The organism is Bacillus sp. URHA0034 (assembly GCF_056280405.1).
This window is the reverse complement of sequence record NZ_JBWCDK010000001.1, coordinates 173,015-230,685: the sequence shown is the minus strand read 5'-3', so window position 1 is coordinate 230,685 and position 57,671 is coordinate 173,015. Positions and strand designations below refer to the sequence as shown.

The following is a 57,671-nucleotide window of genomic DNA, read 5'->3' as shown; positions in this document are numbered from 1 at the left end:
TCGTGAGATGACCTGCAAAGGTAAACGAGATCGTACCTCATAATCCGGAAAGAATGATTGAGAGTCTTTAAAGCCAAAAAATGTTATTTCGGACATTTTTGCAAGTGTAGAATCGACCCCGGCTGTGAGAGTAATTGTACTCACACTCTTAATTTTAAAATTTTTCGCGGCTTCCACCAATTCTTCGGTTTCGCCATTAAGGGAAATAAAGATTGCTAATTCCTTTATTTTTAATTTTCGGGATATAACCCGGATGATATTTGGATCATCATGCATCTCGCAATTTTTCCCAAGAAGCTGTAACTTTACAGTCATTTCATTTGCAATCATCTCTGAAAAACCTCTTGCAAAAATATAAATTTTTTCTGCGTCGTGGATTTTCTGAATAGCGTCTTCAACTGTTTCTCTATTTAACATTTGAAGTGTATTCATAACTTCCAATTCATTTTTTTTTATCGCATGTTTGATCTCTATATCAATTTCATCTATTGTTTCCGCGTGACCAGGAGAGTCTAATTGTGCTCTAATACTAAATTTAAATGAAGTGAACCCAGCATGTCCTATTTTTTTCATGAGTCATACAATAGTAGCAGTAGAAACATTGGCTTCTTCACTTAATTTTACAATAGACATATCGGATATAAGTTCTATATTTTTATAAATATATTCTAATAAGTAGCGTTCAGATTGACTTAAAGTTTGATATTGATCATTAGTAATATTTAAAATAATATTACTCATATGACTTCCCCCTTTTTGTTTTTATCTACTCTTGATACCATCATAACACGATGTTTCCCCTAATTTAGATGCAAAAAAGTAGATGTTCAAGTGAATTAAATTAGTATGTAGTATTTATGAATTTTGCTTTTCTCAATTGTAACAAATGTAATCATCCAGTTAATAATTATTTAGATTAAATTATTTTATTGTTCGCTTGATTGTAACTTGAGATTAACAACTTCCTCAATAAATTATCTTTTTTGGCGTTTCCATGAAATAGTCGATAAAATGATACAAAGAATGATAATAAAAGCAGAAAGTACCCATGGATAATGAATTAATACTTCTGACTCCCATGGCCAAAGATACTTTTTCATACGTTTTCATCTCCTTATATTGTTTATCTATTTGGGCTATTTTGCTCTTGTGTTTTAGCCCATTTTTTTCGTAACACTGAAACTAGAAGTAAGATAGCGGGTAAAACTAATAAAATTGGCATCCATAAATATAAAGGTATAATATTTACCCCAACATAATTATGCTCATTTATATTTTTAGACATCGTCATTCCAAAAATATAAGTGATAAAAACAACACTTGGGATAAGCAAGATATTGTTTGAATGTACTTTCAGTAAGATTTGAACCGATCGAACTACCGCAAATAAATAAACAGTAATTTTTATATAAGCAGTGATTATCATATTTAAAACTACCATTGCATCTAAATTTTCAAAAAAATCACTAATGGATATTTGTCTTACTAAGATATAAAGAGGGTACATCGATTTTTCAACTATATTTTCACCTAAAACACAAACCTCAATTAGGCTAAATATAGCAAGGGTAAATCCCGAAAATATTGTAGCCAGTATACTTATTTTCATAATTTTTTCAGGATTTTTAACTGTTGGCCAAATCATTGCCAATGTTAATGTCTCTCCAAAAGTTTGAGTAATACCTGTTGGCCATACAGTCGACCAAATCCTTCCCCATCCATGTCCTACAAAGGGTTGCACATGTTTAAAATTAACAACACCTGAACTAAATAGGAAAATTATCTCCAATATGAACAAAACAAACATAACAGGTAATAAATATTCTGATAAACGAGCCAACACTTCAATTCCTGAAAATAGACAATACATTATAACCAGCAATATTGCTAATACAATAAACCAAGATGGAGTTTCAGGTAGGATAGTTGCTGGGACTAATGATTTTAAATCTGAAATTATTCGACCTGAATTATAAATAAAAGTTAGAGGATACAACCATGCAATGGGTATACCTAACCATTTACCCAATTGGGTTGGAAACCATTGAACGAGCATTAGCCCAGAGTTCACTTTCATAAGAATGCTATATAAAAATATAATAGGAATACCTATGCAAGTACAAAGTAAAGATGCTAGCCATGCATCCCTACCTGCAGCTGAGGAAAAGCCAAATATTACTGTGGTTCCGAGCTGAAAAAACACAGTAATAGTAAAAAGTTGATATAAAGAAATTCGTTCCATATAAACCTCCTTGAGCTTTCAACACAAACATAACGGATATCGTCCTGAAATAAGGATATTTTTGAGGCTCAATTTTAAGTTTCAATGGACTAAGTAGTAAATCCAGTACCTTTAATTGTAATATGAGGTGATATTTCTACTTCTAAATCTGGGAAGATGCTATTCCAATTATTTTTATAATAATTCTCCCAGTTCTTAGGATCTTTTCGATATACAGCTTGTCCAAAGCCAAATATGTCAGATTTCAATTCATGTTGTACCTTATTAAGTGTTAATTGAATTCTTTTCTTAACATCTTTCTCAAACATCGGTTCTAAAGAATCAAGTGCTCTTGGATTACTTAAATCCCATTTTGAACTATTACCATAAATTTCAATAGAACCATTTATTACTATTTTAATCTTAAGTTTGCCGTCAAGGATAATTGGTTTAATTTTTGTGGATACATCCCAAATTTGAGCACTTATCCTTCCGCCACCTTTTTCTTTCGGTAAAGCTATTGCCAAGACCCCCGTTTTTAATTCATTACGAATCCACAAAATTCCTCGGGTCTCTTTTTCATTCATCCAGCCTACCAATCGATCACCTTGAAATACTGCAGTTCCATTAATACTAGGGGTTATTTTTGAGCCGGATTCCTTTGTTTTATTATGTGTACCTTCAACTAAAGGTAGGTTTGAAACTCGGCCTGCAATAGTTTCTTCACCTTCTGTCATCATTCTTTCCCAAAACTCTCTTACTCGGACATTTACACCAATATCTGTTTTTTCTTTTTCCCTGATCTCTTCTGCCGTAACCGACTCAAATTGAGGAGATTTCTGTAAGACGTCAATTGCCTCTCCTTCAGTAAATAAAATGTAATTACGTAAATGTGACTGCCGATGCCTTGTAAAAAAGTCAAGAAAAGTAGAAGTCCCCTTTTTTGCTAGTTCCTCACCAACAATTATCACACGATCATGAGCAAAAAATATACGACGAGAGATTTTTTCTTGAATATTTCGATAGGCTTCCATAACAGATTCTCCTTCAGCGGAAACCATCATGGTTGATTCTGAACCAGAAGAACCTTGACTTGACCCATTAGCACCTCCAGATGCTTTTGGTACTGCAATTTGCAATGCTAACCGGATTTTATTGTGTTCAGCTTTATCTAATGCCACACCAAGGACAATTCCTAAATCATTAACCTCTGTCTGACTCCAACAACCAGATAATAACGGTAGGAGAATAAACAATACTAGTATTCTTTTCATTGAAGAACACACTTTCCCATCATTTTTAAAATATCTTTAGTATCTTTTTTTAGGTCCAGGGTGCAATGTTTCTTTCATAAGCTTTTGGTTTTCTTTAAGCCCTGGACGCTTTACCCTCCCCCACCACGGAGAACGAATAATGAGGTCTTTTATACTTTCAGCATCTAAAGGTGCAACAGGTGAGAAATAAGGAACCCCGAAAGAGCGAAGACGGCAGATATGTATTTGAAGGGTAATCGCTCCTAATAAAATTCCGTACAATCCTGCTACCCCTGCAAGTAACATCATAAAAAAACGAAGTATACGGATAGAATTTCCTAAATTATAACTTGGATTTATAAACGATGCGATTCCAGTCAGTGCTACGATAATAACCATCGGATTTGAGACAATTCCTGCTTGTACTGCAGCTTGCCCAATTACGAGCGCACCTACAATACTAACAGCTTGTCCGACTGGTCGTGGCATACGAACACCTGCTTCTCTTAAGCCCTCAAAAGAAACTTCCATAATCAATGCTTCTACAAATGCCGGAAATGGAACGGTCTCACGGGCGGATGCAAAACTAAGCAGTAAGCTTGTTGGTAGCATCTCTTGATGAAAAGTTGTTATTGCTATATAGAGAGAAGGCAATAGTAATGCAATGATTAAAAACAAATAACGAATCAATCTAACAAATGACGCTATAGGATAACGCAAATAATAATCTTCGGTATCTTGTAGAAACTGAAAAAATGTTTGAGGAGCAATAAGGCAAAAAGGTGTGGTATCCACCAAAATACCAACTGAACCTTCCAAAATGTTCCCTACAACTTTATCAGGTCGTTCCGTATATGCTATTTGAGGAAAAATAGAAAAAGGATGATCGGAGATTAGCTCCTCTATATATCCACTCTCTAAAATGGCGTCTATATCAATTTGATTGATCCTTCTGCGAACTTCCGTCACTAAAGAGTCATCCGCAATATCCTCGAGATACGTGATTACAATTTTTGTTTTTGATAACCTTCCTACAGTTGTTGATTCCATCTTAAGTTTAGGAGTTTTAATTCTTCTTCGTATTAACACCGTGTTTGTTCCTATGTTTTCGGTAAATCCTTCTCTTGGCCCACGCACCACTGGTTCTGTTTGTGGTTCCTCTATACTTCGTTTATCCCATTGTTTTAAACCTATGAATATTGCTTGCTGGACTCCATCGATGAGTATTATCGAATCCCCTGTTAAAATATGGTCAATAACATCGTGGACTTTTTCCCCCACACTTATTTGAGCGACTGAAATAGGTTGTCCTTGAAGCCACTGGTTGAGATTATGGATTCTAGAAGGATCACCTATATCTTTTCCTAAATTTAGCAGCGGCTTTAATACATCTGTATCAATTAATTCTATATTCACTAACCCATCTAAAAAAATCAGTATCCCTTTTTGAGACCCCACTTGCAATTCACGAAACACTATGTCAGAACATAGTTCGAAAATCTTTTTTAATTCACTAATATTATTATCCAAGTTTTCAGAAAGATTTAATTGGTCTTGGTGATTTTGTTGACTAGACCTCTTAGCATCATAGTTATTTGAAAGAATATCCAATATTTTTTTTGTTATTTTCATAATAGTTATCACTTCCTACCGATAAAGCTTTGATATAATTTATTCTTAGATTATATGGATGGAATTATGTACAAAATCCATTTAGCAAAGAGCCATATGTAAAAGCTGAAATCTTTTAAAGAAATGTTGTTGTTTCCAGAAAAAATCAAAGTAACCACAGAAAATTCAAAAAAAAAAGAATCGGTTTCGTTTTTTGATTTTGTATTTCTTATGTTTTGGATTTCCATTAAGCCATTCCAATAAATAAAATATTTTGGTTTTCTTAAAATTGGTTTAATAAGATTGGTTTTCCAATTACATTAAATACTAATTAATTATTTATTAGTATTATTTTTATGAATTCAAATTTATCATGTTGTACTGTCATTTTGTGAGGTGTAGTCTGTTCTATTTATCTGTTTGCTAAGGTAACTTCTCAACCTTGGCCATTTCTTTTTTTCATAATTTTTATGAAATAAAAGTGATTAAGGCTCTTAAATGAAAACTAAACATTTATAAGAATTCGCTGTAAACCTTTACACAGAAAAATTAACGGAAAGTTGTACATAAAAGAAAAGTTAATTTCGTTTAAATGCTAATCTCCCACATCCAAAAAAAGTAAATTATAAATTCTTTAATATACTACTTGCATTGTTCTTATAACGTAAGCCAGCCTGAACATATCGATCAACCATTTCCCTCGTTTTATTGTCAGTTTGTTTCATATGGCTATTTCCGTCATCCCTATCATGGCTGCGCCTGTCGACAGCCTACTTCTTAAGCTATGAGCCACAAAGTCGTTTGCATCCATACCCAGTTCTCCGATATATTTTTTTATAATAAGTGCTATGGAATTATCACTCAACCCTCCCTAATATTTCCATGCCGATCAATGAAACAGAACAAAGCTCCGGAGGTGATGTTACCTTTCTTAATCCATTCTTGAGTTGCTTTAACTGGACAAGATTCATTGTATGTATAAACAACGTCTTTAATTAAATCATCATTCATTGTCTTGGTCTCAAGACCTCTTACATCATACCAAAGTCGTTAATCAGCAAATCTTCTATATTAATAGAAACTAATCCTGAACGTCGGCTTGCCAGAGGAAACCCTAACCAAAGGATGGACTTATCCCGAACGCCAATAAGAGACAAAGTATCAATCTTGGAGATAAGGTATGGAAGGACCTGCAGCATCAATGCCTTTTTCGGTTCTTGCCGAGTGCCAATTTCTCGATTAATTCCCTCCAACAAGGCTTGAACTTCAACTTGTTTGGAAGGTGGAAGATGATGTTTGAATTTATGCGCCAATATTATATAGAAGAAACTCGTCTTCGTATGGTCGAATATTTATGTGTTGTTGCCAATTCCGATAAATATGGGCAAAGTGTGCCTGCAGATGCCGGAAATGGATCCCGCCCATTCAACTTAACGGTATCTCAAACTTTCCTGCTGCTGAACATAAAAACTATCGTTAAATACATTTTTTTCCGTTAAACTAGCATTCCTCATAGTACTTGGAGTATATTAACTAAATATAATAGGTTGTTTTTGGTGTTTATGATTAAAAGGAGTGTATAATTCGGATGTTAAAAATTGAAGTGCCAAGAATTGAAAAGGTTATGATTAGCAAGGATGCCAAGTATGGAAAGTTTATCGTTGAGCCACTCATGCGAGGATTTGGAACGACACTTGGCAACTCATTACGTCGCATCCTTTTATCTTCACTCCCCGGTGCCGCTGTCACTTCCATCCAAATAGATGGGGTGCAGAATGAATTTTCAACTATTGATGGGATAGAAGAAGATGTAACAACTATCATTTTGAACATAAAAAAATTATCTATGAATATTCTCTCTGACGATGAGAAAGAATTGATGATCGATGTACATAGAACCGGTACAATAACAGCTGCTGATATTTCTTATGATAGTGATGTAGAGATCTTAAACCCGGATTTGCATCTTGTTACTCTTAAAGAAAATGTACATTTAAGAATGCGCCTAACTGCAAAACGTGGACGTGGTTATGTTCCTGCAGAGCAAAACAAACTTAATGGCCTTCAAGTAGGAGTCATACCAATAGATTCAATCTATACACCGATTTCACGCGCCAGTTATTTAGTTGAGAATACTCGTGTAGGTCAATTGGATAGTTTTGAAAGGTTATATTTTGAACTTTGGACAGATGGGAGTTTAGGGCCCAGCGAAGCCATTTCTGAAAGTGCAAAAGTGTTTAAGGAACATCTTTCTATTTTAGTAGGACTTAATCCTGAATTACAAGATAGCCAAATTATGTTAGAAAGAGAAGAAGTTTCAAAAGAAAAAGAAATTCTTAACCTGACTATTGAGGATTTAGACCTTTCTGTTCGTTCTTTTAACTGTCTAAAACGCAATGGGATTAATACTATTCATGACTTAGCTAATAAGTCAGAAGAAGATATAAGAAAATTACGCAACTTAGGACAAAAATCTTTAAAAGAGATCATAAATAAAATAGAAAGTTTGGGTATAATCGTACGCAAAGATGATTAAAATTCACCATTATTTTTCTTTTGAATTCCCACTAAAGCAAAAGTTCTCAGATTCCTTGAAGAAGGTACCAATTGGCGGTAGTTATAAATGATGATTATTCTCCTATATTTAAATGCAGTATGTAAGTGATATTAAGTATGAATATCACTTACATACTGCAAGGATGGCGCAATTATGGTTTTCAAAAAACTTCCTGTTTGAAAAAAATGAATGAAAGACCCCAAAATAATTTGGTCTTTCATTCATTTTCATACGACTAATTATTATTATTTAATACTAGTAGTGAACAGCACGCAACATGTGTAGAGTGTGACTTTATATAACCTAAGCAAATAACAGTCTTTAAACTACTTATTAAAGTTAATAAATGAAAATGTGTGACTACTATTAAGATAATAACTGGGTAGACATTTTAGTTCTAATTACATGTACTATTCTAAGGTAAATTTGTTTCATCCATTAAATATCTATCACACTCCCTAGCAGCACCTCTTCCTTCATTTATAGCCCAGACAATAAGACTTTGACCACGACGCATATCACCTGCAGCAAAAACCCCTTCGATATTTGTTTTATATTTTCCATACTCAGCCTTTACATTTGAACGATTATCAGTCTCGACGTTCATTTTTTGAAGTAAATCCTGCCCTGGACCACTAAATCCAATCGCGAGTAATACTAACTGAGCAGGCCAGATTTTTTCTGTACCGGGAATTTCTTTTCGAATTCGCTGCCCATTTTCATCGGTTGTAGTTTCAACGTTAATGGTATGAATTTCTTTGACATTGCCAAACTCATCGCCTACAAACTTTTTCGTCATCACGGCATAGGCTCGAGGATCTTCACCAAATTTGGCTGCGGCTTCTTTTTGGCCATACTCCACTCGATGGATAACGGGCCATTGCGGCCATGGATTGTCATCTACCCGAACTTCACCTTTTTTCTCATAAATATCAAACTGTGTTAAGCTTTTACATTTATGACGTACAGAAGTAGCCAAACAATCTACCCCTGTATCCCCGCCGCCAATGACCACCACATCTTTATCTTTAGCTGAAATAAAATTACAGTTCTCAAGGTTAGAATCTAATAAACTTTTGGTATTGGCATGGAGAAAATCCATGGCAAAATGGATCCCCTTTAGCTCTCTTCCTTCTACATTTACTTCACGAGGTTTTGTTGCACCTCCACATAGAACGATCGCATCAAATTCTGATTGTAATTCTGAAATTGGATAATTTTTGCCTACGTCTGTATTTGTCACAAACGTAATCCCCTCTGCCTTAAGAAGTTTGACTCTTCTCTCGACAACTAAGTAAGGAAGCTTCATTTCAGGTATCCCATACGTTAACAGCCCCCCAACACGATCATGACGTTCGAAAACTGTGACATGGTGTCCTGCTTTATTTAGTTGGGCAGCGCAAGCCAACCCAGCCGGACCTGAACCGACAACAGCCACCTTTTTATCCGTTCGGGTCTCTGGAGGCTCCGGTTTCACCCACCCTTCCTTAAAGCCTCGATTAATGATTTCTAACTCGATTGTCCGGATGGCAACCGGCGGCTCATTAATCCCAAGTACACATGATCCTTCACATGGAGCCGGACAAGCAAGTCCAGTAAATTCAGGAAAATTATTCATTTTATGTTCTCTCTTCAGGGCTTCCTCCCATTGGCCTTGGTAAACTAAATCATTCCACTCCGGTATGAGGTGATGGACGGGACAACCTGAAGTCATCCCGTTTATCATGATTCCAGTATGACAAGTTGGAATCCCGCAATCCATACAACGAGCACCTTGTTCTTTTAATTCTTGTTCTTCAAGAGGTGACGTATAAATGTCCCAATCAGCCGTGCGTGTTTTAGGGTCACGTTCCGGCCTTGATTGACGTTCATAGTCCATAAAACCAGTTGGTTTTCCCATCGTTCACCCTCCCTCTTTTATCGCTTTCACTGCTTTTTGGCTTTCTTCAAATGCCCGAAGTGCTGCTTGATTTTCACTCAACCCAGCTGATTGCAGGCGTTTGATTCGCTTTTGCATCTCCAAATAGTCTTTCGGAATGACACGTACGAATTTCTTGCTCATGTCTGCCCAGCTATTTAACACTCTCTCCCCAAGGGGGCTATGCGTATATTGAACATGCTTTTCAATCATTTGGTGGACAAGTTGGAGTTCTGACTCATCTTGGATGGGATCGATATAAACTTGAGCCTGATTACATTTGACTCGAAAATCGTTTGTCATATCCAAGACATACGCAACACCACCTGACATACCAGCTGCGAAGTTTTTCCCTGTTCCCCCCAATACAATCACTGTTCCACCTGTCATGTATTCACAACCGTGGTCGCCCATACCTTCTACTACCACATTTGCTCCGCTATTCCTAACACAAAAGCGCTCTCCGGCAATTCCGCTGATATAAGCTTCTCCTGCCGTTGCCCCGTAAAAGGCAACGTTTCCGATAATGATATTATTTTCCCAGGTAAAGGTAGCCCTCCGAGAAGGGCGAACAATAATTTTCCCCCCTGATAACCCTTTACCGATAAAATCATTGGCATCTCCTACTAGTCTCATCGTTAATCCGGGTGGAATAAAGGCAGCAAAGCTTTGTCCGGCAGAGCCTGTAAAAGTTAGGTGAATCGTATCCTCAGGCAGCCCCTTGGCACCATACCGTTTTGTTATTTCACTCCCTAACATGGTCCCAGCGACTCGGTTAATGTTCCGTATCGACAAAGTCGCCTTTATAGGTTCCTGGTTTTCAAGCGCTTCTTTACATAAAGGGATTAACTCTTGTTTGTCCATTGTTTTATCAAGTCCATGAACCTGTTCAACCGTGGCATAACGGCTGGTACTTTTCGGAACTTCAGGCTGATAGAGAAGAGCAGAAAGATTTACCCCTTTTGCTTTCCAATGGTTAATCGCTTGATGTGTATCTAAAACATCAGTCCTTCCAATCATTTCATTGACAGTGCGGAATCCGAGTTCGGCCATAAGCTCTCTTACTTCCATGGCGATGAACCTCATAAAGTTGATTACATGCTCCGGTTCACCCGTAAATTTTTTCCGTAACTCGGGGTTTTGTGTGGCAACGCCTACCGGACAAGTATCGAGGTGGCATACCCGCATGATGATACATCCTAATACAACTAACGGTGCCGTTGAAAATCCATATTCCTCTGCCCCAAGTAAGGCAGCAATTACAACATCCCGGCCCGTCATCAATTTCCCATCAGTTTCCACGACGATTCGATCACGAAGACGATTTAACAGCAATGTTTGATGTGTTTCGGCTAAGCCCAGTTCCCACGGTAATCCTGCATGCTTTAAGCTTGTCCTTGGCGCAGCCCCCGTTCCGCCGTCATATCCACTAATCAGAACAACATCAGCTCTTCCTTTGGCAACACCTGCTGCAATCGTACCGACACCTGCTTCTGATACAAGCTTGACACTAATTCTGGCGGATGGATTGGCATTTTTTAAGTTATGAATTAATTCGGCCAAGTCTTCAATGGAATAAATATCATGGTGGGGCGGCGGCGAAATCAATTCTACGCCAGGTGTTGAGCCCCTTACCTCGGCAATCCATGGATATACTTTTTTTCCGGGAAGATGTCCCCCTTCTCCCGGCTTGGCACCTTGGGCAACCTTAATTTGGATTTCATCAGCATTTACAAGATAATAACTAGTCACTCCGAATCGGCCAGAAGCAACTTGTTTAATCGCACTGCGCCTTGATTGTCCATTTGGATCAGGTGTAAATCTGTCAGGGTCCTCTCCACCTTCTCCAGAGTTGCTTTTTGCACCAATTTTGTTCATGGCAATGGCAAGTGATTCGTGGGCTTCACGACTAATGGAACCGTATGACATCGCTCCCGTTTTAAACCTCTTACAAATTTCTTCAATAGATTCCACTTCGTCAATCGGTATCGATTCTCGTTTTTTAAACGATAACAAGCCGCGAATGGATTGAAGATTGTCGCAAGGATCTGTCAATAATGCTGAATACTCTTTAAAAAGTTTATAATTATTCGTTCGGCAAGCTTGCTGTAATAGATGAATGGTCCGCGGGTTGTATTGATGATCTTCTCCGTCATGGCGCCACTGAAAATCATCACCTGAATCCAATGTCCTCTCCCCGCCTCTTGTCGGATCAAATGCTCGTTTATGCCTCATCATCACTTCTTCGGCAATGATACCCAACCCAATACCTTCAATTCGTGAAGCTGTTTCAGTAAAATATTTCTCTATCACGCCTTGATCAATCCCGATTGCCTCAAATATTTGTGCCCCAATATAACTTTGAATGGTTGATATCCCCATTTTCGATAACACCTTAACGATTCCATCGGTTGCTGTCAAAATGTATGTGTTAATAGCCTTGTCGACTTCTGTTTCGCGTATATCACCGATTTCAATCAAGCCCCTTAGAGACTCAAAGGCTAAATAAGGATTGATCGCTTCCGCCCCGAACCCAAGTAATGCTGCGAAATGATGGACCTCTCTTGGTTCCGCCGATTCAACAATGATGCTTACCTTTGATCGTGTTCCTTTTCGAATTAGGTGATGATGCAATCCCGAGACTGCGAGCAGAGCGGGCAACGCGGCATATTCGGCATCGACTCCGCGATCAGATAAAACCAGTAAAGAAATACCATTGTCGATGGCGGTGTCAGCTTTTAAAAATAAGCTATTTAAATTTTTTTCAAAATCGGGTGTAGCTGTTTCAACAGGAAACAGGATGGATAGTGTTTCCTTTTTAAAGCTGGAATAGTGAAGTTTTTCTAACTGACTATTCGTCAAAATCGGTGTCTGAAGCTGAATTTGTTGACAACTTTCAGGCTCAGTTTTAATTATGTTTTTCTGTGGTCCAATTGTTGTTAAAACGGAAGTAATAATCTTCTCCCGAATGGCATCAATCGGCGGATTGGTTACCTGGGCAAAAAGCTGTTTGAAATAGTTATATAGCAACTGTGGTCTTTTTGATAAAACAGCAAGGGGAGAATCATACCCCATCGAACCAATGGGATCATGCTTATCTGTAACCATCGGCTTCAAAATTTTATTGAGGTCTTCGTTTGTATACCCAAATGCAAGTTGCTGTTTGAGTCGTTCATCTGTATTATTAACTTGTTGATGACTGTCCGTTTCAGGCAGATCATCAATATGAACTAAATGTTCTGCTAACCAATCTTTATACGGATACTCTGAGGCGATTTGCATTTTAATATCTTCATCCGGAATAATTTTGCCTTTTTCCAAATCAACAAGGAGCATTCTCCCTGGGAGAAGTCTACCTTTATATTCAATATCCTCAACAAAAATATCCAATGCGCCTACCTCAGAACCCAAAACAATCATACCGTCTTTTGTTACATAATAACGGGCAGGACGCAGCCCGTTCCGGTCAAGACATGCCCCGATTTGTTTTCCATTCGTAAATACAACAGCAGCAGGACCATCCCATGGCTCCATTAAACAGCTATGAAATTGATAGAATGCCTTCTTAGCTTCGTCCATTGTTTCATCATGTGCCCATGGCTCGGGAATCATCATCATCGCTGTATGCGCAAGAGAACGTCCTGAAAGATGAAGAAATTCAAAACAATTATCAAACATAGAAGAATCACTGCCATCCGTATCGATGACCGGAAATAACTTTTGATAATCCTTGTCTCCAAATAACTTAGATTCACAAAGAGCCTCTCTAGCCTGCATCCATTTAACATTTCCTTTAATCGTATTAAATTCTCCATTATGGATCGTAAACCGGTTTGGATGAGCTCTTTCCCAGCTAGGAAATGTGTTTGTACTAAATCGCGAATGAACAAGGGCTAGTGCAGACTTAAAATCACGATGATTTAAGTCAACATAAAAGGAATCCAGCTGTTCAGGAATTAACATGCCTTTATAGACAATGGTTCTTGAGGATAAACTGCAAACATACATCCCTTCTTGATGTTCCTTATCTGAAGGGCACACTTCTTTTTCTAACCGTTTACGAATCACATATAATTTTCTTTCGAAATCATTTTGATCATGTGGATTAAGAGAAGAAGCAATAAACATTTGACGGATAAACGGTTTTGATTTTTTGGCCATGTCACCAACAAAAGAATCATTAACCGGAACAGTCCTCCAACCTAGAAAGACCTGCCCTTCCTCTTTAATGACGTTTTCAACTTGTTTTTGAGTTTTTTTTCTAACTTCTGGATCCTTTGGTAAAAAGATCATACCAATCCCGTATTTACCCGCTTCAGGGAGTTCAATATTTTCTTTTTCACATTGTTTCTCAAAAAATGAATGGGGAATTTGAGTAAGAATCCCTGCTCCATCCCCGGTACTCGTGTCTGCTGATTGTCCGCCCCTGTGTTCCAAATTACATAAAATCGTTATAGCATATTCAACAATATCGTGCGACTTTTTTCCATTTATATTAGCGACCATTCCAATTCCACAAGCTTCATGTTCATATTCAGGGTGATATAAACCTTGCGGACCAGGATACCCAGGATTTTTCATGACAACATCCCTTCTTAAAGAACTTGTATTTCTATGTTCAAGCAGCCTTGTTATGTACAACTTTTACTAGGTATATATTTTTTCATACAAAAATAGTGTATACATTCCATTTCTATTTATCCTATTGCAATAAAAAATCCAAAGCTGTCAAAACCGATATATTCAAGCTACTTTAAACAAAAAATAACTCGTTTATAAATGTGAAGAACCTTGTTGAACCTACAGCATACTGTTACGCCCAATAATAATAAAAAGAGCCTTTCTAGAAGAAAAGACTCTTTACTCATTGTTACATCCTTTTATTTTTCAATTTTTACAAGCAGTAAACAGCATTCCACATGTGTTGAATGTGGAGACAAATGGTTTATTTTAAAAATTCTTGAGTTTTTACTTTACTACACAACAAAAGAACACATTGAAGTCGCCTTTGTTTTATCTTTTTAATAGAAATCTTCTTGCTACCAGCTTGGATGTTCCTCCCATAGCTCCGATCATCCCTCTTCCAGAACCCGATGAATACCACATATTTCTAAGTACGGACGGACTCTTAATGAGGAGAATACAACATCCCATAAGTAAAAGGAAATTGAGAAATGTTATATTTTCATTGATTAAAATACTTAGGGCTACAACAAATAAAAAGATTTTTGCAATAATAGTGACAATCTGACTTAATAATTCGCGCCACCAGACACCCAAGTATTCATTATCATCAGCTATGACCGATACACAAGCTAAGGGAGATAGTAAGTATAGGAACATTATATCTGCATGAAATACAGCAACTGAAAATAAGAAGGCAATAAATGCTACTGCAAATACCGCTAATAGAATAAGAAGGGCAGCACCTTCAAAATGAAGGGCTGCAAAGTTTCTAGGAACTAACATCTCCTCAATTTTTTCTTTGCTTACCTTGCTTCCTTCTCCAATCATCCAGTTCCCTATATTATAAGCAACCTTTTCTAACAAGATTTTCTGGATGAAGGGCATTGCAGGGATCAACAAGGCACTTTTTAACGTATTAACAATAACGGGTCCATATGAAATGGCATCTCCTGCAGCATTCCTAGACATAACTTCGATAATTTTATATAGAATGATTGTTACAGCTATTGTAGAGGTTAGCGCAAGCAAGAAATTATTGACTGATGTAAAAAATTCTATTTCAGTATTTTTTTTTAATAACAAATCATTACAAATAAGAAGAGACCATTGAATAAAATCCTCCAATATCCCTTGGATGGCCTCAACTATTTTTTCTTTAAAATTAAACAAGATGAAATCACCCCTATTCAGGATCTTCGATTTTTACAATTTTCCATTTATTCTCTTGTTTTTCTAGAGTGATTAGCTTATGGTCAAAATCACTACGTTCTATATCAAAGGTAAATGACTTAGCAGAATCATTAAAAGAAACATTTTTATTCTTAGTATCTTGAGAAAAAAGTAGATTTGCTTTTGTTCCGCCCTTAGCTAAATCTTCTGCTTTATTCGTAGTTAAAAGGTAAAGTAACCTACTTTCATCCTTTTCGTTTAAATCATCTGATAAAGAATCAATATTCTTTTCTTTAATTTTCTTCCAGGCAATTTTGTTCGCTTCGTCACTTGTTTTTGCTTCAGCCAACTTTTCTTCATCTTTAAAGGAAGTTAAAACACTATTCATTACCTTTGTAGCTTTTTCTTGTTCAACCTTTAGATTAAATTGATTTCCACTGCCATTACAGGCAGCAAGAAAGATACTTACCATTAATACAAACATAACCAACGCCTTTTTTTTCAATTTAAGGTGCTCCCCTCTTTTGGTGGATTTTCACTAGGAGTTGAATTCATTTGAGAAAAAAAGCTCATCGCGAGTTTTTCCTGCATTTCAGCCTCTTTTTCAGCGTTTTTTACCTGGTTTTCATGCAATTCAACTTCAGCCCATTGTAACGAAACTTTCCGTTCATTCGAATATATATACTTTTTGTATTCTTCCTTTTTTTCTTCAAACCCTTCTAAAACCTCTTGTGAAGGGTTATTTTGATAGTTTAATTGACTGACATAAAATGAGTTCGTCACATTGGGGAACAAGAGATATTGATATGCTTTTTTTGCTTTAATTGGATGCTTTCCAGTTATGATAATAACGCAATCATCTTTAGCCATGGTTAGAATCTCATCTTCATTCATAAGGTTCCGCGCTGTATATGAGTAACTTGATGAAGAAGAGGTACTCGATGATTTGCCTTTTGATTCTGATGTCGAACCTGTCTCTACTTTAGCAGTTGTTTTCCCCATTAACTGCGAAAAGTATTTTGCGGTTGTTTCGTTCACATTCCCTAAGCAAATTTTTGTTCCACAGTTACCTAAAATGGATTCTGCTTGTTCCCGTCCATACTTTTCTTGTAATTGTGTAATGTTTTGAACAATCGTTAGTACCCCAATTCCGTACCCCCGGCAGGTTGCTAAGAATCTTTCATAGTCAGGAAACTTCCCTAAGTTCGGGAATTCATCTAAGATAAAAACGACAGGATGAGGGAGTTTTGCCCTGTTTTTAACACCTACTTTATACAACTCCTGAAACATTTGATTAAAAAATAAATTAATTAGGCCTTCCCATGTAGAATCCATTACAGGAATAATGACATATAAAGCAATTTTCCTTTTTCCCACATCCCCTAAAAAGAAATCCGAGAAACTCGTAAACCGAGAAACCGAACTGGAAGTAAAGTCACCTATTGTAGTCAGTAAAGAAATGATAATGTTTGCTCGTGTTTTTTCTTGGGACTTTTTAAATCCTAACTCATATGCTCTTCTTGCTGGATGCGATTTGTCTAGTCTTAAGAATTGTACATCTAATTCACTGGCACCATCATTGCTCTCCTCTGGATCAAATTCTTGTAAAAAATCCAAAACACCTTTCATGTTCCGTTGATCAGGCCGCAACTCGTGAACGGCATACAAAATTAATGCTTTTAACAAGCTAAATTGAGCATTGTACCAAAAATCTTTTCGTTTAGAATCATTTTTAGAAGCAACTATTGCATTCGCTACAGTAGATGCTTGAATTTCCTCCCTGACATAATCAAAAGGATTATAGCGATCTGAATACTCCATTTCTGAAAAATTCACCACATGTACTTCATAGCCTTGCCTTCGTTTCACTTCAGAAGTCATTTCATAGACCTCACCTTTCGGATCTGTCACCACTAAAGAACATTCCTTTTCGTGTAACACATTGGTTACCACATACCCTTGTGTTTTGGAAGATCCAGGTCCACCAGCTACAAAGTGGTTTCTGTTTGGAAGGTTTGAATCAGTTGGCTGCACAATAACTGCCTGATTCAAAATACCGGCTATGATTCCGTTATTTTTCATGTAATCTACAGCCATATCACTTCTCCTCCTTAGAGACTAGCAAACTAGCTTCAAAATCTTTCATGAATTGATTTACCGGAACCCCAACTGTCTCGCCCTGTTTAAATATTTCATGCTTATGAGCGAATCGGCTTGAACCATGAACACCGTATTTGTCTGCTAACTGATATTTGCCTTTGGCGCCTTTCATAAAAAAAGTAGCATAGAAGGAGAATAGGACAACTGCCCCACTACCTAAGAAGAAAAGAGGATTTTTCTCTTCAATCATGAGGGTTGAATTCTCAATCGGATGCAGTAGGTTATCTGTTATAAATTCGAAATATGGAGCATCGGATAAATGCTCCTGGTGTGCTGCAATAAACGGAAGAATTCCGGCTATATTAATTACGATCAGTTCAAGAAGTATTAGTAAAAAGACCGTTAACAATAGGCGCAGTCCTAACATTTTCATGGATTTCGCTCCTTTTTGATTACCTTTTATTACTGCATACCTAGTTCTCTTCAAAGGGTTCGAAAGATCCCATTAACTCTAACTTATCAACTAACCATTTATCTCCTCTTTGGACAAGCGTTACTTCATATATTTGATTTTTTCTTGGGAATTGGCTTCCGCCCACTGAATATTGTGTTTCCATGTTTACAAGGGCTTTTGCTTGGTGCTTTTTGACCACATTTAAATAGACATTTAAAGCGTGCACTTCATTTTTGAATACAAATTGTGTACTTCCCATTTCTCCTGAAGCTTTTAGTTTTGAAATGACGGACGTTGCTAGTTTGTCGCGAACCTGATCAAAACGGGCAGCATAATTTTTGTTATCATAATTAAATAATTCTCTAAAAGTTTCATCTAAAAAACTTTTAATCTCTTCACTATGTTCAATTTCATAAAAGGCTTCATTTTGTTGAAAGGTAATAAGGGCTTTTTCCTTTTTATTGGATTCATTTTTTAATTGAACCAACTGTTTTTTGGTTTGTTTGTTTTTATCCTCTGCTTGGGTGACCATTGTTCTTTGACCAACGTACATTAATCCCAAAATCACATTTGCTAAAATAGATATTCCAAGCAGAACAACCAATACTTTATTCAAGGTGTTTTCCTCCTAATGGATCACTCGACCAAAACCAACCAGATGGGATTGCCAGTAAGGAGAATTAATGTCATGGTTACCTATACCTGAACCATTTGAATCAAACATTATTCCGTTTCCCATGTATATACCTATATGTGTGATGTATTTGTCGGTCTCATATGTTCCAGTATAAAAGACAAAGTCGCCTGGCTTGGCTTCAGCTGGTGATATTTTTGATGATATATCGTACTGTTCCTGAGCTGTTCGCGGTAGCTTTATGCCAGCCTGAGCAAATGTCCATTGTGTAAAGCCTGAGCAATCAAATCCTGTACTAGGTTGTGCACCTCCCCATACATAAGGCCAGCCAATATATTTTTTTGCTTCTGCAATAATCACATTAAATGCTTGTTCCCCCAATGGAGAAACATCTCCACCTCCAACAGCCATACCGGTAGGCATTAGATTTATCATTACTTTTTGTACATATGTATAGTCTCCGTAACAGTAAGGCGCTCTCCAATCCGAACATCTCCATCCTAATTTTCCAGATTGACTCAAGGAGAATGCTTGAGCTAATTCGACTGAATGTTTCCCACCATTTAAGGAAACAAAATTAAGGTAACCAGCACCAAAGTTATATGATTGAATGATAGTAGCAAAATCAACTCCAGCCTTTTGTCCTTGTTCTAATACCGATTTAAAATGTTGAACTCCAAGATTTACGGACATAACCGGATCTTGAATGGCATTGGGTGGTAGCCCAGCAGATTCTGAACTTTGCATTATATCTAACGTCTTGGAACTACCTAATTCTTGATACATGATCGCTAATAGAAAATCTGTATATTCTGGTATACCGTACTTGGTCGTATATTCTTGTACTAGCCCTTTCCATTGTGCGATGTTAGGAGGAACATTAGCAGTGCCTAATGGCGAGTTACTATTCACTAATGGATCTTGTTGGGAAGACTGAATCCCAACTAGCAAACCGGCCATTAAAATTAAAGAAAAGACGATTCCTATCGTAATTTGCTTCCAGTTCCTAACAACAAAAATGGTTCCCTTAACAGCAACAGTTGCTGCCACTTATTTTCACCACACTTCTTTATCGATTTTCTCTATCTCCGCCCTCGCGATTTCAAGTTCCTTATTTTTAATATCAAGCTCTTTTTGTTTGTCTACTGTTTTTACGTTTTCTTTAATATCTTCTATTTGTTTTTCTAACGCAGCAACATGATCTTCCAATTCTTTTTTTCTTATAACGTCCTCTAACTCTTTACTTTTCAGCCTTTCATTTAAACTTTTAGCATCTTCAAGATCTCCATGCTCTGTAAAGGCTTTACCCATACGAAGCATTTGGTCTTTATCTTTTGCAAATGCTTTCATCGATAACAAAGTGCTATAATCATATGTTAGTATTTTCTTTTCGATTTCCAAATAATCACTTTCAGCTTTTAATCCTAGTATTTCATCCTTTTTATTCGCTTTATATAAGTCCGCCACAGTGGGTTTAATTAAACGTTTATCGGAATCAATTGCCTTTTGATACTCACCCATTTCTAGATAGACCTTCGCAATTTCTTTATTACTTCCCTTAGTTTTTTTCAAAAAGGAAATAGCTTCATCGAATTTTTCTTCACTGAGCATTTTATAAAACATTGATTCTTGTTTTGCCTTTTTAACTTCTGATTCATGGACAGACTGAATTCTATTTAATGCTGTTTGATTAAAAAATACAGCTACTGCAACGGCAAAAGTAGAAATCCCAATCGATATACCCGCCAAGAGTCTCCTTTGCTTTTTCATTTTTTGTTGTTCCATTTCCAATCCGATGAAATGTGTGGTTTCTTCCTTCTGTAGTCTCTTGGAAATCATTTCTTTCAAATCCGCAACAGATTCAGCATTGTCAATTTTAAATAAAAATTCATCGTTATCCTTTTTCAACAAATTACCTTTTTCTCGTTTATATTTTTCATAGGTAAAACGCGAAAACATAGAGATAATTAATATTTTGTACTGTTCCAGCTTTTCTATATGGTCATCATAGGGTAACCATTGATTGCTTCTATATAGAAACTTTAGAGTTCTCATATCTTTAAAGAAAATGCTTCTGGGATGGATCAGTACTATTTCTTTTACTGTATTTAACGGATCCATCTTCAACAACTCGTATACTAAGGCAAGACGTAGTACAAGTGAATATTCTTTTGCTCTTATGAGTGGTTGGTATTCTTCCTCCATCAAATAGTCGAGAATAAATCGATCGTTTTCTTTTTTTATATTACTTAGAGTAAAGAAATAAGGTGAATCTACTTTAAGATCTTTTAACTCTTCCATTCGTTCAGCCAACACCTTGTTTTCAGGTATTTCCAAACGAAAGTGGTTATTTTGATGAATAAATAACGTTCCGAATTCGAATAATTGGATTTTCACCATTATGTCCTTCCTTTACAGAACAAAATTTCGTACTTCCTCTTTTTCAATCGGAGTCATTTCGTTCCTAGCTTCATAGTCTGGGATTTCGTCAGGATCCAACCCATACTTTTCATGATATCTTTTTTTATTCCAAAGACGAAGTTCTTCTTGTGTAAGCTCCACCCTGATAAAGGCACGTTGAGATCCATATGTAATTAACGCTTCTCCTTGTTTTTTTGCACGTAATAAGGAAATCTCTTCATCAGAAAAAGATAGATTAATTTTTTTCACTACATCGTCTACCCCTTTATTGTCTAGACCAAAAAATACTTTTGTATGACTGTTTTCAATCATAGCTGCCCCCAGGTTATCAGCGGTATCGAGAACATCGATAATTTGTTGTGTACCTGCAATCGCTCCAGCATTATATTTCCTAAATCGTTTATACGCTTGATAGAAAAATCTCATAGAATCAGGATTTTTTGATAAGAAGTGAAATTCATCGATAAACAGATAAATCAACTCATCTTTTGTTTTTGTTACTTCGTCCCATAGGAAACCGAAAATATTAAAGTAACAAGCCGCCTGTACATCTACTTCATTTTGAAGTGATTTTAAATTAAAGGAGAATAAGGAATTATTGATATTCACGTTCGTGTGACCATTAAATAATGAGTTTGAACCATGAACATAACTTTCTAATATAAAATAAAAATCTTGGATCTTTTCATACCGTTCGATATCATTTTCCTTTAACTTTCCTAAGTCCTGGTAAAAATCTTGAAGAATGGGATAGTCAGTAGCTTTCAGATTTTTAAAATCAATCTCTTCATTAATTGAAAAGCGATTATATAGATGGGTTAGTGTCTTATCTAAAATACTAGATTCAACCTGTGTTAAATCGGCTTTTAACACCTTAAAAAACGCTTTAAGACGTTGAACCTTCTGTTTCACTATGTCTCTGACAAATTCTGTATCTGTATTAAAATCCTCGGTGTCTGTGATTTCAGATGAAAATATCTCCAAAGGATTGATCTTTGTCCCACTATTACTGCTTAGGTGTACTACTTCTCCACCGAGACTTTTCACGATATGGGAATACTCGTTTTCCGGATCAATAATATACACTTTGATGCCCATTGCGAAGCACCGAAGAATCTTCTGAACCATAAACGTTGATTTACCAACACCGGACGTTCCAATAACGACCATATTTTGGTTTAATGTACGCTGCGTATCTAAATAATCAATGGCTACTAAGGAATTGGTTGTCTTATTAATGCCTTCCACCTGAGCCATTGGGGAAAGGTAACAAATTTCCGAATCATCAAATGGAAAAAAAGAAGAGGCAGTTTCACTGTTACACATCTGATAGGTATAATCTTTTAATAGATTATCTCCTAAGGGTAACGCTGACCAAAAAGCCATTGGCGCAGCATAATGAGGGTTTAAAGCTTTCATTCTTAATTTTGTGCAAATCCTCTGGACATTGTCCTCTAAGGTCTTCAAATCTTCTAAGGTCATCGCTTGAATAAAAATGTACGTGTATAGATACATAAAGTTGGAACGGTTGGTTAACACCTGATTGAGTTGGTATCTGGCACTATCAAGTTCTGATTGTAACCTAATACGTGTTGCTGGATCTCTTGTTTTTAACAGTTCAGCATCCTTATTTTTAATAGAATCATTGTAATAACTAATCATCCCTTCAGAGTTAGCAGGCTCTAAATATTGGATAAAAGAAATGTTTCCTTTCAAGCGTTTCAAGTCAGATAGCCAGTTTCCTTTTTGCTCTTTGGGATAAGAAACAACGGCCAGCACTTTAATGAAGTTCCCTCCACTTTCTATGTAACTCTTATTTTCCTTCCAAACAAAAGGATAGATAGCATTAAGTTCCTCTGTCTCTAAAACCCCTTGCAGAAGGTCTGGAGAATATTGAAGTTGTTCTACTTGTTTATTTTCACTGTTTCGTGATGGAAAAAATGTTCCTAAAGAAAATGGCATGATTTTCTCCTTCCAGGGATGCTAAACATAAAGTTTCGACATTTCAAAATCAAAGTAACGGTAGAGCAGAGTTAACGTTTCTTTCTCTGATAATTTTCTAATTGCTACATCGTAGGTCTCAAAAGTAGATTGTAAAGAGTTTGATATTTCCTCCACCTTTTTTGTTAAGATACTCTCCGCACGTTCTAAATCCTGAAAAGTACGTTTATTCATTTTCTCCCTTATGACAATAAAGTGTTGTTTCGTCGACATTTCGTCTTTTACCCTGATCCCTTGGAAGTGATCTATATATGAGGCGATTAATTTACGCTTGTATTCATTAACTGCACTCTCTTTATTTTCAAGTTCTTGAAGATACCGTTTTTTCCAACCTAAGTTGTACGTTCTTAAATCCACAGGTACAGTCATTGAAACGATTTGCATTTGATCATGGACTTGGCTCATTAAAAAGGATCCATAGTCTTCAAATAAGCGATTCTGTTCATACTCAGCTAATAAATCCATATTGATTCCACTCACTTGCAGAATGGAAGTCAAATATCCATTTTTCAAAAGTATATAATCCTTATATATACCTTCTATCACACTTAGATCTTGAATCGTTCTTTGCCCCTTATTTACAAGGGTTTCCACTTCAAAATCAAACTTTGTTCTTTCTATTTTCTTTTTATTGTTAATCATGGAATTCATCCCTTTTATTCGGTTTCATAAAGAACAACTTCTGTCTACTGTAGTAATTCAAAATGAGTTTCAAATAGTTACTGTAAGTTATATTTGGACGAGATGTAACGGGGCGTAAAACTGCAAAAATAAAGGAGCCTAATAGCAACAGTGCGACAAAGAACATTTTGACCATCATAAAGCCCAATGAGTATGGTGGGATAAGAAGGATAACTGCCGCAGCTACAACGGCTGGCAAAATAAATTTTAAAAAATTTGATATTGATAAACCCTTCACAATGTTATATGCACGATCAACATTATCAGGGAAAACAAATGTTTTCCCCTTTCGATAATCTTCGTTTCCAAATAATTCTTTTAGTGCTGCTTTTACATCTTCTTTTGTAGTCATAAAAATCCTCTCTATTTAAGCGAATAACCCATACACCCAGGGAACAATCCATACAAGCGCGGATGCTAGCCCTACTCCTGCAAGTGCCATTCCTACCCCTCGGAACATTTCATTTTTCGTATGAGGATCATCTACCCCTGGCAACTTTTTAATGATGATCCAGACACCTACACAGATTCCTACTATGACCACAATTCCGGTTAAGAATGCTTGGATTTGTTTTAGTCCTTCCTTCACTTTTGCCTCAATCTCGCCAGCTGCAAATGCATGCTCTGGAATCGCATAAAGACATAACACGATGGTAGCAAACAACAGGATGGGTTGTAATTTTTTGAGCATTTTCACTTTTACTCTTCCCCTTTCAGTTTTTCTCACTACAATTCAATTTCGTTAATATACTCAACTTCATTATTCTCGTATCTTTCTTTCTGTTTTTCTAATTGAATATGTAGATTTAAAATTTTTAATTGTTCTTCTGCCTCCTCTTCAGGGAAGTAGGGTGATAATTTCTTTACCACTCCATTTCCATTTAACTTCCCAATGTAGGACCCCTCTGTATTTGACAGTATTTCAAAGTCATGCTGTCTAGTTTGAAGCTCTTTATTTATCTCAATATCATAAAAGGCATGATAAACTTCTCTAATAGAACAACTATCCATAATAAGTTCATCAAATGTCGTTTTCATTCTGGGATTGCCCCTTAATCTTTCCATACATTTTTCAGAAAGATCTGGTAAAATGATTTCTCTTTCTTTTTCAGTCTCTTTAAAGTAAATCTTTACTCCTCCTTTATCTTTACAAATACTATTTATCGTAACTGTCTTCCCTATAAGTTCCGAAGGGATATCATATTCCTTTAATGTTTTACGAAGAGCCTGTTTCCTAATTTTCACATCGTTCATCAGTTCGTCCTTAACAACAAAGGATCTACCTTGTTCAATAGTTTCATAGAATTCTAGGGGTTTAAAAGGTTTTTCTAAATTGAGTCGAAATTGCTTATTATCATGTAGAGAGAATGTTTTCCCCTCTGTTGAAAGAAAGAATGTATGACCTCGGAACTTTTCGAATTTGGAGGTTCCGAACGTATTCATAAGCAATTCCTCTTTAGAATCAAAAACTTTGGTTACCTTGTGTGCTTCTTTGAGCTTTTGTTCATAAACCCCATAAAATTGACCATTATTATAAAAGACCTGAAAAGAACTTTTATCCTTATTGACAGGGAAGGTTTCTACTGGGTTACCTTTTACTACAAATAGATCCGGTTGATGTTCTTTAATTAATGCGTAGTATAGATCATATTCCACTTCTTCCCTCTCCTCATTCGATAAAGAAAGAATATCCTCATGCAAATTAGCACTACCAAAGTACCCTTTCCTATTTATCTCATTTTGCTTTTTAGTATGTTCAATCATTTGCAAGATGTAATCAGCGATAGTTAGCATTGAATCATTTACCGATCTTTCGATAGAATCGTTTCTCACAAGATAATCTCCTCTCAGCAAATTCAAATCAACTAACTACAGTATTTTGTTTCCTTATAATTCTGATCAAATTATCAAGTTGCTGATTATCCGTTGAGATAAAATACTTTTGATACACAGACTTTCGCCCTTTTTTTATTTTTGTTTCCGGCTACTCTGTATAAAGACCCTGCTGATCCACCTTTCAAGCCTTTCATAAGATTGGGTATGTAATGAATGGTTTTGCATTTGATAACTAGTTTAACGCTGCACCCCTGAATCTTCATTTCCACGATTTTAAATTCATGTCTAGTAGAGACGTTTCTCAAATAGGACTTTATAAAGTCTATTTCATCATTCTCTAGCACCCATTTAATTATTTGTAAAAAATGTAATATGATATTGCAAATAACTTACGTGGTATTTGTTTGATTGAATCTCATACATAGTGTTTCTTTCCTCTTCACTCCCTTATATGATGTGTTATATATTACGAGCATCTGTTCTACTGATATTCTACCCAAAATATTCTATTTTCGGTAGATTCTGATAGTACCTAATTAAAAATGAGTCTTTCGAATTGAAAATGGTAAAAAAGCCCAACTATGGTAGTTGGGCTTTAACAGACTTTAGTCATATGGTATCAATACTTTTTAACAATCGTTTTTTTCTCCCTGCATATTTCTATTTCTTTATGACATCAAACTCCATTATTGCCTTTTGTCACCTTAAGGTGACTTTTCCAAACCTTCAGATTGTAATTCATTAATTAGCGATTTGGGAATCAAAAAAAACCCTCCCTAAATTAAAAACTCTAACGGGATTTCATTAGTGTTTTAATTTATCTCCCCTACTATGACGCATAATCATCTGTAATAGAAGTGTATTTGTTATCAAAACCATGACGAATTACCAAAATCATATTACAGAGAAAAAAGATAAGAATTATCTGTTGATATAGTCAATGAAATTAAACGATATTTCATTATTAACATCTATGTTGATATATATATTAAATACATTATCTACATATGTTAATATTTCAAATTCAACACATAAACTCCTTTTTTTCTTTTAGCATTTCCAGTGTGATATGTTACTTCTTTGGTTCTCTCTAACTCATCACATTTGAGACCAATTCGATTCCTGCTCCAACATTCCTAGATTCTACTTTAGCCTGTCTTCGATATAGGTTGAGATTTGTATAGTTTTTTTTACTGTCTTTCATAAACAAAACAGACTGGCTCAAATAATTATTTATTAAGGTAATAAAAAATGATCGTCTTTAAATGCTCTAATTTTATATTTGTCACTATATTGGTTAATATCTCAATTCAACAAAATTTTCCATCAAAATATAGCCCTATTTATTGAGAATACCCATTTCATCCAATCTAGTTAAAAATCAGTTTGTCCCCTCAGTCGGAATTCAAATCCTACATTTATTGGTTTTTTCGTCTAATGTCCTTAGTCAATGGATTAAAACCGAGTTATAATTATATTTTGAAAATGGACCGTCGTTGATATAACCAGAACTATACTAAAAATATAGTTATTAATCTATTTAACCATTTGGTTTAAAAATACAAAATTTCTCTATTTTCCGTTTAACTAACTTGTTGCTGCCGAAGTAGATTTTTAGCACATTCACGAGAAAAGAAACCAAAAATAGTCCTTTATCCAGATTACCTGTGTAATAAATGACATTATAAGACTGTCATCAAAAAAATATATGTTGTCATATATTTCAATTTCAACATTAAATTATTTTTATCTATATATTATGTTTTGCTTTTTTAAATAAGTAAATCTTTTATAGCTTTCGGTAATCTATTGTATAGAAGAAATGAATTTTACCTTTTAAATTTATTGTTAAAGATAAAATTGATGTATGTTGTAATGTATATCTAGACATATAACTTAAAATATACCTTTTAATATTTGTTGATTTCTCTTTTATCATTAATGTTTACACTAACTTATAATTTAATTTCCGAACTAATATTAATAATATCTTATGATTTAAAATATAATTTAACATATATAAAGACATATATTCTAATTTCTTTCGAATTTTTCAATAGGAATAATGGTACCTCAAGTTCTAAATAAAAAATATGTTGAGGATTAGTCTAAAGAGGTTACTCTTACATCTCTAAATATACTTGGCACTTGTGACTCTGTTAAAATTATTAATGAAAATGTATTCTATAATGTTTTAATGATATATATATAATCATATGTTTTAACTATTTGGTTAACGTTGATATTAAATCTATAAAAAGAATATACAATGATAATATTGTTGTTTACAATTAATTTATCATTGTATTTTTCAACATATACAATGCTATATGTTTTGTATACATTTCCATAATATATGGCTTTTATCAATGATTTTTCTGAACGATTTACTAACATCATTACTGACATAACTAAAGATTGTTTCACGCCATCTTCCTTAAACAGTTCTTGAAAATAGGAATAATACCTTGTTTGTCAGGGGGAATTGTTTAAAGGACAATAAAATAAAAGTTTTAAAAATCCATATTTTAATATATATATTGATATATGTTTTAAATGTATTATCAAATAATGTAATAACATAAAATATATTGTTGAAAATAGAATCTTTGTATATCTGTACAATAATGATAAACTAATATATATGATTTCATATACTACAAAAAAAATATAAATAGAGGTGTAAATGTTGACTGCGAAAATAATAACCTTCGGAATCAGTAAAGGTGGCTGCTCCAAGTCTACTAGCAGCGGGATCACATCTTTTCTATTAAGTAATGATGAAAAGGTATTGGCCATTGATATGGACGGACAAGGAAATTTAACTAGTTTCTTAACCGGAGAATATGACATATGCAACGTGTTTGAAGAAAAAACTATTCTTGAGGCAATATTAGAAGGCGATGCAAGGTCTTATATCATAAAAATCAAAGAAAATCTCGACTTAATCCCAGCGAATGACTTCCTTGCCACTTTACCTAGAAAGATGTTTGAAAAACAGCTTAAATTAGATGCTTTGCAAAAAGCATTGGAACCAGTAATGGAAGACTATGATTGGATCATTATCGATACACCGCCGGCACTATCAGAACAAACTGTAATGCCTCTTAGTACATACTCAGAAGCTGGTAGTTACGCAGTTGTAATGTTTGATGGATCTATGTTTGCTTATTATGCTATTCCAAAATTTTTGGAAATAATTGAAGGGGCAAAAGATCGCTATAACCCACAGCTTGAAACAGCTGGGATCCTTTTCTCTTTAATTGATGCTAGAGCAAAAGAAAATGAAGTAATGGTAGAAGCTGTTGATGAAGATTACCCTATCTTAAGATTCGATACTATCATAAAAAGAAAAGCGTCCACTAGACGATTAGCTATTGAAGGGTTTGAAGGAAATTCAGAATTAAAAAATGCCCTAGAATATTACATTCCCTTTGTAAAGGAGTTGAAAGAGCGTGTCAGCAAAAAACAACCTCAAAGATCGAATTAAAAAGCCGAATGCCACCCAAGCGTTCTTTAATTCATATGATAATAAAGAAGATGAAGGAAACAATACTGATGTCATTAATAATGATGATAATCTTAATAATGTTGTAAATAAAGAAGTTGAAAATAAAAATGTTGTTGAAGATATAAATAATAACGAAGAAAAAACATATGATAAAACCGACAACAAAATTAACAATAAAATTATTGTTGATGATGAAGATGATGACTATTTTCGTGAATTAGCTACAGGTAAAAAACCTACAAAGAAAAAAAATAAGAAAGTTTTTACCTCTTTTTATATGGATCCTGACTTAGCTGTAGAAGTAGACAAAATTGCATCAAGGGGAGAAAAAGGGGATAAGTCAAAACTAATTAACATGGGTATAAGAAAATTGTTAGAAGACTACGGAGTTATTGAAAAAAAATAACTTTTTAAACCATTAGTTTGTATTTAACCAAACACAGGTTTAAAAAGGTGATTCGTTCCTCGGAGACTTTTACTCTCGATGCTAATATTTCACATAATAATAATAAAAAGCTAGACCTAAATTAATAGGCCTAGCTTTTTTAATTTGAAATCACTACCATATTCTCCTATAAATTTTAAAAACTGTACCAAAAAAGTCTCCAGTAGTTTCAATTAGAGGTATATTTTACTCTTACTAAAATTTAATTTTCTAAAAATGAAGCCCCAAACATTATGATGAGATAGAAGTAGCGTGCTTGTGTATTTATATAAAATGGCGAAAGCACATACTTCTATATAAATGCAAAGTTTAGTCATATGTAATATCGACAATTTAAAATAACCTAGGGTGATAATAATAATATATATATGATAACTTAGACAATATCATTATTGATGTTATTATCACTGATACTAGAAACAATGCTAATTTCATTTTTATCGTAAATATCGTTAATATCGTTAATATCACTAATATCAGAAACAACAAAAAACAATTATATTTTGAATTTGTTGATTTTTGTTATCAATAACGAAGAGGTAATTTAAACAACATAACAATTCATATGGATCCCTAGCATTCTTTCAGTCAAAGTGAGTTGAAAATTTGGAAAGAAGAATATTAACCGATTTATATATTTTGACTTTAACAATAAAAAGGCTCTAGTAATTGATAATGTATTATATGTTGATAATAACAATAATAATAAAGTATACAATTATTTTATTATTATAAACAATAACAATGATTGCTTTGGAGAGATTAGTAGTTAAAAAATTTAAATAAAAGGTAAAATAGTTGGAGATTAAAATTTAATAAAATTCCGTATTGTCTAAATCTATAGTGTTAATTCTACAGGGGTGATTTATTTTAATTTAAGTCTTTAAACAATCGTGTCCTACATATGTCGTTTCAATAAAATACATTAAAGTAGCTTACTCGTAGCATTATAACATTCAGACTTGGGTTGTCTATAAACATATAAAAAACAGTAATTTTCAATTAAATATTTCATGAATTTTATGTATAAAAGTTTAATAGATTGGGAAAAATATAAATAAGGAAGATATAAAATGGAGGTAAATAAATTGTATTTAAAGCCTAAACCTATTCTAAATTTATTCATGAAGATCGTTTTCATCTAAACCAATACCTAATGTAACCATTCAAGTGAAAAGAAGAAAATTATTGTGTTTACAAAACACCTAATAAAATGAAGCAGGATAATAGTACATAAGGAAAATGTATGCAGCTAATGTTCCAATGTAAATAATTCAGTTGTTTTTTGTTCGATTAAAGAAAATCCTTACCATAATAATCTTGAATGGACTGAACATATAATTGTATTTTAATATATATGTTGAATTATATATTAATGTTATTATCGTCGATAAGATTGTAGCCTTCATATCACAGAAAGCAATGAAAATCACCGGTTGTGATTAGTCAAATTAACTCTTAACCGTAACTTGCCGTATTCTAAAATAATTCAAGAATAAATGATCAAATGATGATGCTACAAATCCTGTAGAACTTTGACAGCTTATTTTTGGCATAATCCTGGACTTATATTTGAGTAACACCCCCTATTGCTACTGCCACTGCTTTTACTTTGGAGTAATACTAGACTGATAGCTTGCCAATACTCTCCCACATTGCAATTAAGGAACATTAATCACAGGACATCATTCTCTCTTCTCCGTCCATTTACAACATTCGTACTTGCTTGTATTTTTCTGTTTCCTCTTATGCATTTCCCCCTTCATATCAGAATATGATTTTTGTTTGAACGATTAACCTAATGCCAATATACATCATACTTTCATATATTCCGGAACAATGTTCAATATTCATAGAGGCTAAAAAGTAACATATTTACATTTACACGATTACTGTATAATAATATGAAAAAAATCATTATTAATAATAACCATAATATATATGTTAACATTAACAACAATAGATAAAAAATATAAAATCATTATTTTTTTTATGACTGAAGTCTTTAGTGTTTGTTTTAACAGCGGTATTTTTTGATAAACTGACATATTAATAAAATATTTTTTAATTTTTACCATATAGATAAGTAAGCCAATGCAAGAATTCACAAAGTGTTAATAAAAGATGAGAATCTTAGGATATCAAAATAATTAAAAGAATGAAGCAAAAAAAGAGTAAATAAGAAAAATGTATGCAGCTAACCTATTTCATGTGAATAATTCAGTTGCTTATTCTTGATTAAACAACACTTCTTTCCGTTAATTCATAAAATATATATGTATTTTAATATATATGTTGGATTATATATTAATAATATTATTGTAAATATTTCCTACTGCGATTAGTCAGTTAGTTAAATATTTAATGCCTCATTTTATTCCGATAAGATCTCGAAAGAATGTAATATCTCTCGATGTTTAATAACTGCGTATTTAAAAATGTATCCAAAGATTTAGATTCCGGAGAGTAACCTACTAAGCAAAAAGCAGGAAGGTTTTTATCTAAGTTCGAATTAATACATAATTACTTAGTAAGTTGATAAAATTGATTAAGGAGTGAATTTAAACTGATTAACAAGGGAAAATTAAATTGTGAGAAGAGTTCAGAGCTTTGAGGAATAATAACTTCTATTAAAATATTTTTTAAAATCAACTTAAAATTTATTATTTTTCCACCAGCATGATTATGGTAAATTGTTTAAATGGAACGCCATTCACGGCAAACAATTCATTCAAGGTGTAAATTTCACTTAATTCTATATAAAAATGTCAAATCAACCACTGGATTCTCAATTTCTCCTACCATATTTATTACAAACTCTATTTTAATCAATTTAAACAACCTGTTATCCAACTATTGAACTAACTTCATTAACTCCTTTGCTAAGTACTACCTTTCCTTAGGAAAACTAGTTGCTCATCAACCTTCTCTAAAATAACATTTTCCATTTCCGATTATCCAAAAACCATTCGTTCTGTACAGGCGTAATCAAATATTTCCTTTATTTCTAATCGCAACAATGAATCAATTACTATGATTAGATAGTTATAATTATATGAAGCTATTGTCTTCAATGTTAAACATAACATATATGTTATCATATAAGAACCATTATATTATTCTTAATTCCGCTGCAAATTTATTTATTCTTCGATATTAACTAAATCAATTTTTAATCATCAACAACCTATCCATTTTTTACATTTCTAATTTTCAGTTGCCTTATTATTAATCATATCAACAAATCGATACTATGCTTAGAGAGTTATTAACATATAACCCTATGGTTTTTGAAGTTATTATATAAATATATGTTGACTTATAAGTTGTTATATATATCAATATTATCTTTAATTTTTCCTCAAAGTTTTCATTCACCTTATAAATTGAAATTTTACCACAAGATCTTTATGTTAAAATTTATTTCGAAAAGCATTAGCCATTATCAAAAATAAATGTTACTTTTGCAAATAAGCTTTAAATTGATTTACATTTTCATTTTTGTACACCCAATGCTCAATAAAGAGTTATGTAACTAATTTAAGTAAAACTTAAAAAGTCATATAAAATATAGTTGTCACAATTGATTCATAACACATATAAAATATGTGTTATTTTTGACAGATGTCTATCTTTTAATCATAAAAATATTGAGGTAATATTTTTTATTATCCATATTAATATTAGTTTTAATATATATGTTATTATTAACAATAAAAACCTTGTTGTTATCAATGATGAAAATAATAAGTATTCCATAAATTATTTTTCCGCAAAGTAACTTACTACCAAAAATGTAGGAAAGTTATTTAGAATAGTCTTAATGAATTGATACCTACAGATAAGTTAATAAAATTGAACCAAGCAAAGAAAAAGGGGGGAACTATGGTACGTAATATTTATTTAAATGGAACACTGTTCCTGAAAACAATTCATTCCTGCTGTAAATTCAACTTAATATAAATGCTAGATCAATCTGTTAAAGTAGATGTTAAAATCCCCAATATAGCCGGAATAAAATTCCCCAACTAAAATAGAACCATAGTTTATGAGAGGAGCTATGGTTCGTGAAGACAAGAGGGGAATTTTTCATGATTAAGGAAATGCACAAAAGGGGCATGAGTATCTCGGACATCGCAAGAGAGCTAAAGATGGACCGGAAGACAGTTAAGAAATACATAAACTCAGATACCATACCTGCTCCGAGAAAAAGGAACAGAAGCAGTAAGCTAGATGGATTTAAGGATTATATTAACAAGAGGATGTTAGAGGACTAGGTATTTAATGCTGAAAAACTCTTAATAGAGATCAAGACACTTGGTTATCAAGGTGGAAAAACGATTTTAAAAGTATATATGCAGCCTTATCGAGAACAGGCAAAAAAGAAATACACTGTCAGGTATGAAACCCTTCCGGGTGAACAGATGCAGGTGGACTGGAAAGAAGTCGGGGAAGTCATCCTGAACGGGGAACGGGTTAAACTATCCATGTTTGTTGCCATCTTAGGCTATTCCAGAATGAAGCACGCTGAGTTTACCCTCTCCCAAGATCAGGAACATGTGATGCAATGCCTAATCAACAGCTTTAAATATTTAGGCGGTGTACCCTCTACCATCCTGTTTGACAATATGAGGACTGTCACGGATGGACGGGACCAGGGAATCGTTAAGTGGAACAAGAGGTTCTCCGAATTCGCCTCTTATTATGGCTTCATCCCAAAGGTATGCCGGCCTTATAGGGCACAGACAAAAGGCAAAGTCGAACGGGCGATCCAATATATCATGAACCATTTTTATGTTGGTACAAAATTTGAGAGTCTTGAGGAATTGAACCAGCTTCTTCTAAGATGGCTTGATTCAGTTGGTAACCGGAAAAAGAACGAAACAACTGGCTATTCGCCTCAGGAGAGATGGACAGAGGAAAAACTTCAACCAATCCAAGACAAGAAAGAATATGATACAAGTTATATTTCCTTTAGAAAGGTGCATTGGGACGGGAGTTTTTCATACAAAGGCGAAAGCTGGCTCCTTGCTTCAAAGTACTCGGGTAAAGAGATACTGTTAAAAGAATCGCTGACGGGCACCATTAGGATTTTTTATCAGGGTGAGGAAATAAGTACACAACAGAGACGGAAAAAGGTCATTCCATTCTCCGAAAAAATAAAAAAGAAACAGACTGTCGTGGTTGGCGCCCCTCAGCCTGTTTCCGTAGAAGTGGATACACGTCCCCTTTCCATCTATGAAGAGTTCACCAAGGGAGAATCTTCATGAGAAAGCAAATAAAGGAGTATAGCCACAAGTTGAACTTGCCAGTAATTGCGGACCGATGGTCCGAATTGGCCGAACAAGCATCCAAAGATAATGTACCATATTCACAGTTTTTATTCAGCCTCTTAGAGCTGGAAATCATTGATAAACAGGAAAGAATGATGAAAACCCTGCTAAAGTTCGCGAGATTTCCCTATCGTAAAACAATGGATGATTTTGATTTTAGAGAGCAGCTAGGTATTGATGAAAGAAGGATAAAGGAATTAATAAATCTTTCCTTTTTGGATGACAATGAAAATCTTATTTTCCTTGGACCTCCAGGCATTGGAAAGACCCACCTTGCGGTAGCTATAGGGATTGAAACTGTGTCGAAAGGTCTTAAGACTTACTTTATCACACTTAACGAACTGGTTTCCCAGTTAAGGAAAGCTGAACAGCAGGACAAATTAGAGCAAAAAATAAGATCTTTTGTAAAACCTTCAGTTCTTATCATTGATGAGATTGGTTATCTAAACTTGGAACCGCAAAGTGCCCATTATCTGTTCCAGGTGATTTCAAGAAGGTATGAACGAGGCTCGATAATAATGACGTCTAATAAAGGATTTGGGGAATGGGGAGAAATGCTAGGTGATCCGATTATCGCGACAGCTATGTTAGACAGGCTCTTACATCACTCTCGTATTTTTAACTTGAAGGGTGACAGTTACAGACTCAAGGAAAAGCAGACGAACACACGGAAACAGAAGGACTGAGAAGTCCTTCTGGCAGATTGTAGACAAAAGGCATCCGGAAGATCTAATCCGGGTGCCTTTTAACTGTTTTTTTGCTCGAAAGAGCAAAAGTTAGACCTATTCTATATCTATTATTAGGCCATTTCTGGACTTTTCCATGTCCAGGTGGCCATCTTTTTTAAATTCATTGCAGCAAAAGTAAGCATCGCCTGCATGGACAATTTTTTTAGGCCTCTTAAGGTTGTCCAACGCATACCATGCTTTTCCTTAGCATCTGCAAAAACACGTTCAATTGTTTCTTTGCGTCTTGCGTAAATGCTTTTATTCTCTTGTGTAGAACGAAGGTATTCGGCTTCTTCTATATAGTGTTCCCAGACATGACGCTGAATGAGTTTTTTATGTTCTTTACTTTGTGTACATTTTGAAAGCAATGGACATTTTTCACATTTAATCGGATTAGAGAAGTATTGACGATATCCTTCTTTCGTCGTAGTTGCATATTTTAATACTTGTCCTTGCGGACAGATATAACAATCATAGTATTCATCATAAACATATTCATATTTTTTCATGTAACCCTCTTTCGTACGAGGGCGAGTATAAGGTAAGGCTGGCGTCATATCATTTTCAAATATGTATTGGGCAATAGCAGGTGTTTTATATCCGGCATCAGCAGCAACCGCAGAAGGTTTCCCTTGTTTCTCGATAACCTTTTCCAACAGTGGTTCGAAAATGACACTATCATGGACGTTCCCTGGTGTTACAATTGCCCCTAATACAAAACCATTTCGCTCAGAGGCTGCATGGAATGAGTACGCGAACTGTTTCGTACGCTCGTCTTTTACGTAATAACCACTCTCAGGATCAGTAGTACTTTGTTTTATTTCCTTAAATTCCTCTTTCTCAAATTTATCAGGTGGAAATGGTTTTTTATCATGTTCTTCACGATCTTTATTAATCTCTACTTGAAGTCTCGCTTCATATGCCTTCGTTTCTTTTCTAACTAATTTCTTCTCGAATTTATGTTTATTTGCACTTGCTTTAACATGTGTTGAATCAATAAATATATGCTCGCTATTAATCAAATTCTTATCTGAGGCTTCCTTCAAAATCCGATAGAATATCTGTTCAAATAAATCTGTATCTTTAAAACGTCGTTCGTAATTTTTACCGAAGGTAGAAAAGTGAGGTACTTTATCATAAAATCCAAAGCCTAAGAACCAACGATAAGCCATATTTGTTTCAATTTCTTCAATAGTTTTGCGCATAGAGCGAATACCGAAGGTATATTGGATGAAAGCCATTTTAATTAATATCACAGGGTCAATGCTTGGACGTCCTCTTTCAGTGGAGTACATTTCTTGGACCAGTGGATAGATAAATGAAAAATCAATAGAAGCTTCTAACTTGCGTACCAAATGGGTTGGAGGTACAAGTTGTTCTAAAGCTATCATTTCTAATTGGTCACGATTTATCTGTGTATTCTTACTTAGCATTTCATCCACCTCAAATACTTATCTATATCTCAATTATACAAAAAGACTGCCAGCAAACCCATAATTTTCTGGATTTATCGACAGTCTGCAGAAGGACTGAGAAGTCCTTCTGGGGAATTTTAAATCGGCGATTTGGAGGAAGTTTTAATCGGCCTTGACACAATCAATGGATTCTCCATTTCTCCTACTTAAACATATTTATTACGAACTCCGATTTAAATAGTTTCACAACCTGTTATCCAACTACTTAACTCTATTAACGCAGTTACTTATACTAACTTTCCTTACTAAAACTAATATTATCCAAATAAATTTCTAATCATCAACAACCCATTCGATTTTTACAGATTCAAATTATTATTTCCTTTATTACTAATCGCAACAACAAATCGATTTATGCTTAAAGAGTTCTTAACATATAACATCATAGTCTTTGAATTTAATATAAACATATATGTTGTTATATATGTTTATATTGTTTTTAATCTTCTTCAAAGTTTTCATAAATTTTATCACAAGATTTTTACCCATTGCTCAATAAGTAGTTTGGTAACTTATGATTCTTACTTCATTATTAAGCAATCAAATAATTATATAGATGCTCGATTGATACAAGACTCATAAAACATATGTATTTTTATTTCTGACAATTGATATAGCTTTTAATAATAAAAATAAAGAAGAACTATTACTTATTATCAATTTTATTGTTAACTTTAAATCATATGTTATTATAAACATTAAAAATAATATTGTTGTTATCAATAATGAATATGATAAGTATTTCTTAAATCACCATTCCGCAAAGTAACAATACGTAGAAAAAAGTAGGAAGTTTTTTAAATCAGCCTCAATGGAATGGTACTTACATATATGTTTATAAAATTGCACCGAGCAGAGAAAAAGGGGTGAACTACGGTAAGTAATATTTGTTTAAATGGAACGCTGCTCCCGCAATCAATTTGTTCCATATGTAAATTTCACTTAAATCTATATAAAAATGTCTGATCAACCACTGGATTCTCAATTTCTCCTACCATATTTATTACAAACTCTATTTTAATCTATTTGAACAACCTGTTATCCAACTATTGAACTTCATTAACGCCTTTGCTACTAACTATCCTTACTAAACTAGTAGTTTATCAACTCTCATATTAATAAAAATCAAATTGGGATCATCCAACCATTTCATCTGTACACATGCAAACTAATATTTCCTACATTAGAAATCGCAACAACGAATCAATTACTATGATTAGAAAGGTCTAAACATATGAAACCACCGTTTTTAAAGTTTAAATTAACATATATTTTATCTTATAGGCTGTAATATATGATTACATTATCTTTAATTTCCTCTTCACAATTTTCATTCATTGATCCATTGAATTTATATCACATGATCTTTATGTTAAAAAATCGTTTCGAAATCATTAGAAATTATCAATTATAGATATTACTTTAGAAATAATCTCTAAGTTGATTTACATATTCATTTTTCAAATTTCCGAGCAAATCAACCTAAATTTTGTTCTCCAGCACTCTATAATTAGTTTAGAACTAATTACTCCCACTTCTTTATTAAGTTTAACTAAAACAGTGAAATAAATTTAAGATGTCACAACTGATACACAACACATCTAACATATATATTTATATATTTTTATTATTAAAATGATATATTTAATAATAAAAACAAAGATAAAACATCTATTATTATCCATATTAATATTAACTTTAAAACGTATGTTATTATTAACAATAATAATAAAATATTGTTGTTGTTAATGATGAATATGATATTTATTTCTTGATTAAACATTTTTGAAAGATACCTCTGAAGAAATAAAAGATTTTACCTATTTGATACAGACTTATCTGTAGAAGTGGAGGAAAATGTATCAAGAGGAGAATTTAAACTAATTAATAGGGGAATAGAAAATTTGTTAGAAGAGTGAGAGTTTTGAGGAAAACTTTACTTCTTATCGTTACTATAAACGTATGAAGTATTAACTTATGTCATCTCTCAAATGATTTAGAAAATGATTAAAATGCTTATTTAGGTTAATCAGTTGTATCACATGATAAAATTAACAAATTTCATATAAGATAACATATATGTTTAAATCCTCTTTAAAATATATTATTTTTCCCAAAAGCGATGCTTCGAACAAAACAATTAAATTAAACGCTGCTCCATGCTAACTAATTCATTCCAAGTGTAGAATCCACTTTAATATCCATTAGATTCAACACCAACCACTATATCCTACTAAATAATCATTAAATTTTATTTTCTCCTTGAACTCATGTTTTTTCATTTATAATTTCACTGATGCAATAAACTATAGAATCCAATAAAAATAAGACCACTGAACTTAGGAAACTGTTAGCTTCATTACGATGTCCGTAATAACTAGTTTGCACAAACCTGTTATCCACCTTAGAACTCAATTGACTCTGGTCTTACCTTCATTACGAAAACTAGTGGGTCATCAACCTCTTTGAAAATAGTATTGAGCCAATTCGGATCACCAATCAACTATTCATTGTGTACAGGAAATTTTATTTTCCAGGATTACTCATCGTAACAAAGAATCGATTACTATGCTTAGTGCCATATAGACATATAATGTCACTATCTTTGAAATTAAAATTAATGTATATGTCGATTTATAAGTTGATTTATATGTTAAGAACATCTTATAAGTTCATAAGATGTTGACATTTTTCCATAGGATCTTTTATGTTAAAAAAATCCTTAGCGGAAAACATTTGAAATTATCAATAATAAATTTAGCCAATAAGCTGAAGGTTAAATACATCTTCATCTTTAAAATTTCGAACAATACAATCTTATTCTGTTCTTCATCCTTACCTTAATAATTATATTCAATTTATTTAATATGGCCCTCTATTAAAAGTTGGGTACCAATTACTCCAATATTAAGAATAACAAAGCTGTCAATTTAAATGAAGCAGTCACGATGGACACTTTAATTTTATTAAAACATATTTATTTTCAGCTTGCTGAATTGACCTACCACATTCAATAAAACATATGTTATTAATGACAATAAATATAATTATATTGTTGTTGTCAATCGTGAAGATGATGATTATCTCTGATATTTATATTCTGGAAAGGAACATATCAAGAATATAAAAAAGGTTTTACCTCATTTTCTACAGATAGAGAATTATCTGTAGAAGGGGGAAAAGGGGATAACCTAAAATAATTATCATCGGAAAATAAAAATTGAGAAATCTTATTTTTAAAAATTGTCAGACTTTATTGAAAAAAGGTCTGTACATTTTTCTGCTTTTTGTTTATACTGTACTACAACAAGAGTAATTAATATTAACTGTATTAATAAAGGAGGAGATTTAAATGTTAGGTAGCCCTGTTGAATTTTTTCGCAATTTACCAAAAAAGGAATGCCCTGAATGCGGGCAGCATATGCAAGAGCAAGCAGAAAGTTATTTGATGGATTGTGATCATTGTTCATCCAAAAAAGAAGAGTAAAGTGGTTAACTCTCCAGCATTGCTGGGGAGTTTTTAATTTCATTACAATACATTACCGTTTAGGAGAAAATTAGGCAGACATAATTACTTTGCGCAATCACTTAAAGATTTTGAAGACATATATTTGTACAAAAGTGAACATTGTATCCAGCAAGCGAATTCTCTTTCAGGGGGAGCTATCACTTTAATAGAAATAAATAGCCAGACCCCAGACCTCTCCGCGAAAATGAATAGGCTTTTTTATCTCTATAAACTAGGTAGTTTTAATTGAATAACTATTGCTTTGGCATCTTAACGACATCTACTTAGGTGTTAGACTAGTATTAAACAGTCAAAACTTTAAGCTGAAATACAGGTCGCGAAAAAACTCGGAATATTGTTCCAATGGTATTAAACTAAGGAACTTGTATTAAAGAAAATAGAGGCGCGGCAGCATTTTTCTATTTTAACTAACAAAGCAAAACGTCATAATTAACCGCGTTTAATTTAATTAGAGGTTTGGATTATTGAAATTTGATGTCAAACTAATCTAAAGGAAGTTATATAAATAAGAACAATATAAAAAACATAATCGATAACGACAATAAAACATATATTAATAATAACAATAATATTAACATATAAAATATTTACATATTTAACAATAAAAATAATAACAATCTCTAATAGATTGGCTTTAACTTTTGCACTTATTCTAAGCACAGAATTTCTACAGACTTTTTTTATGTTTACAATTTGTATACTTCGGACAATTAACGAGATATGTATTACGAATAACGGATTTCTTTATAAAAATCTAAGTAACCTGGGCAACAAGTGAAAATCATGGTGATAATAATAACTAATGATTTCTGGTTCTTGTATCCACTAACTTTTGAGTTTATCTTTGAGATATCCGTTTTTACCAAAAACTGTTAGAGCCAGTGAATCTATCATGTATAGGAAATTTTTTTGCTTTTCATGGAAAGACGTCAGTTTGTCGGATTAGGACATCCTGCTTACATCTCCAATTCAAGGTACTCGGATCTTTTAATTTTAAAAAACAACAGAATGATTCACAATAATAAAATAGCTGCTTACATTTTTCCGTATTTCTACATTTTCAATAAAGGCCTAAACTCTTGTTCATTAAATTAATAAGATGATGGAAAGTACTATGATGACGGCATTTTAACCATACACCAAGATAATAGACGCTTGAAACATCCAGTTTTGAGCCAAAGGTTTAACTCCTTCTTATATATCTAATAAAGTATATCTAATAAAGCCGGAAATGTGGAATAAGGGAAAGAAGATAAATCAGGAAAACTGGGGAGGAAAGGCAACGTTTTCTAAACTAATCTATTTAATTATTAAACAACCTCTTCGAATCTAACCTTATAATCCAACTCTATAATTAATAAAGATTAGGGCAATAAATTTAGAATATGATATCCCTGTGTTTAGCTCATCTTTGAATTCTTTTATCTAATTTCCACCTTAACCAGTTTCACACCCGCTTTTTTTGCATCTTTGACTGCTTTTTTTAACTGCTTTGATACACTTTTATCCTTCTTTTTATTTGTCATATTCAACCTTCCTTTCTAGGATTTTGTAGTAACCAGTATTCCCTTATTCTAAAAAAATATACAAAAGAGTTCTATAATCCCCCTTCCCTCACTATATATCTAATAAAACATGGAAAAGTGGAAAAGTGACCATGAGCTAGATTGAAAAAGTAAGAGGGGGAGAAGGAAAGTGGAGAGCTTAAACCCAATGTTTCAAAACAGTGATTCAAAAAAAATTATTTCAAAAAAAGAGGATTTAGAAAGTTTCCCTAAGAAAAGACGACAGCCTCGTTCGGATAAATGCCACAATATCAAGTTCCCTGTAACACCTATCATGCAGATGAAATTGCGCACCCTCTGTAAGCAAATGGAAAGATTTATTCAAACTAAAGAGGGACAACCTTTAACTCAGACCGCATTTAATACTACCCTCTTACATTTTGGGTTAAATCATATTGATATAGTGGACTGGGTCCAGGATTATAAAGATACCAAAACCTATATGCATACCATGCTGCAAGAAAATAGTTACAAAGTGATTGGTGGTCCGTATGGACTGGCCATTCAAAAACAATTATCAGAACGTAAGGTAGTCTTCATGATAATGGCAAGCGTCTTGCATTGGATTGAAAAGGGTGGTTCTCTTGAAGAAATCCTACAGTAAATTGAATCTTCTTCAAAAAAAATTACAAGGCCTCTCTTCCCCAAAAGGCTTTTTTGACTATATTCTAGGAAGAAACCGAAAGTACCTAACCATTGTCACCGGTTACTACGATTATATAAGAGGAGAAGTGTTTATTGATGACATGTTCGATGTATTTGATGATGTGCCTCGAGGATTTGATTTAGCTGTCCTGATTCATCTGCTTTATAAGGATTTCCTTACCCAAATCAAAAAAGGGAATATAAATAAGCAGGTTGCAGGGTTCCTGCTGTCAGGAAAAGAACGATATCTAGGAGAAAAGAAAGTAGAAAAACGAGTGTTGAAGGCATTGACAGAACGAGTTTTTTCGTTCGAATCCATTGAAGAAGAGGTCATCGAGGAGGAGTCCGAAAAAGAGAAGAAAGCATACATTACGATTCAAATGAAAGAATCTGAAATACTAAGGGGAGAGATTTTTTTACATGACCTCACCCCTTATCTGAACGACGAGCATGTAACAATTGAGGACTTGTTGACCATCCTTTATTTGGACTTCATCAACCAGATCAAAGAACAGGGGAATTCAGATAAAATACAAAAAAGTATTCTTTCTCACCTGAAATCGGCCCTTTAGAAACGATATCAGGTGGGAACCCCCTAAACGATAACTCTAATTTTAGAACCACTTAAAACTTTTACAATACATATAATTGAACCCAGCCGGATTGCTTACAATATAAGTAATTGTAGGTAATCAAACTATAATCAGTCTTCTTTTTAATTAGGATTGCTAAGTATGCAAATACCCGTTTGCCAAGATCCCCTAAAATGGCCCATCATTAATCCCCTAACCCTGTGAAGTGAGTAACCAATACCCATACTCTCCTATTCATTCTAATCCAGTGTAAAAACCAATCCTCCTGTAACCTTAATCGGTGCAGAAGGATTCTTAGCCTGTTCGAATCGGATTTTCCGATTTTTTTCGATCTCGGGAACTAGTCTCATATTGTTTTCATGATCCTTGATTATTTTTTCTTCTTTTGTCTGCTCTCGAGTGACGTCCATCCTCCCAGTATTTACTTTAGAGGACTGCTGTTGCCATAAACTGTTCTGATCTAGCGACCAAGGAGGAGAAGGGAGAGGGACGTCACCTTTTTGATACGGCTTTAATAAGTTGTGAAACTCCTTCGAATGGGCAGCTGTAAACAGAGCTGCCCTTATAATCTGATTTCTATCTAGATGAGTAGCATGAAAAAGGGCATCCACATAGGTTTTGAATACATCATCATAACGAACGGTAGGTCTATATACCATAAAATGACGCCTCCTTTAAAACTTTAATAAAGAGATGCATGTAATTGACTGAACATCGGTTCCAATTCGAAATCCATTCGGTTTCCATATGCTAAATATTTTCCGTTGATAAGTGACCATATTAATACCCCTTTAGACGTCTCCTGACGTCCTTAGTACAAGGTATGAGCCGTGGCTTGTCCACTATTCCCAACTTTTTGAGAATCAATCGTATATTTTTGGGATTAAGTGTCCAGAATGGGGAAATAAGATGAATGAGAAGGGAGTAATAAAAATGTGGGGTATGGGCAAACCACGGAGTAAATTAGGGAAGTGGATGGATCAAAAAGGATTAGAACAACAAGATCTAGCCAAGATCGCTAGCGTAAGTAAAAATACAGTAACGAAAGCATGTAGCGATACTGACTACATTCCACGCCCGGACGTCATGAAAAAACTATTGAAAGCAATACGGAAAGTGGATCCTCATTTGAAAATGAGTGACTTTTGGGATATGTGATTGGACAAAACCCTTCATCCTAGAACCTTACGAGTGATTTTCTTAGCCTTTGTTCTGGAAGTAAAAAAATTGGTAATGAAACTAGTTAAGATTCCCAACTTCCATTACCGGCCCAGGTTTATCTCTGTTAATCTTTAAAATAGGTCTAAAAGTAAGCGGAAATTCCCATACACGAAAATCTGTCCAGCAATACTTTTATACCGACGATTTTAAGTGTTTTTTGTTTTGAATATAAATAACCATTTTATTGCATTCTCTACCGCCTTAAGGCGGTCTGGCTTAACTTTAGTTTATGTAGTTCTCGATCTTACTTTTAGAAAGGGTAACTTTATATAGATGAAGAGAAAAGCTTTTCAAAATTTTTGATTTTAAGATACTTTTTACACGTATGCTGGCTCAAGTACAACGTATCTTTTCTTAATCCCATATGCCTTCCTACAAAAAATCCTCTTTCATGCCTGGCCAGAAGAGGGGAGTCTAACAACACCTCTTTTATCAAAAAAATAAGCATCGAATTCCGATGCTTATTTTGCCTTTAACCATTCCTTCATTTTTTCAATATTCTCAGTATATGGGCGTTTAATTAAGTTCCTTTCATATCTGGATAAGGTACTATGGGAAATGCCCATTTCATTAGCCGCCTGTGAAATGCTTAATCCTCGGTCAATTCTTTCCTTGTTTATGTTTTCAGGGGTCACTAACTTTTCTTCGACCGCTTCAATCGAAGCTGCCGCCTCTATTTCCGTTAAACCTTTTAACATGGTCGAAAAGTTTACGGGTTCATAATCATGGTCTTCAATCATCAATAAATCCCGGTCATCCCCATTTCCTGTGATTTCAGTGGGTGGAATAATTTGAACACGTGCTTTTAACCAAGTGTTTGCGAACCAGTTTCTCTCCTGCTCAATTTGCTGTTCCAAGTCTTTTTCCTTATAGCTCCACTCTTTAATGATTCCGTCCATTTGTAAGGTATCTAATATTTCTTCAAATTGCTCCTTAATCCTTGAACCATATCGAGGGTTCACATCTAAATCCATGACGTTTAGTAAGCCTTTTTCTCCACCGATATGATAGGCTCTTAAATAGTCGGCACTCTTTTGACGAATCCTCCACTGCCAGGATAGATAGCGTGATAACCGCTTATGATACTTTTGCTTCGTTGGATGGTATTCGAGTGTCTTTAATGCTAATAAACCACTGCTCTTTTGGGATCCGAACAAGAAGTTGGAAAGTAATTCCCCTGGACGGATACTGCATTCATAAATACCAATCGGATTATCCCCACGGTAAGCAACCGTTACGCTATCCACCAAAAATAACGGATTGAATTGCACTTGACCAATTTCTTCAAAGTTACCCTGATCCTCGTTTATGAACCTCAAATTTTCTCGTTCAATCCGAATCCATATGGTCGTAAGAGCAGCCAATCTTTTCATAATATCGTCCCGTTCTTTTTTCCGATAAGAGGTATGATATCCATCTGAATCTTCGCTTCGTCCTTGCAACCTCCTTAGATTCAAGGCATCATCTGTATGAAAATGAATCATTTGGTCTTTATGAGTGGCCTGCTGCATCCATAGTATGGAAACGATATCGAATATATCTGCTGTTAAGTCATCCATCGAGGTTATGGCTTGAGAGGTGAGATTTTTCCATTGCTCTATCGCTGCATTGGATTTCATTTTTAGATAGGCATCTTCGGATCTAACCTGGGCAGTCGCTTCTAATGCCTTCTCGGCAATCTTTGCAGTAGGTATTTCCGTTGCAATGTCAAATTCATTTTTACTGATGGTTTCCCTTAATTTATGAAATAATAAAGCTGAACCGGAATCAGCAAAATTCTGATTTAACAAAGAATTTATTACTTGTCTATTACTAGATTTTAATGAACTGAGGGTAGTCTCTTCCCCAACAATCCGTATGTATGGAAGGACAAAACTACGAATCTCGTCTTTATATTCCTGGACCCATTGTTCCATATTCTCAAATTTCAATTGATGGTCTTTCCCTAAACGATCCATGATCACGAAAAAAGCCTTTAAGGATTGGCAAGGCTGATATTCTCCTTCACTTGCCATAAGATGACGGATATCTTCATTCCACTCAACGAAGAGTTGAGGTTGATCTGGAAAAACCGTCTTCGTAACGTTCAAAAATTTATTTTGCAAGGTATTTAACATGATTCTTCACTCCGTCCTTCCCTGATCGGCCTTATGTTTTCAAATGAGCAGTTTTGAATGTAATCATGGAAAATATCTGTTTCTATAATACCCACATCATGCAAAAAGCTGATGGATTCAAAAGAAAGGAATTGAGCAATCGGATTTTTTTCTAGGATGATATTTATCAACTGTTTGATGTCCTTTTCTTGATAAAGAATATAATTCCCCGCACATTCGTTAATTTCTTCAGGTGAATAAATGGTTTCTTTCATAGGATAATTATGTTTACATTCATATACTATTTCACCATCAGTATAATATGTAGTTAGACCAGATTCTTTACTAGTCTTATAGTATTCAATCTGTTTTCGAAACCATATGGGACCACTTGATAAGCTGATTACTGGTTTAGGCAGCACACCACGAAAATGATAGGTGGAGACCTTTCTCCGATCCCATCCAAGGATTTCCCCCGCCTCTTTAACACCTACTAAAAAACCCATCCATATTTCCCCTTATATACCGTATAAGGTTATTATGATTGAGGATTGTTGCATTTGTCAACACGTCTTTGTCCTTATAAAATCATAATAATTCATGGTTTACTTTCTACATCAAGGATACCCCTTAGATGTGCAACTATTTCTTTCTTGACGTTTCCACTCACAATGTGCATACTATTTTATTTCTAATGATCCTTTCTTCAAACAAAATAGAGATATGCTCTCCATTAACTGGTCGCGCGCTAATATCTGCACTTTGACGGATTCTCTTACAATTTGCACAACCTTTGAGTTCTTAAAAGCCCTCCATCCCAAAAATCACAGACATGTGGACTTTTACTGGTAGAACTCTTGTAATCTCTTCTTTAGCGGTCCTCACACAATGTGCATAACCTCTTGTTTTTCATAAGTCATCCATTTTAGAATCGCACCTATGACCTATTACTGGTCGTGTGCTTATATTCCCAACTTTGACGTTTCCTTTCACAATGTGCACAGCTTTTTGTTTTCATACAAGTCATCCATTCCTAATCACAGGCTTATGACATTCTACGGATCTGCTTACAATCTCTTCTTTGACGTTTCCTTTCACAATGTGCACAGCTTTTTGTTTTCATACAAGTCATCCATTCCTGAATCACAGGCTTATGACATTCTACGGATCGTGTGCTTACATTCTCTTCTTTGACGTTTCCTTTCACAATGTGCACAGCTTTTTGTTTTCCTACAAGTCATCCATTCCTAATCACAGGCTTATGACATTCTACGGATCGTGTGCTTACAATCTCTTCTTTGACGTTTCCTTTCACAATGTGCACAGCTTTTTGTTTTCCTACAAGTCATCCATTCCTGAATCACAGGCTTATGACATTCTACGGATCGTGTGCTTACAATCTCTTCTTTGACGTTTCCTTTCACAATGTGCACAGCTTTTTTTTCCTAATAGTCACTCATTCCTGAATCACAAGCTTATGGCATTCTAGTGAACGCATGCTTATATATTCTCTATTTTGACGTTTCCCTTCACAATGTGCACAGCCTTTTGCTAACCTAACAGTCATCTATTCATGAATCTTAAGCTTTTGACATTCTACTGGGCGTGTGCTTATATTCTCTTCTTTGACGTTTCCTTTCACAATGTGCACAGCTTTTGTTGTCCTAAAAGTCATCCATTCCTGAATCTCAAGCTTTTGATATTTTACTGGGCGTGTGCTTATATTCTCTTCTTTGACGTTTCCTTTCACAATGTGCACAGCTTTTGTTGTCCTAAAAGTCATCCATTCCTGAATCTTAAGCTTTTGACATTCTACTGGGCGTGTGCTTATATTCACTTCTCTGACGTTTCCTTTCACAATGTGCACAGCTTTTGTTTTCCTAAAAGTCATCCATTCCTGAATCTTAAGCTTTTGACATTCTACTGGGCGTGTGCTTATATTCTCTTCTTTGACGTTTCCTTTCACAATGTGCACAGCAATTCTTCATGAATACCGTCATTAAGGAAGAACAGAGATTGATTTTTATTGACTGGTCGTGCACAAATACTTACTACTTTGACGTTTCCTTTCACAATGTGCACAGCTTGTTAAAGATCATCCATTTGAATAAGAGGGGATATGCTTTTCATTTTTGGTCGTGCTCTTATTTTTTCAACCATGACGTTTCCTCTCACAATGTGCACATTTTTAATAGAGAGGTATGCTCTCCAAATTACCGGTAATGCACATATATTTTCTACTTTGACGTTTCTTCTCACAATATGCACATCTTTAATAGAGAGGTATGCTCCCCAAATTACCGGTAATGCACGTAAATTTTCTACTTTGACGTTTCCTCTCACAATGTGCACATTTTTAATAGAGAGGTATGCTCCCCAAATTACCGGTAATGCACGTAAATTTTCTACTTTGACGTTTCCTCTCACAATGTGCACATTTTTAATAGAGAGGTATGCTCCCCAAATTACCGGTAATGCACGTAAATTTTCTACTTTGACGTTTCCTCTCACAATGTGCACATTTTTAATAGAGAGGAATGGGGGTCGTGCACTTACATTTTCCACTTTGACGTTTCCTTTCACTATGTGCACAAATGAGTCCACGAAATCATTGTGACTCCTGTCTTACTCAAAACTGTCCATTATAAAAAGATTGACGCTTCCTTTCACTGTAGTGCACCAGTAAATCCTGTGCAACTTTTTTTTGCCTGACGGTTGCTCTCACAATGTGCACAAGATCTTGAAACCACTATGTTTATATGTCGGATGAAAACCTATTAATGAATGGAAAAAATTCAATCCTATCTTATATAAACACAAAATATTGCAAAGTTTTCTCTTTCTAATGTTTGAATATGAAAGATAATGACGTTTCCTCTCACACAAATCAGCAAATATTCCTGTGCAAGTTTTTGGTTCTGTTTTGGGTTTTGACTGAGCCTTTGAGAGAAACGCTGATTTAACAACATTTCTCTCAATCCAGTTATCTAGCAAGCATGACGTTTCCTGTCACATTATGCACAAATCATAAAAAATAATGACGTTTCCTTTCACACAAAAAAATTCAAAGTTTTTTTCAAACCCTTGTCCCCCAAGGGTTTCACGCCTATTGTGCAACTTTGAAAATCCCTTAATAAAGGGCATCATTTCCTCGATTTCCATTCTGCTATAATTCAAGCTAGGAAAATAGACGAGAGGAGGGCCTACAATGAAGAGTAAAATGAGAATTGACGGATTTAGAATGCATCATGCCATACTGGAAGAATTCCGTTTTCTACGCGATGAGTCTTTTGAACGCCCTCCTGCATCGTGCTATGTCGTTTATATGACCATGTTAAAACAACTTGAAGTAGAACAGAATCAACGAGGCGTGCTAAAAGAATATAATCTTTCTGCTTGGGCAAAGAAACTTGGAATCTCGTATTCTACGCTTTGGGGAGGAAAGAAGTATTTAGAAGATCATCATTTCGTGAGAGAGGAAATACACGAAGGATTGCCTGTTCTAGTGCTAAAAGATGTGGAAAAGTATAATACACCTGAACAAAATGGTGGGGTTCTCAACTACTTGATCATACCACATGGCCTTTTTGAAACAAATATATTAGCAGAATTCGTTCGTACTTCAAATCCGGAAGGGATTGAACTGCTCTTATCCTTACTTAACCAATTTCGAACTGGTATGTCTTTTAGTAAAACAGGTGAGGTAGAGAAAATAAAGCAAGAGCGGACGATGAAGACACTCAAATTACAACTTAACAAAAATGCAAAAGGAGTCCGTAAAACATTGAGCGTGTTAGAGGCTCTATTTTCCATTGAATTTACTGGGATTGAAATCCGTGGGAAACAATTATGGATTAAGAAGATTTCCTTTTCCTTAAAACCGGAATGCGTGGAAGAGAATACAGATGAATTCAATGTTAATCCGCTCATGGCAAAATTATCGAAAGAGCTAACCTATTTCTTAGATGGTCACCAAATAAAATATAAACCAAGAGACCAAATCGATGTCATGCTTTCTTTTAAACAGGAAGTAGTGAATAAGCTGAACTATCTCATGGATGACGATAACGAGAAATTCACTGTGCGTGATCGTTTCATGAAAAAATACTTCTTAGACATAATGGATTCGATTGGAGAGGTTATACATACGGAAAAACAACGAAAAGGATCTTTCCAATTTTACTCAATCGGTGCTTTTTTCAGAATGGCCTTCAGAAGGTATTTTATTGGATCTGTAAAAGAGCTGCCTAGGGAGCTCATTCATGAAGCTAAGATGAGGGAGTATGCTGCAACGGGCCAATTTCCGGTACTCCACAATTTAATTTAATAGAGACAATCAGCCTTGTGAAAAAAAATGACCATCACAGGGCTATTGGTCTATCAAAAAAAGAAATTCTAAACCAAATGCTTAATAAAATTCCTTCCTTTTTTGTGTGTCAAAGAATTATCACAGAAGAAAAAAGGGGGGAATTTTTTTTTTGAATATTGTATTCCGAATGATTACTTGTGTATTAGTGAATAACTGGATTAATCACAGAAGAAAAAAGGGGGGGATTTTTTTTTTGAATATTGTATTCCGAATGATTACTTGTGTATTAGTGAATAACTGGATTAATTATAGAAGAAAAAGGGAGGAATTTTTTTCTTTGAATATGGTGTTCCGAATGATTACTTGTGTATTAGTGAATAACTGGATTAATCATAGAAGAAAAAGGGAGGAATTTTTTTTTGAATATGGTGTTCCGAATGATTACTTGTGTATTAGTGAATAACTGGATTAATCATAGAAGAAAAAGGGAGGAATTTTTTTTTGAATATGGTGTTCCGAATGATTACTTGTGTATTAGTGAATAACTAAAATATGTCCTTGTGAATATGTAAATAGTATTAATAAATGCTTGTGAAAAACTGAATTCTATTACATACTCTTTGTGAAATAGTGGAAACTATGTTATTAATCATCTCCAAAATTGCTGAAAGCCTTGTCGTATAACGGATTCACTCGAAATAGTAAAAGTGCCTATTAATTTTGTTCTTTTATTAAATATATATTTTCTTACTAAATATATATTCTTACTAATTATGTTTTTTACGATGAAAATCCATGAATATATTAAACTGGTATTTAATACCCCATTAAAAAATTTCTTTCTATTGTTAATAACAAATGGACTATTCTTTTTAAAAGGCTTATTGAAGGTGTCTACAGCATCCGCCAAACTGGCTCATTAAGCATTCGTGTAACCAAAAACTAGGCAGGTTAGTGGAATAAAAAGTGCTAAAATAGGGATGAAGAATATAAAAAGGAGTCGGAAGATGGCAGGTGAAAAAAACTGGACATTTAGTATTGTAATCGGGGTATGTATTGCTGTCCTATTTGAAGGAGGGGGCCTTTTATTGAGATTTTACAAGGTCGATTTTAATAAAAATCTTCAGATGGCCATAACATTTGAAAACAATGACGTTAAGCCAGAGGAAGTTGCTTACAAATTTTGGTTCGAGCTTATAAAGCCTTATCAGGAAAGAAATCTAGCACCGTGGGCGAGGCTGATTGATGCTAGATTTAACAAATTTCAACTGTTAGTGGGAGAAAAAAAGGATTTTGCCATAGCAGCGACCTTTTGGGTTAAGCCGGAAAGTGAAACGTGGAGTATCTTCCACAACTGGGGTAAACGGCAAAAAGATGGGACCATTCAGAATATCCATTGGACGATGGGAATCAAGAATACAGGAAAGAAAGAATTTAGGCTTACAAAGATTGAGGAAACCTCAAATGCGGTAGCAGGACTAGCACTTGTAAAAGAACATTATCAAAAGGAAGCGGGTGTGAAGGTAGCTAATGAAAACACCGCTATTTCACTCAATCCCTTTAGCAGCAAATATGTACGGAGTACCAAGTTTAATGAACAAAAGGGCACTGAGACCAATCCTCAGGTTAGGATTACTGGCCTCCACCCCTTGAATAGGCATGACATCAGAAATTAGGGCTTTAAAGTTCCATGATAAGGCATACAGAGTTACACTGGGCGGCAGCTCTACGGACTGTTCAGAAAGGAAAGAGCACCTTTCTGACATTCCGTAAGTGTGGCTTCGGCATTAAATGGACCGATAACCACGGAATGTACGCCTCACGCCTACATTCCGTAGGTTCCTGTTCCATTTACGGCTTACACTGCTATACCGAACAAGCCGAAAACCAGAAAATCAAAAGATTGAAAGACTAAAAGAATAAAAGACAAAAGGAGAGCAGCCGAAAGGGCTGCTTTTATTGTTCAGTTTGTTTCAGCCAGGCAGCCTTATGGCTGCTGTTTTTCTTTAGAAATCATGATTTAAAAGAAATTCTTCAAAACATAGTTCCTGCTTCTGGTCGCAGCACTACGGACTTTTCAGAAAGGAAAGACGTCTTTCTGTCATTCCGTACGTGTAACTTTGGCACAAATAGGCCCGATAACCACAGTCGGTACGGCTGATGCCTACATTCTGTAGGTTCCTGTTCCATTTACGACGGAACCAGCGTACCAAACGGGTCGAAATCCATTAAGACGTTGGGCTCTTTGCCCGAACCCAGCCAACGGGATGAATATGTAACCAGATATTAACAAATCATATTTAGGATAATACAAATTCTATTACAGGTGATCTGCATGCAACTCGTGAACAAGCTAAAGCAAATACAGGATAAATTAAATGATTTAAATAAAGATAATAAAAACATTCGTTTCACTCAATTAAACAAATCATATATTGATTTAACATCAATGCCTCAGGGGAGAGCTAACTCGCCTTTTGATATAATTCAATGCCTCCTTCATGGGCCGAAGGGAGGAAGGTTCCAAGTCACCGATTCAAAAAGTCCAATAGCTGAAGAAATACGGTGGACTAATCAATTCAAAGACTTAAATAAAGAATGGACGGCTCGACATTTAGAGACTGGTGAACGCGATTTATATTTAGGCTTTCCATTTGTCTCTGGCACATTACAGGATGGAACCTTTATCCATGCTCCTATACTTTATTATCCAATACAGTTAACAAAACAAGATGGCGATTGGTTTTTGGCATTTGAAGAAGAAGGTGAGATTATATGGAATCGTTCTTTAATGTTAACCGTGCAGCAAGCAAATGAAATTCGTATCTCGGAGGATAAATTTGGACAGGCTCTCTCATTTTCTAGCCATTTGAATATACAGGAATACCTTGAAAAACTTTGGGATTTTGGATTTCCAATAAACTCTCCTCTTCCGAATCAAGGTAGGCATCTTGTGTCCTTGCATGATTACTTGACCCCCTTTCGAACGGCTAACGTTGGAAAAGATAAAAGAAAACATTTTTCGTGGGATGACATCCAATTTCCTTTGACAATTGTACAGCATGCTATTCTAGGTCAATTTAGCCAAGGAAAAAAAGGCATTTCAAAAGACTATCAAGCTTTAATTAAAGAAGTCGAGAACGGTGAAAAAGCCGAGTTAATATCGATCCTTTTAAATGAAACAGAACCTGAGCCCACAGGGATAGAAGACAACCGGATAAATCATGTGGACAAAGGACCCGAAGAAGAAAATTTCTTTTTACTTCCTACCGATTCCTCTCAAGAAGAAGTAATATTAACCGCTCGATTTGAACGGGGATTAGTAATCGATGGACCGCCAGGGTCAGGGAAATCACAAGTGATTGTTAACCTAATGGCGGATACTCTACGCCACGGCAAACCTGTGTTGCTAGTTGCCGAAAAAAAGACAGCGTTAGCAGTTGTACTTCAACGTCTTCAGGAGATTGGGTTAGAAGATTTTGTAGCATTAGTCCATGATGAAAAAGATGACCGAAAGGTCTTGTATAAGAAGATTGTCCAAAGATTAGGAAATCCCCTCGAAGTCGATTTGGAACAGATTAAAGAGGAATACGTAAAATGCTCGAATGATATTGCAACAAAAACATCTTATCTAAACAACATCACTAGCACTCTTTGGGATGCCCAGCCAAACGGTCTATCTCTCTTCCGGATGTATGATCGCTATCTACCATATCGAGGAAGAAAAATGAAGTTTAGCCTTCCATCAACCGGATATGATTTGAAGGAGCCGGAATTGAAGTCAATTAAAGAAAAGTTGGAACGATTAGGTCGTTATGATATACGGTATCGCCATTCCGATTATCCGTGGGGTAAACGAAAAAGCCTTTCATCGATGACTTTAGATCAACGTAATCAGTGGCTCGAATCCTTTGATAACCTCTTTATCAATATGAAAGAGGAAACTGATTTACATCAACAATTGGAAGCATGGAATCTGCCCGTCAGTTACCTACAACTCCATAGGACTTTGATTGAGCAAGGACAAGCTCTCCTACAAAGGGTAATGGACCAAAAGATGCTTGCGAAATGGTTTTGGAAACGGTGGACACGGAAGAATGGAGAATTTTTTATTCAATTAGGAGGGACCTCCGAACTCGAATGGGACAAGCTATTGGAAAAGTTCGCTCATATTCGAGCATGGAGTGAAATTCGGGAGAAAATCGAAAAGAAGATTAAGGGATTAACCACTCTCTTTCCTGATTTAGTCCTACAAAAGAAATTAGAGGGATGGAAAAAAGGAGAGTCCTTAAAAGAATGGGTTCAACAACTGCGACACACTTTGCAATCAGATTGGGATTCCATGAAACAGGCAGACCGTGAAGTAGAAAACCTCACACCTGTCATCCGTTCCATTTACGAGAAGTGTTTGCAAGAAATTCCTCCAATGAAAGATCAGCCGATTGGAACACAATGGTGGGAACAAGTTGAACATGCATACTTAGAGTACTGGATTCATTGGGCGGAGGATGCCAATCCCCACATTTATGATATTTCGGAAGGAGAGTTTGAACTACACCGAAAACAGTACGGAGAGATGTTAGATCGAAAACGAGACGTGGCAGCAGCCTACCTTCGTTTAAAACTACAACAGGCTTTAACGGAGGTCCTGGAAAAAGACACTAAAGAGATTGTTTATCGTTGTGGTCAAAAAAAACAAATATGGCCCATTCGGAAATTACTACAATCATACCCAGATGTTCTTTCGAAGATTATACCAATATGGTTGGTCTCCCCTGAAATAGCTAGTACTGTCTTTCCTTTGCAAAAGGACTTGTTCGACCTTGTTATTTTTGATGAAGCCAGTCAATGTCCAATTGAAAATGGCATTCCTGCGTTATTTCGTGGAAGAAGGTTAGTGATAGCTGGAGACGACAAACAGCTTCGTCCTACAAAAGTAGGAAAGAAAAGTTTTTCTATGGATGAAGATGATGATGAATACATCGAAGAAATTCAAACAGCTGAGTCCTTACTTGACCTAGCCATTCGAACTTTTAAGCGAAAGCCCCTCCAATGGCATTACCGGTCGAGATTTGAGGAGCTTATAAACTTCTCGAACCATGCGTTCTATAAAAATATCCAGGTTGCGCCCAATGTTCTACCAACCCAAGATCCGCCCGCAATCCAATGGTTTAAAGTAGATGGTGGGGTCTGGGTTAACAATTCGAATATGGAAGAAGCTAAAAAGATAGTGAATTTGATTGTAGAACACTATCAACGACAAGATCCCCAGACCTTAGGTGTTGTAACGATGAATCAAAAACAATCAGAATTAATAGAAACCCTCATTAAACAACGCGTGGCAGAAGACCCTGAATTTGCGATGGCCTTTAATCGGGTCATGAGTCGGGAACTAGAAAAGACCTTAATCATTCGTAATATCGAGAACATACAAGGAGATGAACGAGATATTATGATATTTTCCATCACTTATTCTCGGGATAGTAGTGGAGAAATTCATGCCCGATATGGTTTTCTTAACCAAGTTGGAGGAGAAAATCGCTTAAACGTAGCGATTACACGTGCTAAAGAAGGAATTTGGATTGTATCCTCTATTCATCCATTAGAGCTACCGGGGGATGAAAAAAATCCAGGAGTTTACTTCTTTAAACGTTATTTGGAATACGCATTTGCAATCGCCGAACGGAATCTTCAAGGAGCACAAGCAGTACTAGCCAATATGAATGCCGATTATAAGATACAACATGATAGCCTTAGACCTCCAAAATTTGATAGTATTTTTGAGGAAGAGATCTTTGATGCTCTAGTGGCAAAGGGATACCTTATACGTACCCAAGTGGGAGCTTCCACATATCGCATTGATTTAGCAGTAGTGGACCCAAATAATCCTCGTCGGTATCTGCTCGGTATTGAGTGTGACGGAGCAATGTATCATAGTTCGAAAACTGCTCGGGAACGGGATGTAACAAGGCAACGGTTTTTGGAGAATCGTGGGTGGATAATTGAACGAATTTGGAGTAGGAACTGGTGGAAACGTCCAAATGAGGAAATAATGAGGATTGAAAAAAGGATACAGGAAATAGTAAAGGAATCGGAAACCAAAATGACCTCTTGAAAAGTCATGAGGTTTCTTTTTTTCGTACTTTGTTAAAATAAATAGTCGTAGTGTTTAACTTAAGGCTGGGTGTTTACTTCAAAAATATGGGCTTAAGGGTTTAGGTGAAGAATACCCGAACCACTTAGACGGCAGCACTACGGACTGATCAGAAAGTAAAAGCGTCTTTCTGTCAATCCGTACGTGTCGCTTCGGCATTAAATGGACCGATAACCACGGTCTGTACGGCTTATGCCTTCATTCCGTAGGTTCCTGTTCCATTTACGGCTTACGCCGCCATACCGAACGAGCCGAAAACCTAAAAACCAAGAGATTGAAAGATTAAAAGAATAAAAGAATAAAAGACAAAAGGAGAGCAGCCGAGTCGGCTGCTTTTATTGTTGATTTTTCCCTTTTGCCTTCCGAATCGTAAAACAGCGCAAGCCTTCTAACCTTCCAGCCGGCAGGACACCCGAACCTTTCCGGCTAGAAGCAAAGAAAGCTAGTCAATCGGTCAAGGGGCAAAAAACTTTTCTGCTTAAAGGCGGCTAGCGCAATAGCAAAAAACTTTTTGTGCGAGGAGC

Annotated in this window: 40 protein-coding genes and 1 pseudogene (1 of these 41 cut by a window edge); 13 read left to right on the top strand and 28 right to left on the bottom strand. The window is 35.0% G+C overall.

The genetic code is table 11. From position 1 onward, the window contains the following. From ACZ9EE_RS01240 to ACZ9EE_RS01210, 7 genes are all read right to left on the bottom strand, one after another. Nucleotides 1–573 carry the 5' portion of a MurR/RpiR family transcriptional regulator gene (locus ACZ9EE_RS01240; protein ID WP_476024859.1) on the bottom strand. Its footprint begins 36 nt before the window's first position, so only the first 573 of its 609 coding nucleotides appear in the window; it begins with the start codon at nt 571–573; its stop codon lies off the left edge, out of view. A 3-nt stretch (nt 574–576) separates the two neighbouring features. After that, entirely contained in the window at nt 577–741 is a 165-nt protein-coding gene (locus ACZ9EE_RS01235) for a hypothetical protein (protein WP_476024858.1), read from the bottom strand. Nucleotides 742–974: 233 nt separating this feature from the next. Next, complete coding sequence (locus ACZ9EE_RS01230; RefSeq protein WP_476024857.1) at nt 975–1,100, bottom strand: hypothetical protein; 126 nt, start codon at nt 1,098–1,100, stop codon at nt 975–977. Nucleotides 1,101–1,123: 23 nt separating this feature from the next. Then, a complete protein-coding gene (locus ACZ9EE_RS01225; protein WP_476024856.1) occupies nt 1,124–2,242 on the bottom strand; it encodes a GerAB/ArcD/ProY family transporter in 1,119 nt (372 codons plus the stop codon). Nucleotides 2,243–2,331: 89 nt separating this feature from the next. Next, nucleotides 2,332–3,495, bottom strand: coding sequence for a Ger(x)C family spore germination protein (locus ACZ9EE_RS01220; RefSeq protein WP_476024855.1), 1,164 nt, complete (start codon nt 3,493–3,495; stop codon nt 2,332–2,334). Between the two features lie 36 nt (nt 3,496–3,531). Continuing rightward, nucleotides 3,532–5,106 carry a spore germination protein gene (locus tag ACZ9EE_RS01215; protein ID WP_476024854.1) on the bottom strand — a complete coding sequence of 525 codons (1,575 nt, stop codon included), beginning with the start codon at nt 5,104–5,106 and terminating at the stop codon, nt 3,532–3,534. A gap of 1,010 nt (nt 5,107–6,116) precedes the next feature. Beyond that, nucleotides 6,117–6,398, bottom strand: coding sequence for a hypothetical protein (locus ACZ9EE_RS01210; protein ID WP_476024853.1), 282 nt, complete (start codon nt 6,396–6,398; stop codon nt 6,117–6,119). A gap of 275 nt (nt 6,399–6,673) precedes the next feature. On the opposite strand from ACZ9EE_RS01210, the gene ACZ9EE_RS01205 reads away from it, so the two are divergent. Continuing rightward, entirely contained in the window at nt 6,674–7,621 is a 948-nt protein-coding gene (locus tag ACZ9EE_RS01205) for a DNA-directed RNA polymerase subunit alpha (RefSeq protein ID WP_476024852.1), read from the top strand. A gap of 436 nt (nt 7,622–8,057) precedes the next feature. On the opposite strand, the gene ACZ9EE_RS01200 is transcribed toward ACZ9EE_RS01205, so the two are convergent. From ACZ9EE_RS01200 to ACZ9EE_RS01130, 15 genes are all read right to left on the bottom strand, one after another. Beyond that, nucleotides 8,058–9,542, bottom strand: a complete 1,485-nt coding sequence (locus ACZ9EE_RS01200) for a glutamate synthase subunit beta (protein ID WP_476024851.1) — start codon at nt 9,540–9,542, stop codon at nt 8,058–8,060. Between the two features lie 3 nt (nt 9,543–9,545). Further along, nucleotides 9,546–14,141: a glutamate synthase large subunit gene (gene gltB / locus ACZ9EE_RS01195; protein ID WP_476024850.1), complete on the bottom strand. Its 4,596-nt coding sequence runs from the start codon at nt 14,139–14,141 to the stop codon at nt 9,546–9,548. 432 nt (nt 14,142–14,573) lie between these two features. Next, nucleotides 14,574–15,416 carry a conjugal transfer protein TrbL family protein gene (locus ACZ9EE_RS01190; RefSeq protein ID WP_476024849.1) on the bottom strand — a complete coding sequence of 281 codons (843 nt, stop codon included), beginning with the start codon at nt 15,414–15,416 and terminating at the stop codon, nt 14,574–14,576. A gap of 13 nt (nt 15,417–15,429) precedes the next feature. Next, entirely contained in the window at nt 15,430–15,921 is a 492-nt protein-coding gene (locus tag ACZ9EE_RS01185) for a hypothetical protein (RefSeq protein WP_476024848.1), read from the bottom strand. Further along, a complete protein-coding gene (locus tag ACZ9EE_RS01180) occupies nt 15,918–17,513 on the bottom strand; it encodes a VirD4-like conjugal transfer protein, CD1115 family (RefSeq protein WP_476024847.1) in 1,596 nt (531 codons plus the stop codon). The genes ACZ9EE_RS01185 and ACZ9EE_RS01180 overlap by 4 nt, the downstream gene beginning before the upstream one ends. Nucleotide 17,514: 1 nt before the next feature. Next, complete coding sequence (locus ACZ9EE_RS01175; protein WP_476024846.1) at nt 17,515–17,949, bottom strand: hypothetical protein; 435 nt, start codon at nt 17,947–17,949, stop codon at nt 17,515–17,517. Nucleotides 17,950–17,989: 40 nt separating this feature from the next. Beyond that, complete coding sequence (locus ACZ9EE_RS01170; protein WP_476024845.1) at nt 17,990–18,586, bottom strand: hypothetical protein; 597 nt, start codon at nt 18,584–18,586, stop codon at nt 17,990–17,992. Between the two features lie 12 nt (nt 18,587–18,598). Beyond that, nucleotides 18,599–19,654: a bifunctional lytic transglycosylase/C40 family peptidase gene (locus ACZ9EE_RS01165; RefSeq protein WP_476024844.1), complete on the bottom strand. Its 1,056-nt coding sequence runs from the start codon at nt 19,652–19,654 to the stop codon at nt 18,599–18,601. A 6-nt stretch (nt 19,655–19,660) separates the two neighbouring features. Next, nucleotides 19,661–21,001: a type VII secretion protein EssB/YukC gene (locus tag ACZ9EE_RS01160; protein ID WP_476024843.1), complete on the bottom strand. Its 1,341-nt coding sequence runs from the start codon at nt 20,999–21,001 to the stop codon at nt 19,661–19,663. A gap of 15 nt (nt 21,002–21,016) precedes the next feature. Next, the gene (locus ACZ9EE_RS01155; protein ID WP_476024842.1) at nt 21,017–22,987 is read right to left on the bottom strand and encodes a VirB4 family type IV secretion system protein; all 1,971 of its coding nucleotides are present in this window, start codon (nt 22,985–22,987) and stop codon (nt 21,017–21,019) included. Nucleotides 22,988–23,008: 21 nt separating this feature from the next. Beyond that, entirely contained in the window at nt 23,009–23,668 is a 660-nt protein-coding gene (gene trsD, locus ACZ9EE_RS01150; protein ID WP_476024841.1) for a TrsD/TraD family conjugative transfer protein, read from the bottom strand. Continuing rightward, nucleotides 23,661–24,059, bottom strand: coding sequence for a hypothetical protein (locus ACZ9EE_RS01145; RefSeq protein WP_476024840.1), 399 nt, complete (start codon nt 24,057–24,059; stop codon nt 23,661–23,663). The genes trsD and ACZ9EE_RS01145 overlap by 8 nt, the downstream gene beginning before the upstream one ends. Nucleotides 24,060–24,074: 15 nt before the next feature. Continuing rightward, nucleotides 24,075–24,398: a CagC family type IV secretion system protein gene (locus ACZ9EE_RS01140; protein ID WP_476025048.1), complete on the bottom strand. Its 324-nt coding sequence runs from the start codon at nt 24,396–24,398 to the stop codon at nt 24,075–24,077. Between the two features lie 35 nt (nt 24,399–24,433). Further along, a complete protein-coding gene (locus ACZ9EE_RS01135) occupies nt 24,434–25,540 on the bottom strand; it encodes a hypothetical protein (protein ID WP_476024839.1) in 1,107 nt (368 codons plus the stop codon). 86 nt (nt 25,541–25,626) lie between these two features. After that, on the bottom strand, nt 25,627–25,887 hold the full coding sequence (locus tag ACZ9EE_RS01130; protein WP_476024838.1) for a transposase: 261 nt from the start codon (nt 25,885–25,887) through the stop codon (nt 25,627–25,629). A 2,342-nt stretch (nt 25,888–28,229) separates the two neighbouring features. Between ACZ9EE_RS01130 and ACZ9EE_RS01125 the strand changes: the two genes are divergently transcribed. From ACZ9EE_RS01125 to istB, 4 genes and pseudogenes are all read left to right on the top strand, one after another. Further along, entirely contained in the window at nt 28,230–29,033 is an 804-nt protein-coding gene (locus ACZ9EE_RS01125; RefSeq protein ID WP_476024837.1) for a ParA family protein, read from the top strand. Then, nucleotides 28,999–29,460: a hypothetical protein gene (locus tag ACZ9EE_RS01120; RefSeq protein ID WP_476024836.1), complete on the top strand. Its 462-nt coding sequence runs from the start codon at nt 28,999–29,001 to the stop codon at nt 29,458–29,460. Before ACZ9EE_RS01125 ends, ACZ9EE_RS01120 begins: the two co-directional genes overlap by 35 nt. Nucleotides 29,461–33,566: 4,106 nt before the next feature. After that, nucleotides 33,567–34,769: pseudogene (gene istA / locus ACZ9EE_RS01115) on the top strand (IS21 family transposase). Further along, on the top strand, nt 34,766–35,518 hold the full coding sequence (gene istB / locus ACZ9EE_RS01110) for an IS21-like element helper ATPase IstB (RefSeq protein ID WP_476024835.1): 753 nt from the start codon (nt 34,766–34,768) through the stop codon (nt 35,516–35,518). The pseudogene istA and the gene istB overlap by 4 nt, the downstream one beginning before the upstream one ends. Nucleotides 35,519–35,631: 113 nt before the next feature. On the opposite strand, the gene ACZ9EE_RS01105 is transcribed toward istB, so the two are convergent. Next, nucleotides 35,632–36,993 carry an IS1182 family transposase gene (locus ACZ9EE_RS01105; protein ID WP_476024834.1) on the bottom strand — a complete coding sequence of 454 codons (1,362 nt, stop codon included), beginning with the start codon at nt 36,991–36,993 and terminating at the stop codon, nt 35,632–35,634. Nucleotides 36,994–40,387: 3,394 nt separating this feature from the next. Here ACZ9EE_RS01105 and yhfH point away from each other — a divergent pair. From yhfH to ACZ9EE_RS01090, 3 genes are all read left to right on the top strand, one after another. After that, a complete protein-coding gene (yhfH, locus tag ACZ9EE_RS01100) occupies nt 40,388–40,522 on the top strand; it encodes a protein YhfH (RefSeq protein WP_215041785.1) in 135 nt (44 codons plus the stop codon). Nucleotides 40,523–42,277: 1,755 nt separating this feature from the next. Next, on the top strand, nt 42,278–42,733 hold the full coding sequence (locus tag ACZ9EE_RS01095) for a hypothetical protein (RefSeq protein ID WP_476024833.1): 456 nt from the start codon (nt 42,278–42,280) through the stop codon (nt 42,731–42,733). Continuing rightward, a complete protein-coding gene (locus ACZ9EE_RS01090) occupies nt 42,714–43,346 on the top strand; it encodes a hypothetical protein (protein WP_476024832.1) in 633 nt (210 codons plus the stop codon). The genes ACZ9EE_RS01095 and ACZ9EE_RS01090 overlap by 20 nt, the downstream gene beginning before the upstream one ends. 260 nt (nt 43,347–43,606) lie before the next feature. On the opposite strand, the gene ACZ9EE_RS01085 is transcribed toward ACZ9EE_RS01090, so the two are convergent. After that, nucleotides 43,607–44,026, bottom strand: coding sequence for a hypothetical protein (locus ACZ9EE_RS01085; RefSeq protein ID WP_476024831.1), 420 nt, complete (start codon nt 44,024–44,026; stop codon nt 43,607–43,609). Between the two features lie 250 nt (nt 44,027–44,276). Between ACZ9EE_RS01085 and ACZ9EE_RS01080 the strand changes: the two genes are divergently transcribed. Beyond that, nucleotides 44,277–44,525 (top strand): helix-turn-helix domain-containing protein, encoded by a 249-nt coding sequence (locus ACZ9EE_RS01080; RefSeq protein WP_251028547.1) that lies wholly within the window; start codon nt 44,277–44,279, stop codon nt 44,523–44,525. 524 nt (nt 44,526–45,049) lie between these two features. On the opposite strand, the gene ACZ9EE_RS01075 is transcribed toward ACZ9EE_RS01080, so the two are convergent. The 4 genes from ACZ9EE_RS01075 to ACZ9EE_RS01060 form a co-directional block, all read right to left on the bottom strand. Continuing rightward, complete coding sequence (locus tag ACZ9EE_RS01075) at nt 45,050–46,705, bottom strand: helix-turn-helix domain-containing protein (RefSeq protein WP_476024830.1); 1,656 nt, start codon at nt 46,703–46,705, stop codon at nt 45,050–45,052. After that, nucleotides 46,699–47,190 carry a hypothetical protein gene (locus ACZ9EE_RS01070; protein ID WP_476024829.1) on the bottom strand — a complete coding sequence of 164 codons (492 nt, stop codon included), beginning with the start codon at nt 47,188–47,190 and terminating at the stop codon, nt 46,699–46,701. The genes ACZ9EE_RS01075 and ACZ9EE_RS01070 overlap by 7 nt, the downstream gene beginning before the upstream one ends. 1,061 nt (nt 47,191–48,251) lie before the next feature. Next, on the bottom strand, nt 48,252–48,659 hold the full coding sequence (locus ACZ9EE_RS01065) for a hypothetical protein (protein WP_476024828.1): 408 nt from the start codon (nt 48,657–48,659) through the stop codon (nt 48,252–48,254). A gap of 113 nt (nt 48,660–48,772) precedes the next feature. Then, nucleotides 48,773–49,249 carry a hypothetical protein gene (locus ACZ9EE_RS01060; protein ID WP_476024827.1) on the bottom strand — a complete coding sequence of 159 codons (477 nt, stop codon included), beginning with the start codon at nt 49,247–49,249 and terminating at the stop codon, nt 48,773–48,775. Between the two features lie 643 nt (nt 49,250–49,892). On the opposite strand from ACZ9EE_RS01060, the gene ACZ9EE_RS01055 reads away from it, so the two are divergent. From ACZ9EE_RS01055 to ACZ9EE_RS01040, 4 genes are all read left to right on the top strand, one after another. Continuing rightward, a complete protein-coding gene (locus tag ACZ9EE_RS01055) occupies nt 49,893–51,011 on the top strand; it encodes a hypothetical protein (RefSeq protein WP_476024826.1) in 1,119 nt (372 codons plus the stop codon). 235 nt (nt 51,012–51,246) lie between these two features. Then, nucleotides 51,247–51,456, top strand: a complete 210-nt coding sequence (locus ACZ9EE_RS01050; protein WP_476024825.1) for a hypothetical protein — start codon at nt 51,247–51,249, stop codon at nt 51,454–51,456. A 544-nt stretch (nt 51,457–52,000) separates the two neighbouring features. Then, on the top strand, nt 52,001–52,669 hold the full coding sequence (locus ACZ9EE_RS01045; protein WP_476024824.1) for a hypothetical protein: 669 nt from the start codon (nt 52,001–52,003) through the stop codon (nt 52,667–52,669). Between the two features lie 659 nt (nt 52,670–53,328). Then, complete coding sequence (locus ACZ9EE_RS01040; protein ID WP_476024823.1) at nt 53,329–57,108, top strand: AAA domain-containing protein; 3,780 nt, start codon at nt 53,329–53,331, stop codon at nt 57,106–57,108. Nucleotides 57,109–57,671: the final 563 nt, after the last annotated feature.

Coding starts and splice junctions, on each gene's coding strand:
- gltB (WP_476024850.1), bottom strand. CDS start 14,141: ATGAAAAATCCTGGGTATCCTGGTCCGCAAGGTTTATATCACCCTGAA.
- ACZ9EE_RS01230 (WP_476024857.1), bottom strand. CDS start 1,100: ATGAAAAAGTATCTTTGGCCATGGGAGTCAGAAGTATTAATTCATTAT.
- ACZ9EE_RS01070 (WP_476024829.1), bottom strand. CDS start 47,190: ATGGGTTTTTTAGTAGGTGTTAAAGAGGCGGGGGAAATCCTTGGATGG.
- trsD (WP_476024841.1), bottom strand. CDS start 23,668: ATGATTAACAATAAAAAGAAAATAGAAAGAACAAAGTTTGATTTTGAA.
- ACZ9EE_RS01145 (WP_476024840.1), bottom strand. CDS start 24,059: ATGACTACAAAAGAAGATGTAAAAGCAGCACTAAAAGAATTATTTGGA.
- ACZ9EE_RS01175 (WP_476024846.1), bottom strand. CDS start 17,949: ATGAAAATGTTAGGACTGCGCCTATTGTTAACGGTCTTTTTACTAATA.
- ACZ9EE_RS01040 (WP_476024823.1), top strand. CDS start 53,329: ATGCAACTCGTGAACAAGCTAAAGCAAATACAGGATAAATTAAATGAT.
- ACZ9EE_RS01125 (WP_476024837.1), top strand. CDS start 28,230: ATGTTGACTGCGAAAATAATAACCTTCGGAATCAGTAAAGGTGGCTGC.
- ACZ9EE_RS01180 (WP_476024847.1), bottom strand. CDS start 17,513: ATGGCTGTAGATTACATGAAAAATAACGGAATCATAGCCGGTATTTTG.
- ACZ9EE_RS01105 (WP_476024834.1), bottom strand. CDS start 36,993: ATGCTAAGTAAGAATACACAGATAAATCGTGACCAATTAGAAATGATA.
- ACZ9EE_RS01205 (WP_476024852.1), top strand. CDS start 6,674: ATGTTAAAAATTGAAGTGCCAAGAATTGAAAAGGTTATGATTAGCAAG.
- ACZ9EE_RS01055 (WP_476024826.1), top strand. CDS start 49,893: ATGAAGAGTAAAATGAGAATTGACGGATTTAGAATGCATCATGCCATA.
- ACZ9EE_RS01045 (WP_476024824.1), top strand. CDS start 52,001: ATGGCAGGTGAAAAAAACTGGACATTTAGTATTGTAATCGGGGTATGT.
- ACZ9EE_RS01155 (WP_476024842.1), bottom strand. CDS start 22,987: ATGCCATTTTCTTTAGGAACATTTTTTCCATCACGAAACAGTGAAAAT.
- ACZ9EE_RS01235 (WP_476024858.1), bottom strand. CDS start 741: ATGAGTAATATTATTTTAAATATTACTAATGATCAATATCAAACTTTA.
- istB (WP_476024835.1), top strand. CDS start 34,766: ATGAGAAAGCAAATAAAGGAGTATAGCCACAAGTTGAACTTGCCAGTA.
- ACZ9EE_RS01215 (WP_476024854.1), bottom strand. CDS start 5,106: ATGAAAATAACAAAAAAAATATTGGATATTCTTTCAAATAACTATGAT.
- ACZ9EE_RS01140 (WP_476025048.1), bottom strand. CDS start 24,398: ATGCTCAAAAAATTACAACCCATCCTGTTGTTTGCTACCATCGTGTTA.
- ACZ9EE_RS01085 (WP_476024831.1), bottom strand. CDS start 44,026: ATGGTATATAGACCTACCGTTCGTTATGATGATGTATTCAAAACCTAT.
- ACZ9EE_RS01080 (WP_251028547.1), top strand. CDS start 44,277: ATGAATGAGAAGGGAGTAATAAAAATGTGGGGTATGGGCAAACCACGG.
- ACZ9EE_RS01200 (WP_476024851.1), bottom strand. CDS start 9,542: ATGGGAAAACCAACTGGTTTTATGGACTATGAACGTCAATCAAGGCCG.
- yhfH (WP_215041785.1), top strand. CDS start 40,388: ATGTTAGGTAGCCCTGTTGAATTTTTTCGCAATTTACCAAAAAAGGAA.
- ACZ9EE_RS01075 (WP_476024830.1), bottom strand. CDS start 46,705: ATGTTAAATACCTTGCAAAATAAATTTTTGAACGTTACGAAGACGGTT.
- ACZ9EE_RS01095 (WP_476024833.1), top strand. CDS start 42,278: ATGTTTCAAAACAGTGATTCAAAAAAAATTATTTCAAAAAAAGAGGAT.
- ACZ9EE_RS01225 (WP_476024856.1), bottom strand. CDS start 2,242: ATGGAACGAATTTCTTTATATCAACTTTTTACTATTACTGTGTTTTTT.
- ACZ9EE_RS01220 (WP_476024855.1), bottom strand. CDS start 3,495: ATGAAAAGAATACTAGTATTGTTTATTCTCCTACCGTTATTATCTGGT.